Raw genomic sequence first — 56,907 nt, forward strand, 5'->3', positions numbered from 1 at the left:
GTTCGGTGCCCCGTGTGCCGTTCCCCTTCTGCCCGAGCAGGGTTAGCCCCCAGACTTGTGGGCCGCTGCAATTCAATCACCGTTCTCAATGCCGCACGGGGTCTCAGCGCCGCGTTTCAGCTTTTGCCCCAGGCAAGCCTTCCCCCTGGGGGGAAGGTGGCTGGCCGAAGGCCAGACGGATGAGGGGGAAGCCAAAGACAGCGCCGCCCCTAAGACTCCCCCAGGGGGGAGCAAAAAAACAGCCCCGGAGGGCGGCACCTGCCGCTCTCCGGGGCTGTCAGATGATCCACATTTGGGGCTGTCTCTGTGGAAGTTCAGCGGCGGTTGGAGCGCTTCCAGATATGCATCTTCTCCGCCGCGGCGATGAGCTCCTCCCGGAAGTCCGGGTGGGCGACGGAGATGATCCCCTCTGCCCGCTGCCAGGCCGACAGGCCCTTCAGATTCACCATGCCGTACTCGGTGACCAGGTAGTGGATATTGGTGCGGGTGGAGGTGATGATGCTGCCCGGGGTGATGGTGGGCACCAGGCGGCTGTGGGCCCTCCCCTGCTTATCCAGGTAGACGGAGGAGCAGCAGATGAAGCTCTTGCCCCCCTTGGACCGGTAGGCCCCCAGGACAAAGTCCTGCTGCCCCCCGGCGCCGCTGATGTGCCGGGTGCCCATGGTCTCGGCGGACACCTGGCCGAACAGGTCCACCTCCATGGTGTTGTTGATGGAGATCACGTTGTCGTGGGTGGAGATGACGTCGATATCGTTGACGTAGTCCACCGGCGCCACCAGCACGGTGGGATTGCGGTGGATGAAGTCGTACAGCCGCCGGGTGCCCGCGGCAAAGGTGAACACGGCGCTGCCCCGGTCCAGGTTCTTGTTCCGTCCGGTGAGCTTGCCCGCCTCGTCCAGGTCCACCACGCAGTCGGTGAGCATCTCGGTGTGGATGCCCAGGTCCTTCAGGTCGGAGTGGGCCAGCAGGCCCCCCACCGCGTTGGGCATGCCGCCGATGCCCAACTGGAGGCAGGCCCCGTCGGGGATGAGGGGCACGATCTGTCTGGCCACCGCCACGTCCACCTCGGTGGGCACCAAGCCGGGGAGCTGGTCGATCTCATGGCCCTCCCCCTCCACCACCATGTCCACCCGGGAGATGTGGATGGCGGTGCCCAGGCCGCCAAAGGCCACCGGCATCCTGGGGTTGACCTCCACGATGATGACCTTGGCCCGCTCCAGCATGGCGGCCAGGTAGGTGGTGTTCAGGCTGAAGCTGAAGAACCCGTGGTTGTCCATGGGGGAGACCTGGATCATGGCCACGTCCACCCGCTGGATGTTCTCCCGGTAGTACCGGGGCATCTCGGAGAACCGGATGGGGGCGTAGTAGGCCACGCCCTGCTCCATGAGCCGCCGCTCAATGGCCGAGCAGTGCCAGGAGTTCCAGGTGATGCGCTCCGCCGCGTCGGGCAGGGCGGTCACCGCCGGCTGCCGCAGGGCTACCGCACCCCGGAAATTCAGGTCGGTCAGCTCCGGCTCCTCTCTCATCCGCTCCGCCAGGGCCAGGTCCAGGTCGTAGGGCATCTGGCTGCAAAAGCCGTAGTCGATCCAGTCCCCCGACTTGACGCAGGACACCGCCTCCCGGGCGGTACGCCGCTTTTTTAAATACAGTTCGATATCGTTCATGTAATTTATTCCTTAACGTAATCAGAATTTCCCGGTTCCACCGCCCTCAGGCCCGGAGGAAGCCCTTGCCGAAGATCTCGCTGGAGTTGGACACCAGCAGGAAGGCGGAGGGGTCGTGCTCCTTCAGATACCGGCGGAGCACCACCGCCTGGCCCCGGGACAGCACGGTGAGCACCACGTAGTGGGTCTGGTGGGTGTAGGCCCCCTGGCCCTCCCATATGGTGGCGCCCCGGCCCAGGGTCTTGGTGACGTAGTCGCACACCAGCTGGGGATGGGAGGTGATGATGGTGAAGCTCTTGCGCCGGTTGAGGGACTCGATGACGCTGTCCACCAGCACCGACTTGAGCACCAGGCCCAGCAGGGAGAACAGGCCGGTCTCAATGTCAAAGATGAACAGGGCCGCGCCGGCAATGATGATGTCCGACATGAGCAGGGCCCGGCCCACGTCCATGCCGGTGTACTTCTTCAGGATCATGGCGGCGATGTCCGTGCCGCCGGTGGAGGAGTTCAGGTTGAACAGGATGCCCGAGCCAAGGGCGGGCAGAATGATGGCAAAGAAGGCCTCCAGCATCTTGTTGGTGGTCAGGGTGCCCGACAGGGGCACCACCGCCTCAAAGAGCTGGATGAGCCCGGCGTAGAGCAGAGAGCAGTACACGGTCCGCAGTCCAAAGCCCTTGTTCAGGAAGATGAAGCCCAGCACAAGGAAGAGGGTGTTGATGATGGTGTTGAAGGTAGAGGGGGTGAGCCAGGTGGACTCAAACAGTCCCCCCAGCAGCACCGACAGGCCGGACACGCCGCCCATGGAGAAGTTGTTGGGGAATTTGAAGAAGTAGACGCCGATGGACACCAGCGAGGTGCCCAGGGTCATCATCAGAAATTCCTTGATCGCCTTGGTCGCTTTTCCTTCTTCCCTTGCGGAATTGTGATTCATTTGATTCACTCCTGTTTTCTTCTGGGGCAGCACGTTTCCGGACCTCTTTCCCCAGGCCCGCGAGAGCCGCCATGTATATCATCTTCTTTTATTTCTCTCCGCACCGGGCCAGCTCTATCTCGCTGAGCCGCTCATTGAGCTGTTTCCGGTTGCCGGTCTCCCGGAAGCCGTTCCGGGTGTAAAGGCGGTATGCGCCCTGGTTGGTGTTCAGGATCCACAGGGTGGGCGTGCCCCTGCAGCGGGCCAGGGCGTATTGCAGCAGGGCCGTGCCGTATCCCCTGTTCTGCTCCTTGGGCAGCACATACAGGTTCTCGATCAGGCCGCCCCACACCGACACGATGCCCACCGGATGGGGGTCCCGCAGCATATAGACCCGCTTCCCTGCGGCCATCTCCCGGCGCAGGTACTCCGCCTGGGCCGCCGGGGTGTGCCGCGCCACGAATTCCGCCCCACAGAAGCCCCGGTGGGACTCCTTCCAGCTCTCTGCGTGGACGTACCCCGCCTCTGAGACGTCCGCTTCGCTTACCTCCGCAAAGTCCATGGGGCCCTTACTCCCCCGCCCGGGCGGCCTGGACAGCCCCCCACACGTCGTAGTTCTGGACGTCGGCGTAGTCGGGGATGATGCCCAGCCGCCAGATGGACAGGCCGTCCACGCCGAACATGTGGGCCAGGTTCACCTTGGCCATGATGCTCTGGGCGTCCTCGTACCACACCTTGTAGTGCTCCCCGTCCACCGAGTAGGTCAGATAGGGGGTGGCGGCGGCGGCGTCCCAGGTGCGCACCGCGTCGGCCTGCTTCATGCGGGAAGCCAGGGTGGCGGGCGCCGGGGTGTAGATATCGGTGGAGGCCAGCAGGCCGTTCTCGTCCACCTTCAGCCCCACGCTGGTGATGGACACGGCCAGCACGATCTTATTTTTGTCCGCCACGCCGGTGTCCGGGTCGGTGACGGCCGCCAGGGCCTCATACACCTTGTTCAGGGGCGCGGGGGCGTTGCGGGTCTGGCTGGTGCCCACCCAGCCCTGGGGCAGGTTGGTGTCCTGGTAGTCGTGGGCCATGAGGATCACCTTGTCGCAGGTCTCCCCCAGGGCGTGGTAATCGTACCCGCCGTACCACTCGTCGGGCTGGACGCACACCCACAGGTTCTTGCCCTGGGGCAGCGCCGAACGCAGGGCGGTCATGAACTGGGTGAAGGAGGTGCGCAGGGAGGTGCCCAGGCCCTCAAAGTCGATGGTCAGACCGGCGTAGTCCCCGGCGGCCTTCACCAGCTGCTCCACCGCGGCCTGGCGGTTGGCGGCGCTGAGGATGCCGGTCAGGTCGTCCCCGGCGGCGTACACGTCCAGGTTGTAGGTCACCCCCGCCCCCTTCAGGGCGTCGGTGGCCAGCTCGGAGCCCTGGGGCACCGCCCACTCGTTGCCGCCTGCGCTGGTCTGGTTCAGATAGGGCTTGCCGCTGCCGTCCAGGGTCATGCGGGCCCAGCCCAGGCTGACGCCGTCCATCTTCTCGGCCATGCCGATCTGGCTGTAGGCGCTCATGGCGTAAAAGCCGTGGAGAAAGCCGATGTCCGCGTGGTACTTGTCGTACACCCGCACCAGCATGGCCGCCGCCTCCTGGCGGGTGGAGGAGTGGCCGGGCAGGAAGAGCAGGCTGCCGTCGGCCTGCTTGACGCCGTTGATGATGCCGAACTCATAGGCCAGGGCGATGTACCCCCTGTTCTCCGTCACGTCGGAGAAGGGCAGCTCCGCCGCCGACTGGGTCAGGGCCAGACTCTCGTACCCCAGGGCGCGCACCAGCATGACGGCCATGTCCTGGCGGCTGATGTCGTCGTCCGGCCGGAAGTACAGCCCCGAGTCGATGGCCCCGTTGGCCAGGGCGGTCTCCACGGCGGAGTAGTACCAGGTGCCGGGCACGCAGTCGGAGAAGGAGGGCTTCTCCGGCTCCACCATCTCCCAGCCAAACATGCGGCACAGCACCATCACAAAGGAGGCCCGGTTCATGTACTCGCCGTAGCCGAAGGTGCCGTCCCCCTTGCCCTCAATGAGGCCGTAGTCCGTGGCTTTCTGGATGACCTCCTCGGCCCAGTCCCCCGCGGGCACGTCGGAATAGCGCCCGGCCGCCGCGGCAGGCACGGCCGCCAGAGTCAGCAGCAGACACACCGTCAGAAAGGCGGCTGCAACACGATGCTTCATAGTCGAAATACCTCCGTTTCAGGTGGATTCTCTCCCCGGCCGCCCCAAAACAGGCGGCCCGTACTTGTCTCCATCATAGCATAATCGGGGACGGGAGGAAAGAGCAAATGCCCGGTTCCCCGCCCCCCAGGCTATAAAATGGAAAATATTTCCCGTTCGACGGGCTGCGCCTTGTTTCTCCCCGCGGTGTGGTAAAATATGGATAACAACATGATCCATTCTACAAAGGAGGTCCGCCCATGGCACTGCTGCGCAAAAAGGGACTGTATGAGACCAATCGGGTGTGTTTTCTCCCGGAGAGCCTGATCGTGCCCAATCCGGACCAGCCCAGGAAATACTTCTCCCAGGAGGGCCTGGAGGAGCTGGCCGAGAGCATCCGGGAGCACGGGGTGCTCCAGCCCCTGTCGGTGCGCAAGACCGCCGGGGGCTATGAGCTGGTGTCCGGCGAGCGGCGGCTGCGGGCCTCCCGCATGGCCGGGCTCAAAGAGGTGCCCTGCATCATCCTGCGGGTGGACCAGGAGAACTCCTCCCTGCTGGCCCTGGTGGAGAATCTCCAGCGCCGGGACCTGGACTTTGTGGAGGAGGCCACCGCCCTGTCCCGGCTCATCTGCACCTACAACCTGTCCCAGGAGGAGGCCGCACGGCGGATCGGCAAATCCCAGTCCGCGGTGGCCAACAAGCTGCGGCTGCTGCGGCTGTCCCCTCAGGTGCTCAAGCTGCTGCTGGAGGCCGGGTGTACCGAGCGCCACGCCCGGGCCCTCCTGCGGCTGGAGGACCCGGAGCTCCAGCTGAAGGCCGCCCAGTACATCACCCAGGAGCATCTCACCGTGGCCAAGACCGAGGCCTATGTGGAGTCCCTCCTCTCCCCCGCCCCGGCCAAGCGGCGGAAGCCCACCTATTTAATTAAGGATGTGCGGTTCTTCCTCAACACGGTGACCAAGGGCCTGACCATGATGAAGACCGCCGGGGTGAACGCGGACTGCCAGCGCCAGGAGACCGAGGACTCCATCCTGCTGACCATCCGCATCCCCAAGCGGACCGCCTGAGCCCCTTGGTGTTTCACGTGAAACACGGGGAGTTTTCCACTTGTCCCCACATTCTTCCACCGCCTTCCCCCCTGCGGCCGTCTTATGTCAAACGGCCCCCTTCCCTCCACCTTCCCCCCTTGTCCCGCTGCCCGGAGTGTTTCACGTGAAACACTCCGGGCTTTTTTCTCCCCGCCTGGGCCGCCCTATCCGCATGTTTCACGTGAAACATGGGTAAAATCAGTTGAAATGAACGGGCGCCGATATTATAATAGGACTGCTGAACAAACCGCCCGCCGCCCTTTTTCGGCTCGGAGGGTGCTTTGTCGCCCCACAATCGCTGTAAAAAGGCAGGTGCCCCTATGGCTAAAACCATTGCAATCGTGAATCAGAAGGGCGGCGTGGGCAAGACCACCACGTGCGTCAACCTGGCCGCCGCCCTGAAAGAGGCGGGCGCCCGGGTTCTGGTGTGCGATTTCGACCCCCAGGCCAACGCCACCTCCGGCTTCGGCGTGGACAAGACCACCGCCTCCCCCAACATCTACGACGTGCTCATCAACGGCGCCGACGTGAAGCGGGCTGTGGTGGAGACCCCCTACGGCGACGTGATCCCCGCCAACAAGGCCCTGGCCGGCGCCACCGTGGAGATGATCGCCATCGACAAGCGGGAGTATCTCCTGAAAAACGCCCTGGACCAGCTCGCCGACAAGTACGACTACATCCTCATCGACTGTCCCCCCTCCCTGGAGCTGCTCACCCTGGACTCCCTCTGTGCCGCCGACACGGTCATGGTGCCCGTCCAGTGCGAGTACTACGCCCTGGAGGGCCTCAGCGACCTGCTGTCCACCATCCGCATCGTGAAGCGGTCCCTCAACCCGTCCATCGCCCTGGAGGGCGTGGTGCTCACCATGTACGACGGCCGCACCAACCTGTCCATGCAGGTGGCGGAGGAGGTCAAGCGCCACTTCCCCGGCCAGGTGTACGCCACCGTCATCCCCCGGAACGTGCGGCTGGCCGAGGCCCCCAGCTACGGCAAGCCCGTCACCGCCTACGACAGCCTGTCCCGGGGCGCCGAGGCCTATCAGGAGCTGGCCCGGGAGGTCATGGAGAAGAACAAAGGGTAACATCCGCTGCGCCCTGTAAAGAAAGGAATGATAGATTTGCCAGTGAACAAGGACCGGGGCCTGGGCAAGGGCCTGGGCGCCCTGCTGGGCGACGCCGCCCTGAAGACCCAGGAGGGCGGCTCGGTCATGCTGCCCATCTCCCAGGTTGAACCGGGCATCAAACAGCCCCGGAAGCGGTTTGACGAGGAATCCCTCAGCGACCTGGCCGAGTCCATCCGCACCCACGGGCTCATCCAGCCCCTCACCGTCCGCCGCCTGTCCTCCGGCTACTACCAGATCATCGCCGGAGAGCGCCGCTGGCGGGCCTCCAAACTGGCGGGCCTGACCGAGGTGCCCGCCGTCATCATCGAGGCCGACGACCGGAAGGTCATGGAGCTGGGCCTCATCGAGAACCTCCAGCGGGAGGACCTGAACCCCATTGAAGAGGCGGGGGGCTACAAGGTCCTGGTGGAGGACTACGGCCTCACCCAGGAGGAAGTGGCCCAGCAGGTGGGCAAGTCCCGCTCCGCCGTGGCCAACGCCATGCGGCTGCTCTCCCTGCCCGACGCGGTGCGCATGCTGCTGGAGGAGGGCAAGCTGTCCGCCGGCCACGCCCGGGCCATTCTGTCCGTGCCCGGCGGGGAACTGCAGAAGCGGCTGGCCCAGAAGGTGGTGGAGGACGACCTGTCCGTCCGCCAGACTGAGGCCATGGCCAAGCGCATCAGCCAGGCCGCCGAGGAGGCGGAGGACACACCCCCCGCCCCCGACCCCATGAAGATCTACCGGGACGCCGCCGCCAAGGACCTGTCCGCCAGGCTGGGCCGGAAGGTGTCCATTGTCCAGGGGGCCAAGCGGGGCAAGGTGGAGCTGGAATACTACGGCGACGAGGACCTGACCGCCCTTCTTGAGGCGCTGGAGCAGACCTCCGGCGGGAAGGGAGGCACTTCTCTTTGAATCAGCAGGACCACAACAACGAGGAGCAGGAGGTGCAGCACCTCCAGCACGAGGCGGAGCACGCCAAGCCCCACAAAAAGGTCTCCGTCATGGGGTACCTGACCATCCTCTTTGCCGCCGCCTTCCTGCTGCTGCTCCTGTCCTACTTCATGCAGCAGCGGGCCAACGAGCAGGCCATCTCCGGGCTGCAGGCCACCTCCAGCAACGCCTTTGACTCCATCAACAACCTGATTGCGGAGAAGGACGAGCTGGCCCAGCAGGTGGAGGACCTGGAGGGCCAGGTGGCCGGACTCCAGGAGGAGCTGGACGCCGCCCAGAGCCAGCTCTCCGACGCCCAGGCCGACGCCGAGACCGCCCAGACCGCCCAGGCCGACGCCCAGAAGGCCCTGGAGGCCATGGACTGGTTCTGGCGCATCCAGCGGCAGTTCTCCCGGGGCTACTACACCGACGCGGCCAACATGATGGCCGAGTTTGAGGCCTCCGGGCTGCCCCAGTACCTGCCCCAGGAGGCCCTGACCGGCCGGGAGGGCGACCCCTCCCCCGCTCAGCAGTACCAGGACATCAAGGACGTGCTGGGCTGAGCCCTCCCCTGTTTCACGTGAAACATCCCCGCGGGACAACCCCGCAAACCATAACAATATGATGATGAGGTGTCACATCCATGCTGGACATTCGTTTTATCCGTGAGAATCCGGAAGCTGTAAAAGAGAACATCAAGAAGAAGTTCCAGGACCAGAAGCTGCCCCTGGTGGACCAGGTGCTGGAGCTGGACGCCGCCAACCGGGCGGCCATGACCGAGGCCAATGAGCTGCGGGCCAGCCGCAACAGCCTGTCCAAGCAGATCGGCATGCTGATGGGCCAGGCCAAGAAGGACCCCTCCAAGCTGGCCGAGGCCGAGGCCGTCAAGGCCCAGGTCAAGGCCAACGCCGACCGCCTGGCCGAGCTGGAGGAGCAGGAGACCAAGCTGGCCGAGGAGATCCACCACATCATGCTCCAGATCCCCAACATCATCGACCCCTCCGTGCCCATCGGCCCCGACGACTCCTGCAACGTGGAGGTGGAGCGGTTCGGCGAGCCCGTGGTGCCCGACTTCGAGATCCCCTACCACACCCAGATCATGGAGTCCTTTGACGGCATCGACATGGACTCCGCCGGCCGGGTGTCCGGCAACGGCTTCTACTACCTGCTGGGCGACATCGCCCGGCTCCACGAGGGCGTGCTGGCCTACGCCCGTGACTTTATGATCAACAAGGGCTTCACCTTCTGCATCCCCCCCTTCATGATCCACGGCAACGTGGTGGAGGGCGTCATGAGCCAGACCGACATGGAGGCCATGATGTACAAGATCGAGGGCGAGGATCTGTACCTCATCGGCACCAGCGAGCACTCCATGATCGGCAAGTTCATCGACCAGATCATCCCCGAGGAGTCCCTGCCCCAGACCCTCACCTCCTACTCCCCCTGCTTCCGCAAGGAGAAGGGCGCCCACGGCATTGAGGAGCGGGGCGTGTACCGCATCCACCAGTTCGAGAAGCAGGAGATGATCGTGGTCTGCAAGCCCGAGGACTCCATGAAGTGGTACGACCAGATGTGGAAGTACTCCGTGGAGCTGTTCCGCACCCTGGACATCCCCGTCCGCCAGCTGGAGTGCTGCTCCGGCGACCTGGCCGACCTGAAGGTCAAGTCCTGCGACATCGAGGCCTGGTCCCCCCGCCAGCAGAAGTACTTCGAGGTGTGCTCCTGCTCCAACCTGGGCGACGCCCAGGCCCGCCGCCTGAAGATGCGCGTCAAGGGCGCCGACGGCAAGATGTACCTGCCCCACACCCTCAACAACACCGTCGTGGCGCCGCCCCGTATGCTCATCGCCCTGCTGGAGAACAACCTCCAGGCCGACGGCTCCGTCAAGATCCCCAAGGTCCTCCAGCCCTACATGGGCGGCAAGGAAGTCCTGGTGCCCAAGAAGTAAACAGCCTTCCCCCCAGAGGGAAGGTGCCCCAGTGCGCACACTGGGGCGGATGAGGGGAAATGCAGGTCTTAGCGCAGTAAATGGGGCCCCCGCGGAAGGCGGCACGCCTTTCGTGGGGAGAGGAGCCGCAGCGAAATGAATGAGCTCTCCCGCTCTGCGGGGAAGCGAACGATATGAAGCTTGCGGCGACGACGGCCTCCGGCGGCCTACTTTCCAGCGAGGGAAAGTAGGCAAAGCTCGCCATGGGGCAACAGGCGCGGAGGGCCCTTCCAGGGCCAAACGCCCCCGTTTCCCCCTGGTACCCCCTTTCGGAGTACGTCCGGCGGCGGCAAAATTCAATCACCCGCCGTATTTGAGAGCAGTTACTATGCCGGTTCGGTGCCCTGCGTATCGTTCCTGCGTCGCCCGAGCAGAGTTACCCGCCCAGACTTGTAAACCCCTGCAATTTAATCACCGTTCTCAATGCCGCACGTAGTCTCTGCGCCGTGTTTTAGCCTCCGGTCGAGGCAACCCAAGCCTTCCCCCTGGGGGGAAGGTGGCTGGCCGCAGGCCAGTCGGATGAGGGGAAGGCTGTCGGTCTGCAAACAGCTTACCATGACACACCACACCAACTCTCTGCGGTTTGTCTGCTGCTCTGGTTGAGGCAAGCCTTGTTACAAAAATTACTGAGGTTATACATTTGAAGAACATGAAAGACAACATCAAAGATATCAACAAAAAGTCCCGGGGCTTCCTGGGCGAATTCCGCAAGTTCATCGCCCGGGGCAATGTGATGGACCTGGCTGTGGGCGTCATCATCGGCGGCGCCTTCCAGTCCATCGTCAACTCCCTGGTCAACGACATCATCAACCCCGTCCTGGGTATCTTCACCGGCGACAGCGAGGCCCTGGCCGCATCCCTGGCCATCCAGCTCCCCGGCGGCGGACAGCTCATGCTGGGCAGCTTCATCAACGCGGTCATCAACTTCCTCATCATGGCCTTTGTCATCTTCTGCATCGTGAAGGGGCTCAACTCCTTCCACCGCAAGAAGGAGCAGGCCGCCGACACCGCCCCCGCCAAGCCGGTCCTGTCCACCCAGGAGCAGCTGCTCACCGAGATCCGTGACCTGCTGCGGGAGCAGCAGGCCAACGGCGCCGACAAGTAAGGAGCGCGCTATGTCTGACGATCACAACAAGACGCCCGGCAGCGGCCAGGAGGAACAGCCCCGGGAGACCTACACCCCCGCCTCCCCCCTCAAGCGCATCTGGGCCTGGGTGGGCGTGGTGTACATGGTCATCATCGTGTGCCTCATGACCTACATGTACGGCACGGGCACCTATCTCCACGGCATCGCCTCCCTGATGGTCATCCCCGCCCTGGGGGGCGGTGGGGCGTCGGCGGTCTGCCTGTGGCTCACTTCCCCCCAGGAGGGCCGCACCCCCGCCCGCCGGGCCATGATGATCCTGATCACCGCCCTGTGCCTGGCCCTGGCCATCATCAACCTGATCAACGGAATCCCGGCCCTGCTGGCCAACTTCGGAGGTTAAGCGGATGGAAGAGAGAATTGCCGCCGGGCTCAAGGCCATGGGAGTGCCTCTCCCCTCCCCTGCCGCGCCCGCCATGCTGGCCCGCTACGGCCGGCTGCTGCTGGAGAAAAACCAGGTCATGAACCTGACCGCCATCACCGACCCGGACAAGGTGGCCGACCTCCACTTCCTGGACTCCGCCGCCCTGCTCACCCTGGACGGGGTGGACTTCAAGGGCAAGCGGGTCATCGACGTGGGCACCGGCGCGGGATTCCCCGGCCTGCCTTTGAAGATTCTGGAGCCCGGCCTCTCCCTCACCCTGCTGGACAGCCTGGGCAAGCGGGTCACCTGGCTGGGCGAGGTGTGCGCCGACCTGGGCCTGACCGACGTGAACTGCGTCCACGCCCGGGCCGAGGAACAGGCCCTGGAGCCGGGCTGGCGGGACGGGTTCGACTTTGCCGTGTCCCGGGCCGTGGCCGACCTGCGGGTGCTCACCGAGCTGTGCCTGCCCTACGTGAAACCGGGCGGAGCGTTCCTGGCCATGAAGGCGGTGGACTGCACCGAGGAGCTGTCCGGCGCAGCCAACGCCATCGCCCGTCTGGGCGGCAAGGTGGAGGCCCTGCGGGACTATGAGATCCCCGGCGCTGGGGTCACCCACCGGGTGGTGGTCATCCGCAAAACCGCCCCCACCCCCAAGGGCTACCCCCGCCGCTGGGCCAAGCTCCAGAAAGCCCCCCTTTGAATTGGCACAATTTTTGCTATTGTGTTACATTTGCACAAAAAATATTGGAAAACCCAGCCCGTCATGATATACTAACACCGTATGAACTGGAGGGACGCTATGAGTACCGCCGTTGTGGTCACGTCCGGTAAGGGTGGGACGGGAAAGACCTCCCTGACCGGGGGCGTCTCGTCCTGTCTGGCCGCCCTGGGCCGCCGGGTGCTGTGCATCGACATGGACATCGGCCTGCGCAACCTGGACATCTCCCTGGGCCTTACCGACCGGGCCCTCATGGACTTCACCGATGTGCTGGAGGGCCGCTGCTCCCTGAAGCGGGCAGCAGTCCCCCACCCGGTTATCAAAAATCTCTACCTCCTCACCGCACCCCTCACCCTGCCCCCGGGCATCAGCGAGGAGCGGATGAAGGCCTTCCTCCGCACGGCCCGGCAGCAGTACGACTATATCCTTATGGACTCCCCCGCCGGCATGGGCGAGGGCTTCCGGCTGGCCGTGTGCGGTGCGGACCGGGGCATCGTGGTCTCCACCACCGACGCCTCCGCCCTCCGGGACGCCCAGCGGGTGGTCTCCCTCCTCTCCCGCCAGCTGCCCTCCATCCACCTGGTGGTCAACCGGGTGCAGCCCAAGCTGCTCCGCCGGCTCCACACCACCATCGACGACGCCATGGACGCCGCCGGCCTGCCCCTGCTGGGCGTGGTGCCCGAGGATGAGCAGGTCATGCTCTCCGCCAACCAGGGCAAGCCCATCATCCTGGCCAGCCGGAAGGGCGCCGCTGTGGCCTACCTCAACATCGCCCGCCGCCTGATGGGTGAGCGGGTGCCCCTCATGCACATCCGCTGACCGGCCCCGGCTTTCCCACAGGGCGGGACAGCCGGGTGGAATCTCTCCGGGCCGGGCCCGGAAGCGTGGGCCGGAAGGCCCGGGAGGCGCTATGTACTGTACCAAATGCGGCGCGCCGCTGAAGGATGGGGTGAAGTTTTGCACATCCTGCGGCGCAAAGGTGGAAAATCTGGCGGCACAGCCCCAGACCGCTCCCCCGCCCAGGGCCGGGAAACGGCTCAGGCCCGGGTGGAAGGCGGTCCTGGCCTCAGGGGCCCTGGCTGCGGTCACCCTGGCCGTGGCCCTGGGGGTATTTCTGTGGGCCGCGGCGGCCCGGACCAACACCCCGGAGGGGGCCCTGACCCTGGCGGTGGAGGGCCTGGCGGCGGGCGACGGGCCGCGGGCCGCCCAGGCCATGGAGCTGACCCTGAGCCAGCAGGCCGGCATGAGATCCATGACCGCGGCCCAGGGGCAGTACGCCCTGCTCTCCGCCCTCCGTCTGCCCGAGGATACAGACGCCAGCCAATCCCTCCAGTCCGCCCGGCTGGTCACCGCCATGGTATCCTACACCAACTCCGCGGGCACCGCCTGCCAGGGGTCGGCCCTGGTCCGGCTCACCTGGGCCGACGGAACCCAGACCACCGCCCTGCTCCCGGGAGCAGCCCTGGAATATGACGGCGGAAGCTGGCATATCATATCCGGGCTGGGCCCCATAATCTGAGAAAGGATGAATTCCGATGAACATTGCCCTTATGGCCCACGACCGCAGAAAGGAACTGATGGTCCAATTCTGCATCGCCTACTGCGGCATCCTCTCCAAGCACACCGTCTGCGCCACCAACACCACGGGAAAGCTGGTCGCCGAGGCCACCGGGCTGCCGGTATACCTCTTCCTTTCCTGTCAGCACGGCGGAAGCCAGCAGATCGGCGCCCGCATCGCCTACAACGAGATCGACATGGTCCTCTTCTTCTGCGACCCCCAGTCCAGTGACATGGATGCCGACCTGAGCTACATCACCCGGCTGTGCGACCAGTACAACATCCCCTACGCCACCAACGTGGGCACCGCTGAGATGCTCATCCACGGCCTGGAGCGGGGCGATCTGGACTGGCGCGAGATTATCAATCCCAAGACCAAGCCCTTTACTGTGTAATGCTTCCGCCGCGCCGCCCCGCACCATTGGGCGGCGCGTTTTTTTGCCTTCCCCCCGGGGGGAAGGTGGCATTTGCGGAGCAAATGACGGATGAGGGGTGTGGTCGGGCGCCATGTCAGACCATAGCCTCCCAAATTCCCGCTTTTGGGCCTCAAACGGTTGACAGACCGGGAAATTTGGGATAATATCATACCGTATGCAGTGACAACCACCGCCACGACGGAGCATGAGTACCGGGCACACCGCCGGACAGAGAAGGACGCCCTCGGCTGAAAGCGTCCCACGGACCGGAACCCGGGAAAGACGGCTCTACCAGCGGGGATGGAGACATCCACGGCCCGCTCCCCGTAACAGGAGCACAGAGGGCGGGACGATCAGTCCCGCCGAACATGGGTGGCACCACGGAGGCAGGCGCTTTCGTCCCATTGTCTGGGGACGGAGGCGCTTTTTTGTCTTTAACCGCCATACCCCGTTTTGACTCAAATTGCCGGAGTGAATCCGGTCAATTTCAAGGTCTTGCTGCGCAACCCCTGACGCCCCACCCGAAGCGCCAAGCAGCAGCGGCCTATCCTATACAAAAGGAGTTTTTCAGATGGAACGTATCAAGCCCCGCACCCTGTCCGGCTTCATGGAGCTGCTGCCGGCGGATCAGGTGCTCTTTGACCGCATGGTGGCCATCCTCCGGGAGAGCTACTCCCTCTACGGCTTCACCCCCCTGGACACCCCCGCCATTGAGGCCAGCGAGGTGCTGCTGGCCAAGGGCGGCGGCGAGACCGAGAAGCAGATCTACCGCTTCCAGAAGGGCGACAGCGACCTGTCCCTCCGCTTTGACCTGACCGTGCCCCTGGCCAAATACGTGGCCCTCCACTACAACGAGCTCTCCTTCCCCTTCCGCCGCTTCCAGATCGGCAAGGTCTACCGGGGTGAGCGGGCCCAGCGGGGCCGGTTCCGGGAGTTCTACCAGGCCGACATCGACGTCATCGGCGACGGCAAGCTGGACATCATCAACGAGGCGGAGATCCCCTCCATCATCTACCGCACCTTCACCGCCCTGGGCCTGAACCGGTTCAAGATCCGGGTGAACAACCGGAAGGTACTCAACGGCCTCTTTGCCCTGCTGGGTCTGGAGGCGCAGGCGGGCGACGTGATGCGCACCATTGACAAACTGGAAAAAATTGGCTCCGATAAGGTAAAGGCCATCCTGGTGGACGACTTCGCCGTGCCCGCCGACACCGCCGACACCCTGCTCAGCCTGCTCTCCGCCGCAGACCCCATGGCCGCCCTGGCGCCCTTCAAGGGCAAGAACGAGCTGTTCGACCTGGGCGTGACCGAGCTGGAGACCGTGGTGAAGTACATGGCCGCCTTCGGCGTGCCCGCCGACCACTTCATGGTGGACCTGACCATCGCCCGGGGCCTGGACTACTACACAGGCACCGTCTACGAGACCGTCATGCTGGACCACCCCGAGGTGGGCTCCATCTGCTCCGGCGGCCGGTACGACAGCCTGGCCGAGTACTACACCGACAAGCAGCTGCCCGGCGTGGGCATCTCCATCGGTCTGACCCGGCTGTTCTACGTGCTTCAGGAGCAGAAGATGCTCAACCCCGCCGCCTCCACCGCCCCCGCCGACGTGCTCATCCTGCCCATGACGGAGGATCTGTCCGCCGCCATCTCCTTTGCCACCGCCCTGCGGGCCCAGGGCGTCCGGGCCCAGCTCCACTGCGAGCAGAAGAAGTTCAAGCAAAAGCTCAACTACGCCAACAAGCTCTCCATCCCCTTCGCCGCCTTCCTGGGCGAGGACGAGGTAAAGGCGGGCACGGTCACCGTGAAGAACCTGCTCATGTCCGACGACCTCACCGAGGAGGAGAAGGCCGACATGGAGAGCCAGGGCTTCTACAAGCAGGTCACCCTGCCCGTGCCCGAGGCGGTGTCCTACGTGAAGAACTACCTCAGTGACCCCCGGGAGGACCGACCCATCCTGGACAAGGAGTAAGCCCAGCCCCCAGCCGGGCCCCAAAAAGCCTTTCCCCGGCGGGAAAAACCGGAGAGAATGCCGCCTCAAAGCTTTCCCCCCTGGGGGGAAGGTGGCTGCCTCTCGGGGCCCCCGCACGAGCCCAGCGAAGCGGGTCGTGTGGGGAGAGGACGAGCAGCGGAGTGAACGAGGCCTGCCGCTTGCGGCGGGCTGAGCGATACGCAGCTTGCGAGGACGATGGCCTCCGGCGGCCTACTTTCCAGCGAGGGAAAGTAGGCAAAGCTCGCCATGGGGCAACAGGCGCGGAGAGGCCCTTTCAGGGCCAAACGCGCCCGTTTCCCCCTGGTACCTCCTTTCCCGGGGGCCCCGCCGAAGCCCAGCGAAGTGGGTTCGGTGGGGAGAGGACGAGCAGCGGAGTGAACGAGCCCTGGCATTTATGCCGGGGTGAGCGATACGCAGCTTGCGAGGACGAGGTCCGGCGGCGGCAAAATTCAATGACCCGCCGTATTTGTGAGTAGTTACTATGCCGGTTCGGTGCCCTGCGTGCCGTTCCCCTTCTGCCCGAGCAGGGTTAGCCCCCAGACTTGTAAACCCCTGCAATTCAATGACCGTTCTCAATGCCGCACAAAGTCTCTGCGCCGTGTTTCAGCTTTTGCCCGAGGCAAGCCTTCCCCCTCGGGGGGAAGGTGGATGCTGCTGCTTGGGGCCCCCACATGAGCTCGGCGAGGCAAAAATGGGGCCCCCGCGGAAGGCGGAACGCCTTTCGTGGGGAGAGGAGCCGCAGTAAAATGAGCGAGCTTTCACCTTCAGGCGGAAGCGAGGGATATGGCACTTGCGGCGACGATGTCGGATGAGGGGACGGTCCCCGTCCCATACTCCCATGGGAACTTTCGCCCCCCGGTTTCCGTCTGAAGAGAGCGCGGATTTCCGCGACACTATGACTGTCTGCTGGAGGATTTCAATATGAACCGTAAGCTGATCGCCGTGGGCCTGTCTCTGGCCCTCACCCTCACCGGAGCCCCCGCCCTGGCCGCGTCCGCCGCGGACGGCACCTTCCCCTCCCTCAACACCTACCCCGGCTACGCCGACGTGCCCGCCGGCAGCTGGTTTGAGTCCAGCGCCAAAATCTGCTATGAGACCGGCCTCATCACCGGCTCGGACAGGGGCTTTGAGCCCTACCGCACCATGGCCGTGTCCGAGGCGGCGGCCATTGCCGCCCGCATGGCCGAAATCCTGGACGGCGGCGACGGCCTGTTTGACAACCCCGCCGGTTCCCCCTGGTACACCGGCGCGGTGGACTACCTGAAGGGCCTGGCCAAGGACGACGCGGTGGTGCTCTCCCTGCTGTCCCAGCCCGATAAGACCGTCACCCGGCTGGGCTTCCTCAAGCTGCTGTCCGCCGCCCTGCCGGAGGATCAGCTGCCCGCCGTCAACACCATCACCGCCCTGCCCGACACCGCCGACGCCGACGTGCTCCGCTTCTACAACGCGGGCATCCTCACCGGCGTCAACGACTACGGCATGTTCGCCGGGTCCAACACCCTGACCCGCAGCGAGGCCGCCGCCATGGTGGCCCGTGTGGCCCGGGCCGACCTGCGGGTGTCCTTCACCCCCACCTTTGACGCTGTGGTGTGGGCCTCCCTGGACGTGCCCGACACGGTGTACTTCCAGGGCAATGGCAAGACCGTCACCGCCCAGATGTACCTCACCCACGCCCTGAGCCTGATTTCCGGGCTGGAGGACGCCAGCGCCGAGGGCGGCGTTGCCTTCAACTGGTCCAACACCCTCAGCAGCGGCGAGACCTACAAGGACTACGTGACCAACAGCGCCATGACCTACTTCGGCGTCACCAAGGACATGGCCACCGAGCAGTACAAGGACCTGGACATTCAGGTGTTCTACAGCCGCTATCTGGACCTGGGCGGGACTGCCTCCCAGGCGCAGGCCTACACCCTCTACGTGGGCACCGACGGCTCCTTCACCTCCTACCCCGCCGCCGCCACCGACCTGGACCCGGCCGCGGACAGCGCCGCAGTGGTGAAGCACCTGCTCTCTGAGATGAGCAAGCTCACCGGCTGGAACCTGGACACCGGCGACATCTACGTGGGCAAGGGGGGCGTGACCGTCTCCTGGGCCAGCACCTGCGCCCTGTACACCGGCCCCGCCGAGCCCCAGAAGGACCAGTTCCACATGTACGACGCCAGCCAGCTGGCCTTCACCCTGCTGGACAGCGTCCAGCGCACCATCCAGTGCGCCTTCTCCCCCGCCAGCCCGGACAGCCTGGACGTGTGGTTCTGCGCCGCCGACGGCAGCGCCCTCAAGCTGGACAACCTGGGCGTCACCCTGCCCATCGACCAGCCCTACTCCCACGCACTGCTGGAGCGTCTGATGGGGTAATTCAAATACAAACCGTTATTCTTATGCATTATATTACAATTTGGAGTTGATTTGACATGGCAAATGCCAAAACCTACTACCGCACCCACTCCTGCGGGGAGCTCCGCATGGAGCACGTGGGACAGACCGTCACCCTGGCCGGCTTCCTGGAGAACTTCCGTGAGGTGGGCGCCAACCTGGGCTTCCTGGTGCTGCGGGACTTCTACGGCACCACCCAGGTGGTGGCCGAGACCGAGGAGATGGTCAAGACCATCAAGGCCCTGAACAAGGAGTCCACCATCCAGGTCACCGGTGTGGTGCGGGAGCGGGACAGCAAGAACCCCAAGCTGCCCACCGGCGACATCGAGGTTGTGCCCCAGAAGATCGAGGTGCTGGGCCGCTGCCGCCACAACGAGCTGCCCTTCCCCATCAACCGCAGCCGTGAGGCCGACGAGTCCGCCCGCCTCAAGTACCGCTATCTGGACCTGCGCAACCCGGAGGTGAAGAATAACATCGTCCTCCGCTGCAACGTGGTGTCCGCCCTGCGGCAGGCCATGACCGCCCACGGCTTCATGGAGATCACCACCCCCATCCTGACCGCCTCCTCCCCCGAGGGCGCCCGGGACTATCTGGTGCCCAGCCGCAAGCACCCCGGCAAGTTCTACGCGCTGCCCCAGGCCCCCCAGCAGTTCAAGCAGCTGCTGATGGCCTCCGGCTTCGACAAGTACTTCCAGATCGCCCCCTGCTTCCGGGACGAGGACGCCCGCGGCGACCGCTCCCCCGGCGAGTTCTACCAGCTGGACATGGAGATGGCCTTTGCCGACCAGGAGGACGTGTTCGCCGTGCTGGAGGACGTGCTGCCCCCCATCTTCGCCAAGTACGGCAAGTACGACTCCGCCTCCTCCGCCCCCTTCAAGCGCATCCCCTACCTGGAGGCCATGGAGACCTACGGCTCCGACAAGCCCGACCTGCGCATCGACCTGACCGCCCAGGACGCCACCGAGGCCCTGGGTGCCTGCGGCTTCGGCCCCTTTGAGGGCAACACCGTCAAGGCCGTGAAGGTCACCGGCTTCTCCGCCACCCGCAAGCAGATCGACAAGCTGTGCGCCGACGTGGAGGTCCAGGCCGGCGGCAAGGTCTACTGGTTCCGCTACGACGAGAAAGGCGAGATCGTGGGCGGCATCGCCAAGTTCGTCCAGCCCATCAAGGACGCCGTGGTGGCCGCCCTGGGCCTGGAGAAGGGCACCTTCGTGGGCCTGACCGCCGGCAAGAAGCTCTCGGCGCAGAAGACCGCCGGCGTGCTCATCAAGATGCTGGCCCCCCTGTGCCCCGACCACTTCCACAAGGAGACCTACGAGTTCTGCTGGATCGTGGACTTCCCCATGTACGAGATCGGCGAGGAGAGCGGCGAGCTGGAGTTCTGCCACAACCCCTTCTCCATGCCCAACGGCGGACTGGATATCCTGAAAAAGGCCGCCGCCGGTGAGGTGGACCCCCTGTCCATCACCGCCTTCCAGTACGACCTGGTGTGCAACGGCGTGGAGCTGTCCTCCGGCGCCGTCCGGAACCACGACCCAGAGATCATGATCGAGGCCTTCCAGCTGGTGCGGCTGGGCGAGGACGACGTCAAGGCCAAGTTCCCCGCCATGTACAACGCCTTCACCTACGGAGCCCCCCCGCACGCCGGTATCGCCCCCGGCGTGGACCGGATGGTCATGCTGCTCTCCGGCGAGGACTCCATCCGGGAGGTTATCCCCTTCCCCATGAACAAGAACGCCCAGGACCTGATGATGGGCGCCCCCAGCTTTGTGGACCCCAAGCAGCTGGACGAGCTGAACATCGTCTGCACCAAGAAAGAGGACGAGACTGCCGAATAAGGCCCCATAAGCCTTCCCCCCGGGGGGAAGGTGGCTGCCTCTCGGGGCCCCCGCACGAGCCCAGCGAAGCGGGTCGTGTGGGGAGAGGACGAGCAGCGGAGTGAACGAGGCCTGCCGCTTGCGGCGGGCTGAGCGATACGCAGCTTGCGAGGACGATGGCGGATGAGGGGAGGGCCTTCAAGCTTGCAAAGATGAGAGGAACGGTCTCCGACGGGGTACTTTTCTCCGGCGAAAAGTACCAAAAAGCCGCCATGGGGCAACAGGCGCGGAAGGGCCCTTTCAGGGCCAAACGCGCCCGTTTCCCCCTGGTACCCCCTTCGAGGACGCGTCCGGCGGCGGCAAAATTCAATCACCCGCCGTATTTGTGAGCAGTTACCACGCCGGTTCGGTGCCCCGTGTGCCGTTCCCCTTCTGCCCGAGCAGGGTTAGCCCCCAGACTTGTGGGCCGCTGCAATTCAATGACCTTTCTCAATGCCGCACGCAGTCTCTGCGCCGTGTTTCAGTCTCCGCTGAACGCCGCAATTCCCCTCATCAGTCACGCTTTGGCGTGACAGCTTCCCCCCAGGGGGAAGCCTATGGGATGCGTTCTAAGCCTTCCCCCTGGGGGGAAGGTGCCCCAGTGCGCACACTGGGGCGGATGAGGTGAACCCCTCGTATGCCACAGTTTCCTGCCACAGAAAAAAAGGAGTGACGGTTCATGTCCCAACTGCCCAGATCCATCGGTCTTACCGGAGTGAAAAACGCCCGCGAGTTGGGCGGCATTCCCGCCGCCGGCGGAAAACAGGTGCGGAAGGGGCTGCTGCTGCGCACCGGCGCCCTGTGGGAGGCCACGGAGGAGGACCGCCGCATCCTTGCCCAGGACTACCATCTGGCCTGGGTGGCCGACTTCCGCACCCTCAAGGAGGCCGGCGCACGGCCCGACCCCGCTTTCCGGGGCACCTCCTTCTACCACCTGCTGGTGCTGGACGAGAACGGCGGCGGTATGAGCCAGGCCGCCCGCTCGGTGGCGGAGCACGACCGGAGCGACTTCAACGCCCTGCTGCTGGCCATGGCCAGGTCGGGCACCTTCAGCAACCGGTCCTACTGTGAGATGTTCTTCACCGCCTGGGGGCTGGAGGCCTACCGGGCCTTCCTGGACCTGGCCCTGAAGAACGACGGAGAGCACGCCCTCCTCTTCCACTGCACCGCCGGCAAGGACCGCACCGGCATCGCCGCGGCCCTGCTCCTCTCCGCCCTGGGGGCCGACCGGGAGGCCATCCTGGAGGACTTCCTCCTCACCAACCGGTATCTGGCCCACGAGCTGGCCCAGGCCGAGGCCTATGCCCGGCAGAACTGCCCCGGCGACGCCGAGGCCCTCATGCCCGCCATCCAGGCCACCGCGGGCGTGGACCGGCAGAACCTGGCGCTTCTGCTGGAGGAGATCGACCAGCGGTTCGGCTCCATGGACGCCTTTCTCACCGGCCCCATGGGCCTCAACAACCGGAAGCTGGAGCGCCTGCAGGGCATCTATCTGGAGTAAATTTCGCCATATTGGGCCGCATTTTGGCCTTTTCAGCCGTCCTCCGGCAGGATTTTCCCGCCGGAGGACGGCTTTTCAAAAAATATTCACAAAGTGGCCTTCTCCGTTCATAAAATGTTCCCATTTTTTTCAGACTGGTTTCAGCTTGATTGGGTATCATATGCATGTCAACAGAGATGATACCTCTCTCTTTTGACTCTTCCCAAGCCCGGACGGAGCCTTGAGCAAGTTCCGCCGATCGGGCCGCGTTTCTTCTTTCCTTCTTTCCCGGCAAAAAGCCGGCCTGTCTGACAGGCCGGCTTTTTGCCGTCTATTCTGCGCTTTCGGAGCGAAACCTGACCCTTTCACCATCAAAAGTGTATTGCCTGCCCCATCTTTTGCTTCGCCGGGCTAATGCGGAGGCCCATTTGTGGCACTGTAAGCTGCCGTCCCCCTCATCCGCCCCCTTCGGGGGCACCTTCCCCCCAGGGGGAAGGCTTGCCTGGGGGAAAAGCTGAAACACGGCGCAGAGACTGGGTGCGGCATTGAGAACGGTCATTGAATTGCAGCGGCTTACAAGTCTGGGGGCTAACCCTGCTCGGGCAGAAGGGGAACGGCACGCAGGGCGCCGAACCGGCAAGCAACTACTTTCAAGTTGGGCGGCTTCTTGGACACCACCGCCGCAAGCCGCGTCCCCGAAGGGGGTACCAGGGGGAAACGGGCGCGTTTGGCCCTGAAAGGGCCCTCCGCGCCTGTGCCCCATGGCGGCTTTTGGGTACTTTTCGCCGGAGAAAAGTACCCCGCCGGAGGCTCGTCCTCGCAAGCTTCATATCCCTCGTCCCGCCGCAAGCGGCAGGCCTCGCTCACTCCGCTGCTCGTCCTCTCCCCACGGAAGGCGTTCCGCCTTCCGCGGGGGCCCCATTTACCGCGCTATGACCGGTTCCCCTCATCCGTCATTTGCTCCGCAAATGCCACCTTTCCCCCAGGGGAAAGGCTTGGGGTGCCGCACTATTTTCTCCCCGCGCTGGTACAACGGACTCTTAATAAAGGCCATGGGCACCGCCTTGCGGGCCGGGGCCGGTTCTGGTATACTGGAGAAAACGCTTCCGGGAGATGACGCCATGGGACCCACCCCCCTCTACGATGCCCTTCGGGCCTTTTCCGCCCAAAGCCCCCTGCGGATGCACATGCCCGGCCACAAGGGGGCCGCCATGCCCGCCCCCGCGTTCACCCCCCTGGCGGCCATCGACTTCACCGAGCTGCCCCCCACCGGCGACCTGTTCTCCGGGGACGGGCCCATCAAGGAGGCCGAGGACCTGTGGCGGGACGCCCTCCATATGGGGGAGTGCCTGTTCCTCACCGGCGGCTCCACCCAGGGCATGCTGACCGCCCTCACCCTCACCTGCCGCCCCGGGGACGCCGTGCTGCTGGACCGGGGGTGTCACCGGTCGGTGTACAACGCCCTGGCCCTGCTGGACCTGCACCCCGTGTTTCTCCCCCGTCCCTGGCTGGCGGAGGCCGGCGTCACCGGCCCGGTTTCTCCACAGGACGTGGAAAATCTGTTGAATTCCCACCCGGAAATCAAGACTGTCTGTATTACATCGCCTACATATTACGGTGTGTTGTCGGATTTGCCCGCTCTGGCCAACCTGATTCACCACAGAGGTGGAAAGCTGGTGGTGGACGCGGCCCACGGCGCCCACCTGCCCTTCCTGGGGTACAGGGGCATGGAGGAAGTGGACGTGGCCGTGGTGTCCGCCCACAAGACACTCCCCGCCCTGGGCCAGACCGCCCTGCTGCTGTCGGGAAAAGGCAGCGGCTTTGCCCACGGCGACCTGCGCTCCGCCGCTTCCCTGTACGGCAGCTCCAGCCCCTCCTACGTGCTCATGGCCAGCCTGGACCTGGCCCGGGCCTGGATGGAGGACGAGGGCAAACCGGCCTATGAGGAGACTGCCCGGCTGACGGCAGACCTGCGGCGGCGCTTCCCCGCCCTGACCGAGGACATGGCCCCCCTGGACCCCACCCGGTTCGTGCTGCGCACCGGGGACGGTTTTGCCGTCCAGGAGGCCCTGGAAAAACTGGGGGTGTGGCCCGAGATGGCGGACGCCGGCCATGTGGTGTTCATCCCCACCTGCGCTGACGGCCCGGAGGAGTTCGCCCGGCTCTCCCAGGCCATTTCCCGGGTGAATCCGCCGCCCCCGGAGAACAATCCCTTCCCGCCGCCGCCCCCCCTGCCCCGGCTGGTGTGCTCCCCCAGACAGGCCCGCTTCGCCCCCTGGGAGACCGTGCCCTTTGCCGCCGCCCAGGGCCGGGTGTCCGCCGGGCAGATCGCCCCCTATCCGCCGGGGGTGCCCGTGGTGGCCCCCGGGGAGGAAATCGGGAAAAAACATCTCGCATATTTGTCGCAGATAGGTTATAATATGGGAAAAGAGGGCTGCCGGGTGCTCTGCCTGTAAGTGTGTGGCGGGCAGGCCCGCCCTCTCTCTCATTGTTCCTTTAGGAGGGATTACCATGAAACTGATTCTTGCCATCATCAACCGGGACGACGCCAACGCCGTCACCCAGTCCCTGACCAAAGCAGGCTTCTCCTCCACCAAGCTGTCCACCACCGGCGGCTTCCTCATGGCGGGCAACGTCACCATCCTGGTGGGCGTGGACGAGGAGAAGGTCCAGGCTGTGATCGACATCATCAAGGAGCACTCCCACAGCCGCAAGGAGCTGATCCCCACCACCACCGAGATGAGCTACGGGTATTACCCCTCCATGCCGGTGGAAGTGCTGGTGGGCGGCGCCACCATCTTCGTGGTGGACATCGAGCGGTTCGAGCGCGTCTGATGAACCTGAGCCTGTTGGCGGGCAACGCCGCCCTCAAGGGGCAGCTGGAGGCCCAGACCGCCCGTCGGGGCCTGTCCCATGCGTACATCCTCAGCGGTCCGGCCGGGGTGGGCAAGCGTACGCTCTCCCGGGTCCTGGCCGCTGCCTTTGTATGCAGGGGCGGCGGGGACAAGCCCTGCCTCTCCTGCCCCGACTGCCGCAAGGCCATGGGGGGCATCCACCCGGATATCTCCGTCATCGGGGACGACGGCAAGGACATCAACGTGGCCCAGATCCGCTCCCTCCGGGCCGACGCATACATCCGCCCCAACGAGGCCGGGCGCAAGGTGTACATCCTGGAAAACGCCCAGACCATGAACGCCAGCGCCCAGAACGCCATGCTCAAGCTGCTGGAGGAGGGGCCGCCCTACGCCGCCTTCCTCCTCCTCACCGACAACGCCGCCGCCCTGCTCCAGACCGTCCGGTCCCGGTGCGAGACATTGACGCTCTCCCCGGTGACCGAGGCCGAGGCGGAGGCCTGGCTGATGGGCAAGTATCCGGACAGGCCAAGGGAGGCTCTCTCCCAGGCCGCCCGCCGGTGCGAGGGCCTGCTGGGCCGGGCCGTGGAGGAGCTGGAGGGCGCCGCCGGCGCCGACGATCAGGCCCGCACTGCCGCCCCCCAGCTGATCGCCCGGCTGTCCGCCGGGGACGAGCTGGCCCTGATGGAATTCTGCATCTCCCTGGAGAAGTGGGACCGGGACAGCCTGGCCGCCCTGTTCTCCGAGGGGGTCCTGCTGCTGCGCCACGCCCTGGTGCTCCAGACCGGCGGGGACTGCGGCGAGACCGACCCGGACCGCCGCGCCGCCGCTGCCAACGCCGCCCGCGCCCTGTCCCCCAGGGCCCTGCTCTCCGCCGTGGACGTGCTGGAGAAGCTGCGCGCCTCCTGCGCCTTCAACGTGGGCGCGGGACACCTGGCCGGCTGGCTGTGCGCCGCCCTGGCCCGCTGCCGGGGGTAAGGGCCCATTTCCGCCGCCATCGGGCGGCCCTATTCTGAACGCGCGCCCAGGTGGGCGCTGGAGGTACCTATGACCGAAATCATCAGCGTCCGCTTCAAGAGCGGAGGCAAGGAGTACTACTTCGACCCCAGGGGCACCCAGGTCCGGGCCGGACAGGGCGTCATCATCGAGACCTCCCGGGGCATCGAGTACGGCGAGTGCGCCAAGGGCAACACCATGGTGGAGGACGAGAGCGTGGTGCCCCCCCTCCGCCCCCTGGTGCGCATCGCCACGGAGAAAGACCTGGACATCGTCTCCCGCAACCGGGAGAAGGAGAAAAAGGCCTTCCAGATCTGCCAGGAGAAGATCGCCGCCCACGGGCTGGACATGAAGCTGGTGGAGGTGGAGTACAACTTCGAGGGGAACAAGATCCTCTTCTTCTTCACCAGCGAGGGCCGGGTGGACTTCCGCGCCCTGGTGAAGGACCTGGCCGGCGTGTTCCACACCCGCATCGAGCTGCGGCAGATCGGCGTCCGGGACGAGGCCAAAATGCTGGGCGGCCTGGGCATCTGCGGCCGTCCCTTCTGCTGCGCCTCCTTCCTGGACGACTTCCAGCCCGTGTCCATCAAGATGGCCAAGACCCAGAGCCTGTCCCTCAACCCCACCAAGATCTCGGGCACCTGCGGGCGGCTCATGTGCTGCCTGAAGTACGAGCAGGACGCCTATGAGGACGCGGTGAAGCGGATGCCCAAGAACGAGAGCTTTGTGGAGACCCCCGAGGGCGTGGGCACTGTGTCCCAGGTGAACCTGCTGCGGGAGACGGTGAAGGTGCGGCTGGACGACGCGCCGGAGAACCCCCGCTGCTTCCACAACTGCGAGATCTGCGTGGTGCGCAACGGCAAGGGCAAGCGACCGGAGGGGTATGTGCCCCCGCCGCCGGAGGAGCTGGCCAAGCTGCGCAAGGTGACCCCGCCGCCGGAGGACCCGGAGGAGCGGCTGCGCAGCAGCCTGGGCACCGCCCTCACCGGTCTGGGGCTGACCGCCTCGGTGCGTGCCGAGGGGGAGAAGCAGGCCGAGGGCGCCAAGCCCGGCCGGAGCCGCAGCCGGAACCGGAACCGGGGCGGCGAGGGCAAGGTCGAGCAGCCTGCCCGCCAGGGCCAGGAGGCCCGGCCCCAGAAGAAGCAGGAGAGCAAGCCCCGTCCCGAGCAGAAGAAGGCCGAGCCCAAGGCCCTGCCCGAGGGCAAGCCCAAGCAGGAGAAGCGGCCGGACAAGCCCCAGCAGAGGCCCAGAGGGGACAAGCCCAAGCAGGAGCGGCCTCCTCAGCAGGCCCAGCAGCAGCCCAGGCCCAAGGCTGAGACCAAGCCCGCCGAGACGGTGAACACCGAGGGCGCCGCCGAGGGCGGCGAGAAGAAGTCCACCCGGCACCGCCACCGCCGATACCGTCCCCGCCCCAAGGGGGAGGGCGGCGGCAATCCCCCTGCGCCCCAGGGCTAAAGAAATATACAAACGCGGCGTCTCGTCTTGAGACGCCGCGTTTTTTTGTTTTGCCTTCCCCTGTGTTTGCCTTCCCCTGGGGGAAGGTGGCTGGCCGCAGGCCAGACGGATGAGGGGAAAGGCAGGTCATAGCGCAGTAAATGGGGCCCCCGCGGAAGGTGGAACGCCTTTCGCGGGGAGAGGAGCCGCAGTAAAATGAGCGAGCTTTCGCCTTCAGGCGGAAGCGAGGGATATGGCACTTACGGCGACGACGTCTCCGACGGCCTACTTTCCAGCGAGGGAAAGTAGGCAAAGCTCGCCATGGGGCAACAGGCGCAGAGGGCCCTTCCAGGGCCAAATGCGCCCGTTTCCCCCTGGTACCCCCTTTCCCGGGGGCCCCGCCGAAGCCCAGCGAAGTGGGTTCGGTGGGGAGAGGACGAGCAGCGGAGTGAACGAGCCCTGGCATTTATGCCGGGGTGAGCGATACGCAGCTTGCGAGGACGAGGTCCGGCGGCGGTGTCCAATCACCTGCCGTATTTGAGAGAAGTTACTATGCCGGTTCGGTGCCCAGCGCGCCGTAACTGCATGGCCCGAGCAGAGTTACCCGCCCAGACTTGTGAGCTGCTGCAATTCAATGACCTTTCTCAATGCCGCACAAAGTCTCTGCGCCGTGTTTCAGACACTGCCCGAGGCAGGCCTTCCCCTGGTGGAGGAAGCCTATAGGGTGAGTTTTAAGCCTTCCCCCATGGGGGAAGGTGGCTGGCCGCAGGCCAGACGGATGAGGGGAAAGCCCCTGCTCACCGCCGCAGTCCCCCTCATCAGTCACGCTTTCGCGTGACAGCTTCCCCCAACGGGGGAAGCCTGTGTAGCCCGTCTCAATGCCCCAGTGAGCACACTGGGGCGGATGAGGGGAACCGCGGACATCGTGCAGCCTGCAAGGACAAGGGGCGGAGAGCGGAAAGGCCAAAAGCCGCCCTACACCAGGCCGTACTTCCGGCACACGGCCCGGTATGCCTCCTGGTCCCCGGCGCAGTCGCTCAGCGCCCGCAGCAGCTCCGCCAGGGTATCCAGATCCGCCCCGCTCAGAGGCAGCTCCAGAGGCGTGATCTTCATCTGTTCCTGGGCGTCGGCGGCGGAGTAGGCCCCGGTGTAGGCGTACACCCCGATGCGGTCGGTGAGGGCGTGGAGGTTGCCCGAGTTTGGGTCACGGTCAAAGGTCTGGAGGGACAGAAGAAACTCCGTCTCCCCACGCCGGACGCACACCCACATCCAATCCCGCAGGTCGTAGGGCGGGGCCAGACGGCGGCCCGAGGTGTACCGCCCGATCCCCGATCCGCCGGGGCGGGGACCGGTGTCAAAGTCGGGCAGGGCCTTGAAATAGGCGGCCATCCTGTCCCGCTCCTGCCTCCGGGCCCGGCGGTACTGGTCCCGGAGGGCGGAAAAATCCGCCCCGTGGTCCGTGTCCCTCAAGGTCCTCTCCCCTTTCCAACGCTGTATCAGCCATAGGATACCACGCCCCAGGGCGGCGGAGCAATCCCCCCATGCAAAAAGCGCCGGAGACTGATGTCTCCGGCGCTTTTATCGCGGGTTATGGCGTTTACTGTCCCCGGTGCTCGCCCCGGCTGTAGGCCACCACGGTGCGGCGGTTGGGCTCGGTGCCGGTGGAGTAGGTGGTCACGTCGGGGTAGTCCTGAAGGGCGGTGTGGATCACGTGGCGCTCGTAGGCGTTCATGGGCTCCAGCGTCACGTTCCGGCGGTACTTGACCACCTTGCCCGCCACCTTCTGGGCCAGACGGGCCAGGCTCTCCTCCCGCTTGGCGCGGTAGCCCTCGGCGTCCACGTGGACCCGGACCCGGTGGGACTGGCCGTGGTTGACGGCGTAGTTGGTCAGCTGCTGGATGGCGTCCAGGGTCTCGCCCCGGCGGCCGATCAGACCGCCCAGGTGCTCGCCCAGCAGCTCCACCTCATAGGTGTTCTCCTCACCCAGGGTGACGGAGGGGACCGCGTCTGAACCCATGTGGGCCAGCAGGCCGGTCAGGAAGGTCTGAATCTTCTCTGCGCGCTCGTCGCCGTCCACAGCGGCGGCAGCGGGCTGAGCCTTGGGCTCCTCGGCCACAGGGGCCTTGGGAGCCTCCGGAGCGGCCTTGGGAGCCTCCTCCGCCACAGGGGCGGGGGCCTCGGCGGGCTTCTCCTCGGCCACGGGCTCCTCGTCGGGGGCCTCGTAGGTCACCTTCACCTTGGCCGGGGAGGCGCCGATGCCCAGGAAGCCGGTCTTGGCCCGCTCCAGCACCTCCACGGACACGTCGTCCCGGTCCATACCCAGCTTCTGGAGGGCGGCCTCAATGGCGGCCTCCTCGGTGCGGCCGGTGCTCTCAATATACTTCAGCATGCGCTGTTTTCTCTCCTTTTTGAGGAAAAGTGTCAGGACTGCTTTCCGTCCTCGCCGGAAGCGTCGTAGTTGGGGGCGTCATAGTGGGGGGTCTCAAAGCCGGGGGCCTGGGTGGTGCCGTCCTCCTGGGCAGGGGCCTCAGCGGGCTCCTCTGCGGGGGCCTGGGCGGGCGCGGCGGGGGCCTGCTCCGCCTTCAGTTCGTCCACGATCAGCTGGTCGGCGGCCTGCTCCAGGGCGGCCTCCTCCCGGGCGTCGGACTTGTGCTCCAGCTTCTTGTCCTGGGCGTTCTCCACCACAGTGCCGTTCAGCTCCTGATAGGGCGTGGGGCCGTCGGGGCTGAAGCGGTAGGGGTCGTAGGCCCGGCCCCGGGCATAGGCACGGATGCCCACCCGGCTGGCCTCCCGGACAGCGGCGGGGATCTTGGCCTCATCCGGGTCCTTGGGGGCCTTGGGGGCCTTCTTCTTGCCCTTGTTGTTCTTGGCCTCCTCGATGCGGCGGGCACGCTCGGCCCGCTCCTCCTCCCGGCGGCGCTTCTCCTCTTCCTTCTCCTCGGCCTCACGGCGGGCGGCGGCCTCGGCCGCCTTCTCATAGTCCTTCTTCAGCAGCTTGCCGGCCAGGAACTCCTGGAGCATGGACAGCACGTTCTGGCTGATCCAGTACACGGACAGGCCCGCGGGCATGGCAAAGCCGATCCACAGGGACATGAGGGGGGAGATGATGAGCATGGTGCGGTTGGTGGAGTTGGCGGCGGCGTTGTCGGCCTGCCGGTTGATGGCGTTGGTCTTCATGGTGATGAAGGAGAAGACCAGGCCGGAGGCGGCGGACACGATGGGCATGAAGAACAGGCCGATGTGGGCCCAGTCCACGCTGCTCCAGGTCCAGAACTGCCACTGGGGCATCTGGGCCAGGTTCAGGCCCAGGAAGTTGAAGTTAATGACACGGGTGCCCTCGGCCACGGCCTGGACGGCGCCGATGTTATCGGGGGTAATGAGGGACGCCAGGTAGAGCTGGTTGTACCCGGTGTTGACGAAGTCGGCGGCCTCCTTGATCCAGCCGGCGGACACGGCGGCGTTGTTCCAGTCCACCACCCGGGCCACCTCGGCGATGACATCGGGGGTCAGGTTCATCAGGTAGGTCAGGGGCTGGCGGATGATGGCGTACAGGGGCAGCAGGATCACCAGGGGCAGCAGGCTCCACAGGCAGCCGCCCATGGGGTTGACCTTTTCCTTCTCGTAGAGCTTCTGTACCTCCAGATTGTACTTGTCCCGGTTGTTGCCGTACATTTTCTGGAGTTTCTGCATCTGGCCGTTGAGCATGTTCATCTGGATCATGGACCGCTTGGCCTTGATGGACAGGGGGAAGAGAATGACCTTGACCAGCACGGCGAAGAGGATCAGGGCGATGCCGTAGTTGTCAAAGAGCTCATAGAAGAGCATCAGGACCCATACAAAGGGGGTCAGGAGAAGCTGAATTCCTTGCATTGAATGGCCTCCAAAGTAAAATTTCGGGGCTGAAAAGGGGGATACCTCTCCCGTCAGGGCGCCAAAAGGGCGGCCCGGCTCCGGGGCGGACGCTCCGCCTCAGGGGACCGGGTCGTACTCAATGGACTTCTGCCGGTGAAAGGGCTGGCACCGCAGCAGCCGCCGCAGGGCCAGCAGGCCGCCCTTGAGCGCGCCGTACTTCTCCACCGCCTCCAGAGCGTACTCCGAGCAGGTGGGGATGAAGCGGCAGCAGGGGGGCCGCAGGGGGGAGATGCTGCGCCGGTAGAACCGGATCAGGTGCAGCAGCAGCCCCTTCATGTCCCGCTCCCGCTGAGAAGGCCCAGCTTGTCCGCCGTGCGGAGGAACTGCCGCTGGAGCTCGGCGTACCGGCTGTGGCAGGCCCGGACCCGGGCCACCACCACGATGTCGTACCCCGGGCGGATCTTGTCCTCGTTGGTGCGGTAGATCTCCCGCAGGCGGCGGCGGACCCGGTTGCGCACCACCGCCTTGCCCAGCTTGGTGCCGGTGGTGAAGCCCAGCCGGTTGTAGCCCAGCCGGTTCTTCCGGCAGTACACCGCCATGCAGGGGTTCACGGCGCTCTTTCCCTTGGCGTAGAGCCGCCGGAATTCGTGATTGAGTTTGAGAGAGACCGTGTGATCCATGCTGCGCCTTCCTTTTAGAAACGGGTTTTGGGGAGGGATGCCCCCTCCCCCGCCGGGAAAAGAGGGAAAACAGGGCGAATTTGTCCGCATGCTGCGCAGGGGCGGAAGGATATAGCTCCTCCGCCCCTCAAAAAAGCCCTATTTTCTTTTCCGCTGCCACCTTAGTGGGTGAGGCGGGCGCGGCCCTTCGCACGGCGGCGGGCCAGGACCTTGCGGCCGTTGGCGGTACGCATACGCTTGCGGAATCCGTGCTCCTTGGAACGCTGACGCTTCTTGGGCTGATAGGTACGAACCATCGTGTACACCTCCTGTTCGTTTAAAAAGCGGCCGGAGCCGCCCTCCACAACGGCCGGCAAAAAAAGCCCGGCCGCGGTCGTCAATTGGCATGCCTTTACACCCAAAAACCGGGTATAATAGTGCACTGGCTATTATAACCGAAAACAAAATCCCCTGTCAACTACTATTTTTGGAAGGAAAACAGAAAAAATTTCTCCATCCCACTATATCTTGTGGGTGTATCGAAAAATGCCACAAATCCCCTTAGTTCTTTATAGATGTGTAGGCGCAAAAAACATTGCTAGGGAGGTATTTTTTTGGTATACTCAAAGAGACGCATTTTTTTGCAAAAGGGGGTTTCACCCGTGAATTCACCGGCCGACATATGGGCCAAGGTTCTCTCCCTCATGGAAGCGGACATGACTGCCACAGCCATCAACACCTGGTTTGACGACTGCACCGCCGTGGCCTTGGAGGAGGACCGCTTCGTCATCCACTCGCCCACCAACTTCAAGCGGGACATCATCCGCAAGCGCTATGTCCCCGTCATCCAGAAGGCCCTCCACGAGCTCTTCGCCGCCGACTTCCAGGTGGAGGTCCTGGGCGAAGGGGAGCTGGACCACTTCACCGAGGCCGCCAAACCCGTGGACAGCACCTTCCTGCCCGGCACCGAGGAGTACACCTTTGAGCGGTTCGTGGTGGGCTCATCCAACAAATTCGCCCACGCCGCCGCCCTGTCCGTGGCCGACAAGCCGGGCAAGAGCTACAACCCGCTGTTCATCTACGGCGAGTCCGGCCTGGGCAAGACCCACTTGCTCTACGCCATCGCCCACCGCATCCACGCCACCCACCCCGACTTCCGGGTGGTGTACATCAAGGGCGACGCCTTCACCAATGAGCTGATCCAGGCCATCCGGGAGGGCCGCAACCAGGAGTTCCGGGAGAAATTCCGCTCCGCCGACGTGTTCCTCATGGACGACGTCCAGTTCATCGCCGGCCGGGAGAGCTCCCAGGAGGAGATGTTCCATACCTTCAACAACCTCTACGAGGCCGGCCGGCAGATCGTCTTCACCGCCGACCGCCCCCCCAAGGAGATGCTCCGCCTGGACGACCGGCTGAAGACCCGGTTCGAGTGGGGCCTGCCCGTGGACATCAAGCCCCCCGACTATGAGACCCGTGTGGCCATCATCAAGAACAAGGCCATCCGCCGGGGCATGAACCTGCCCGAGCCCGTGCTCAAGTACATCGCCGAGAACATCACATCCAACGTGCGGCAGATCGAGGGCACCGTCAACAAGATCCTGGCCTTCCAGGAACTGATGGGCGAGAGCGTGGACGTGGACACCGTCACCCGGGCCGTCCGGGACATGTTCAAGGAGAAGGCCGAGTTCCTGCCCTCCGCCGACGTGATCATCGAAGAGGTCTGCAAATTCTACAACATCGACAACGACGCCCTCCGGGGCCAGGGCCGCACCAAGGACACCGCCCTCGCCCGGCAGATGGCCATGTACCTGATCCGGCGCATGACCTCCCTTTCCCTCAAGGAGATCGGCAAGGAGTTCGACGGCCGGGACCACACCACCGTCATGCACTCCATCGAGCGCATCGAGAACCTGATGAAGTCCAACGCCGAGGTGGCCGAGATCATCAAGGACCTGAACACCAACATCAACGCCCGGTACGAATAAGCCCATAGGGCCCTTTTTCCCTGCGGAAAAGGGCCGGCCGCCGAATACCCTCTGATGCAGGATTTCCTGCACCCCGGTGATTACAGAGGGCTATCAAAATTATCAACATTCTGTGGACATGTGGAAAAGGGAAATGTGGATAACTTGCGCCCTTCCCCACGGCTGTGGAAAGCGGTGGATTTTCTCCACATACCCTGTGGACGGCCAAAGCCCTCCCGCTCTAAGGCTGGCGCAGTTTTTCCACATCCACATTCCCTACTACGGTTACTACGAATCTATATAGCCTCTCCTCTCCTGTCCGCCGCGGGAGCGGAGAGACGGAAACGGAGGTCCCATCCCATGAAATTCACCTGTGAGAAGGCCCTGCTCCAGTCCGCCATCTCCACCTCCAGCCGGGCCGTCTCCCCCAAGAGCTCCATCCCCGCTCTGGAGGGCATCCTGCTGGAGGCCGGCAGCGAACTGCGCCTCACCGGCTACAACCTGGAGACCGGCATCCGCACCATTGTCCCCGCCGACATCCAGAGCCAGGGCTCCCTGGTGCTCTCCGCCCGCCTCTTCGGCGAGATCATCCGCAAGCTGCCCGACGACACCGTTATCTTCACCGCCGAGAACTATATGGTCAACATCAAGTGCGGCATGAGCGAGTTCAACATCCTGGGCACCGACCCGGAGGAGTTCCCCGAGCTGCCCACTGTGGAGTATCAGAACTCCTTTGTCATCACCCAGGAGCGGCTCAAGGCCATGATCGGTCAGACCCTCTTCGCCGTCAGCGACAACGAGAGCCGGCCCATCCATACCGGTTCCCTCTTCGAGGTGGACGAAAACGGCCTGACCGTGGTCTCCGTGGACGGCTACCGGCTGGCCCTGCGCCACGAGCCCATCGACAAGAAGGAGGGCGAGAGCTCCTTCTCCTTCGTGGTGCCCGGCGCGGCCCTGAGCGAGGTGGAGAAGATCTGTTCCCAGGTGGACGAGCCCGCCTCGGTGACCCAGGGCGCCCGCCACGTCATGTTCAAGGTGGGGGACACCATGCTGGTGGCCCGGCGGCTGGAGGGCGAGTTCCTGGCCTACCGCCAGGCCGTGCCCCGCAACAACCCCATCCACATCGAGGGGGACACCCGGGCCCTGCTCTCCTCCATCGACCGCGTCTCCCTCATCATCAGCGACAAGCTCAAGAGCCCCCTGCGCTGCGTCTTTGAGGAGAACCTGCTGAAAATCTCCACCAAGACCGCCATCGGCGATGCCCGGGACGAGTGCCCCGTGTCCGGCGACGGCAAGGGCCTGGAGATCGGCTTCAACAACAAGTACCTGATGGACGCCCTCAAGGCCGCCCCCGCCGACCGGGTGCGGCTGGAGCTGTCCACCGGCGTGTCCCCCTGCGTCATCCTGCCCGACGACGGGGGCGACAACTTCCTCTATATGGTGCTGCCTGTGCGGCTGAAGGCAGGCGAATAACCGTGGAGCCCATCAAAATCAAGCCCTATCTGCGAAAGGTCCAGTTCTATGAGACCGACGGCATGGGCATCGTCCACCACGCCAACTACATCTACTGGATGGAGGAGGCCCGCACCGACCTGATGGACCAGCTGGGCTGGGGCTACGACAAGGCGGTGGAGGCGGGCATCGACTTCGCCCTCACCGAGGTGGACTGCCGCTACAAATCCATGACCCCCTACGGGGAGACGGTGGCCATCACCGTCACCGTCACCCGGCTCAGCCCCGCCCGGGTGGACCTGCACTACGACTTTACCAGCACCGCCGACGGCACCCTCAGGGCCGAGGGGGAGACCAGACACTTTTTCTACGACCGGGCCAAGGGCGCCCCGGTGGCCCTGAAAAAGGTCCTGCCTGAGGTGTACGAGCGTCTGGCGGCCATGCTGGGCCATCCGGAAGAGAGGAAACACAATGGAAAAGCATGAAGTGAAGATCACCACCGAGTTCATCAAGCTGGAGGGCCTGCTCAAGTTCTCCGGCGTGGCCGAGACCGGCGGCGAGGCCAAGAACATCATCCAGGCTGGGGATGTGTCCGTCAACGGCGAGGTGTGCACCATGCGGGGCAAGAAAATCCGCCCCGGCGACGTGGTCACCCTGCCCGGCCTGGAGCTGACCGTGGTATGATCGTAAAGTCCATCACCCTGGACTTTTTCCGCAATTACTCCCACCTGGAGACCGCTTTCTCCCCCGATGTGAACGTGATCTGCGGGGAGAACGCCCAGGGCAAGACCAATCTGCTGGAGGCCATCGGCTACCTGTCCACCGCCTCCAGCCGCCGGGCCCGGTACGACCGGGAGCTGATCGCCTTCGGCGCGGACCACGCCTTTGTGAAGGCGGAGGTGTTTTCCCGGGAAAGGGACTTCACCCTGGAGGCCCGGCTGTCAAGAGGCGCCCGGCGGCAGATGCTGTCCAACGGCGTGAAGCTGAAGACCGCCGGGGAGCTGGCTGGGGTGCTCAACACCGTGTTCTTCTGCCCCGAGGATTTGATGCTCATCCGGGAGGGGGCTGCGGAGCGCCGCCGGTTTTTGGACGAGTGCATCTGCCAGCTGCGGCCCCGGTACGCCGCCGCCCTGGCCGAGTACCGCCGCCTCCACGAGCAGAAGACCCGCATCCTCCGGGACTGGGAGGAGAAGCCCTCCCTGCTGGACACCCTGGACGACTTCAACCTGCGCATGGCCCAGACCGGGGCCATCCTCATCCACTACCGGGCCCACTTCGTCCGCCGCCTGCGGGAGACCGCGCCCCCCATCCACCGGGAGTTCTCCGGCGGCCGGGAGGAGCTGGGGCTGAAGTACGAGACGGTGAGCACGGTCGTGGACCCGGAGGGGAGCGTGAAGGACATCCTCTCCGCCCTCATGGCTCACCAGGAGAGCCACCGCCGGGCGGAGCTGGAGTCCCGGCAGTGCCTGTCCGGACCCCACAAGGACGACCTGACCGTGGAGCTGGGGGGCGTGGCCGCACGGCAGTTCGCCTCCCAGGGCCAGACCCGCACCGCGGCGCTGTCCCTCAAGCTGGCCGCCCGGGAGATCTTTTACGGCGACACCGGCGAGTGGCCCGTGCTGCTGCTGGACGACGTGCTCTCCGAGCTGGACCAGCGGCGGCAGAGCTTCGTCCTCAACCGTATCAAGGGCGGACAGGTGTTCATCACCTGCTGTGAGGACGAAAAGCTGGAGCACCTGGAGGGCGGCAAAGTGCTGCGTATCCATAGCGGCGCGCTGGTGTGAGGGTTTCGGACGTTCCCCTCATCCGCCCCAGTGTGCGCACTGGGGCACCTTCCCCCCAGGGGGAAGGCTTGGGTTGCCTCGACCGGAGGCTGAAATACGGCGCAGAGACTGCGTGCGGCATTGAGAACGCCCCTTGAATTGCAGCAGCTCACAAGTCTGGGCGGGTAACTCTGCTCGGGCGATGCAGTTACGATACGAACCAGCCGAACCGGCATAGTAACTGCTCTCAAGTATGGCGGCTTCTTGGACACCACCGCCGCAATCCGCATCTCCGAAAGGGGGTACCAGGGGGAAACGGGCGCGTTTGGCGCTGAAAGGGCCCTTCCGCGCCTGTTGCCCCATGGCGGCTTTTGGGTACTTTTCGCCGGAGAAAAGTACCCCGCCGGAGGCTCGTCCTCGCAAGCTTCATATCCCTCGTCCCGCCGCAAGCGGCAGGCCTCACTCGCTCCACTGCTCCGGCTCTCCCCACGAAAGACATTCCGCCTTCCGTGGGGCCCCCATTTTCGCTGCGCTGGGCTCGTGCGGGGGCCCCGAGAGGCCAGCCACCTTCCCCCCAGGGGGAAGGCTTAATAAGAACGTGCCCCATAGGCTTCCCCCACTGGGGGAAGCTGTCGCGCGAAAGCGTGACTGATGAGGGGCAAGACTTTGAAAACCAAACCAGAGATGTCCCCCAGACCACAAAAAGGAGGGTTCCGGCATGTTCCATCTGCTTCTGGCGGCCCCAGTGCTGGCGGTGTTCGGCGCGGCGGCCATCTTCGTGCTGTCCCTGCCCTTCTGGGTGGGCGGCCTGCTCCAGCTGTTCCTCACCGCGTTCTGCCGAAGAAAACCGGTGTATGCCATCCCGGCGGCGCTGGGCGTGGTGGGCGTCATCGCCTCCGCCGTGAATCTGGTCCCCGCCGTGGGCGTGGGGCCGGTGGCGGTGTACTGGCTGGTGTATTTCGTTGAGCTCCTGCTGATCTTCCTGGTGGTATACAACATCAAACGGGCCGTTCTGAGGCTGATAGACCGGAAAAAAGCCGGTACAACCCCCAAAAACGGCCAATAAGGGAGCATTATGCCCATTTTGATTCTCTTCTGCCTGCTGCCGCTGGCCCTGGCCGCGGCGGCGGAGTACGCGGCGTACCGGTTTGCCCGGCGGAAGCTGTGGCGGTGGGTGCCGCCCCTGGTGTGCCTTGGAGTGACGCTGTCCGTGTTGTTCGCCCGGTTTTTCGGCTGGTCGGACACGGAGGGCGCCCCCGTGGAGACCCTGCTCTTTGTGCCCGGACTGCCGGCGGCGCTGGCGTTTCTGGGACTGTACCTGGGCCGGCGGCTGTACAAGCGGCTGTGGGACCCCAGGGTGATCGACGACGACGGAAAAGGAGGCTGAGCCGTGTATCTGCATTTGGGACAGTCAGTGGTGGTGCCCTACCGGGACGTCATCGGCCTGTTTGACCTGGACAATACCTCCTCCTCCCACCTGACCCGGAAGTTTCTGGAGCGGGCGGAGAAGGAGGGCAAGGTGGTGTCGGTGGGCGAGGACATCCCCAAGTCCTTTGTGGTCTGCGGGGACAGGAAGGGCGGACAGACCGTCTACCTCTCCCAGATGGCCACCGCCACCCTGCTCCGCCGGGCGGAGAACAACAGTTTTGAGTGACCCGGGGCATCCCGGAGCACAAGGAAAGGAGCGCGGACCATGGAAATAGCGCCTATCACCTATCTCTGGAAGGACCGGAAGCGGATTCTGGGCCTGCCCATCACCTTCACCCGGTACCGGCTCAGCGAGGACCGGATCTTTCGGGAGACCGGCCTGCTCAACCTGAAGGAGGAGGAGGTGCTCCTCTACCGGGTGCGGGATCTGGAGCTGAAGCGGTCCCTGTTTCAGCGGATCTTCGGCGTGGGCACGGTGTGCGTCCACTCCTCGGACAAGACCACCCCCCACCTGGACCTGCTGAACATCAAGCACCCCAAGGAGGTCAAAGAGCTGCTCCACCGGCAGGTGGAGGAGATGAAGCTGTCCCGCCGCATGCGCACCACCGAGCTTCTGGGCGGACAGGGCCAGGAGGACGGCGGCCCGGACGACGGCCTGGACGAAGACGACGGCGATTTCCCCGACTGAGCTTCTCCCCTGCTCCGGGGGAGAAAACCCGGGTTTTCATCGGCGAATGGAGGAATCAACCCATGAAACGGCTCTGTTTACCCCTTTTTCTGGCCCTGATCCTGGTGCTGTCGGCCTGCGGCGCGGCGGGTCAGGCCCCGTCCGCCGGCCAGAGCGGACCTGCGCCGTCCCAGGCGGCCCAGTCGCCCACCCCCTCCCCCGACCCGGCCGGGAGCCCGGAGGAAGTCGGGGCGGCCGGATACACCGTGGAGCGGCAGGACCGCTCGGTCCTCAACAGCGACGGCACCACGGCCCTGTCCTGGTACTGCGACCTGGTGCAGCTCACCGGGGACACGGAGGAGGCCCAGGCAGTCAACGACAGCCTGTCCGCCCACTGCGACGAATTTTTCGTCAAGGACGTGGGGGACGTGCCCCTGAACAAGGACCACGCGATGGTGTGGCGCAACACCGCGGAGGCCACCGTCACGGAGAATGAGGGCGGCCTGTTCAGCGTGCGCATGGACACCGACTGGTACATGGGGGGCGTATACAACAGCAACAGCCTGGGCTACACCTACGACCTGGCCACCGGGGAGGAGCTGGGTCTGGCCGACCTGACGGGCCAGGACCCGGACGCCCTGGCCGCCACCCTGCGGGAGCTTGTGAAGGCCTACATGGCCGGCCAGCCGGAGGCGGGCTGGTGGGACGACGCGGCGGACATCGTGGACAGCCGCAGCCTGGAGGACATGATCTTCTGGGTGGACGGCGGGGAGATCGTCCTGTGCTTCCCCACCTATGAGCTGACCATCGGGGCCTATGGCCCCGTCATTATCCCCACCGGGGTCATGGCCGAGCACTGACGGCCGTGTTTTTGCACAGCGGACCGGGCCCTGTGTCCCTTGCAGCAATCGCAGGGCATGGTCCCATATACAAGTCCATATTCAAAACCAACAGCAGCTGCGTGTGGCGCGTGGGAGCGGACAAGGCCCGTTTCCAGGCGCCACACCCAGCGCGTATCCAAGAACAAGCGGAGGTTATTATGTCTGACGAGTTAGAACTGGAACAGAGCGCCACCCAGGTGGACCACGAGTACGGCGGCAGCGAGATCCAAGTGCTGGAGGGCCTGGAGGCCGTCCGCAAGCGGCCCGGCATGTATATCGGCTCCACCTCGTCCTCGGGCCTGCACCACCTGGTGTACGAGATCGTGGACAACTCCATCGACGAGGCCCTGGCCGGGTACTGCGACCGCATCGACGTGGCCATTCTGGAGGGGGACGTGATCTCCGTCACCGACAACGGCCGCGGCATCCCCGTGGACGTCCAGCCCCAGACCGGCCTGCCCGCGCTGGAAGTGGTGTTCACCATCCTCCACGCCGGCGGCAAGTTCGGCGGCGGGGGCTACAAGGTGTCCGGCGGCCTCCACGGCGTGGGTGCCAGCGTGGTCAACGCCCTGAGCGAGTGGCTGGAGGTGCGGGTCCACAAGGACGGCAAGATCTACGAGATGAAGTTCTCCCGGGGCAAGGTGACCCAGAGCATGACCATCGTGGGTGAAACCGACCGCCACGGCACCGAGGTGGTGTTCAAGCCCGACCCGGAGATGTTCGAGGACACGGTGTACGACTACGAGACCCTCCACACCCGCATGCGGGAGGAGGCCTTCCTCAACGCGGGGCTGAAGATCGTCATCCAGGACCGCCGCCCGGGCATGGAGCAGGAGGACACCATGCACTACGAGGGCGGCATCCGGGAGTTCGTCACCTTCATCAACAAGAACAAGACCCCCATCCACGACGGGGTCATCTACATGTCCGGCATGAAGGACGACTCCATGGCCGAGATCGCCATGCAGTACACCGACACCTACAACGAGATCCTGGTGTCCTTTGCCAACAACGTCCACACCCCCGAGGGCGGCATGCACGAGACCGGCTTCAAGCAGGCCCTGACCAACGTGCTCAACGCCTACGGCAAGAAGATGAAGATCCTCAAGGACGAGGACAAGGTGTCGGGCGAGGACTGCCGGGAGGGCCTGACGGCGGTGATCTCGGTGAAGCTGACCGAGGCCCAGTTCGAGGGCCAGACCAAGGCCAAGCTGGGCAACGCCCACATCCGCACCCTGGTCAACAACCTGGTCAGCGAGAAGCTGGAGGAGTTCCTGGAGGAGAACCCGGCGGTGGGCCGGGCCATCCTGGACAAGGCCCTCACCGCCAACCGGGCCCGCGAGGCGGCCCGGAAGGCCAGAGAATCCGTCCGGCGCAAGACCGCCCTGGGCGGCGCCGCCATGCCCGACAAGCTGCGGGACTGCAACGAGGTCAACCCCGAGCTCACCGAGCTGTACATCGTGGAGGGCGACTCCGCAGGCGGCTCGGCCACCCAGGGCCGGGACTCCCGGTTCCAGGCCATCCTCCCCCTGTGGGGCAAGATGCTCAACGTGGAGAAGGCCCGGGCCGATAAGGTCTACGGCAACGACAAGCTCCAGCCCGTCATCACCGCCCTGGGCGCCGGCATCGGCGACGAGTTCGACGTGACCAAGCTGCGCTATCACAAGGTCATCATCATGGCCGATGCCGATGTGGACGGCGCCCACATCCGTACCCTGCTGCTCACCTTCTTCTTCCGCTTCATGCGGCCCCTGATCGAGAACGGCTATGTGTACTCCGCCGTGCCGCCGCTGTACAAGCTGACCCGGGGCAAGACCACCCGGGTGGCCTTCTCCGACGAGGAGCGGGACCGGGTGTCCGCCGAGCTGCGGGGGGACAACCCCAACGCCAAGGTGGACATCAGCCGCTTCAAGGGCCTGGGCGAGATGAACCCCCACGAGCTGTGGGAGACCACCATGGACCCGGAGAAGCGCACCCTGCGCCGCATTGAGCTGGACGACGCCGTGGCCGCAGACGCCACCTTCACCGTCCTCATGGGCGAGAAGGTGGAGCCCCGCAAGGAGTTCATCGAGAAGAACGCCAAGTATGCGGTGAACCTGGACTATTGATTTGGAGGCTGTGTGATGAAGAAATCTGCGCTTTTCGCGGCCCTCGGTCTGGTCCTGGCCCTCACGGCCTGCGCCGGGGAGCCCGGCGGGCCGGGCGCATCCACCCCCGCGCCGGAGTCCGCCCCGGCCGTCTCTCCCACCCCTGCGCCGGAATCCGCCTCCCCCTCCCCCGCGGCGGAGGCGGGGGGCCTCATGCGGGTGAACGGGGGTTCCAGGGAGGCCTTTGCCGCCGTCTTGGATCGGATGCTTCAGGAGCATATTCTGCCCGACGGAACGCCCATGGGCTTGCCCGGCGAGTACGACATGGCGGACAACCGGTTCGCCGTCTGCGATGTGGACGGGGACGGGGAGCGGGAGCTGATCCTGATCTATGAGAGCACCATGGTTGCCGGGAGGCGTGGTTATGTATTCTCCTGGAATGGGGAGACCGGGGAACTGGGTGTCCAGCTGGAGACCTCTCCCGAGCTGACCTTTTATGAGAGTGGAGCGGTCCAGTCGGATTCCCAGCACAACCAGCAGCTGATCAGCAGGGATTTCTGGCCCTATGCCCTCTACCGCTATGACAAGTATCTGGACGTCTATGTGGAGGTTGGTTCGGTGCACGCCTGGGGCCGGGAGGCGCTGGAGAACGGCTACCCGGAGGAGGCCGACAAGAGCGGCACCGGCTTTGTGTACTATATCGCGGCCAACGGAGGGGACAGCGACGAGCCCCTGGACGCCTCCGTCTACCAGGCGTGGCGCTACGTCTATGTGCGGGACAGCCAGGAGATTCAGCCGGAGTACCTGGCCCTGACCGAGGAGAACATCCAGAGTATTCTGGAGGGGTGAGCGCCCCCGCTCCAGACCCTTTGACAAAATATCGTGGGACATCCGTCCCACTACAACCTCTATGAGGAGGAAATCAATTCATGAGCAAGAAGCCCCAATACGACCCGGAGGAGATTCGCTACCCCAATCAGCACATTGAGGTGTCTCCCCTGGTGCCGGAGATGGAAAAATCCTATATTGAGTATGCCATGAGCGTCATTGTGGGCCGGGCCCTGCCCGACGTGCGGGACGGCCTGAAGCCGGTGCACCGCCGCATCCTGTACGCCATGTACGAGGACAACCTGACGGCGGACAAGCCCTTCAAGAAGTCGGCCACCTGCGTGGGCGACGTGCTGGGCCGGTACCACCCCCACGGCGACGCCAGCGTCTACGACGCCCTGGTGCGCCTGGCCCAGGACTTCTCCATGCGCTACATGCTGGTGGACGGCCACGGCAACTTCGGCTCCATCGACGGCGACCCCCCGGCCGCCTACCGTTACACCGAGGCCCGGCTGAGCAAAATCTCCGACGAGATGCTCCGGGACATCGAGAAGGACACGGTGGACTGGGACCCCAACTTTGACGAGACCCGGAAGGAGCCCAAGGTGCTCCCCTCCCGGTTCCCCAACCTGCTGGTCAACGGCTCCAGCGGCATCGCCGTGGGCATGGCCACCAACATCCCGCCCCACAACCTGACCGAGGTCATCAACGCCACCATCTGCGTGCTGGACAACCCGGAGGCCGAGCTGTCCGACCTGATGGAGCACATCAAGGGCCCCGACTTCCCCACCAGGGGCATCATCATGGGCCGGTCGGGCATCCGGGCGGCCTACGCCACCGGCCGGGGCCGGCTGTGCGTCCGGGCCCGCACCGAGTTTGAGGAGTTCGGCAAGGACCGCACCCGCATCATCGTCACCGAGATCCCCTACCAGGTCAACAAGCGCATGCTCATCAAGAACATGGCCGACCAGGTGGAGGACAAGCGGCTGGACGGCATCAGCGACATCCGGGACGAGTCCGACCGCAACGGCATGCGGGTGGTCATCGAGCTCAAGCGGGACGCCAACCCCCAGGTGGTGCTCAACCGGCTCTTCGCCCAGACCCAGCTCCAGACCACCTTTGCCATCAATATGCTGGCTCTGGTGGAGACGGGCGGCAAGCTCCAGCCCCGCATCCTGTCCCTGCGCCACATCCTGGACGAGTACATCGCCTACCAGGAGCAGGTCATCATCCGGCGCACCCGGTTCGACCTGAAGAAGGCCCAGGAGCGGGCCCACCTGCTGGAGGGCCTGCTCATCGCCCAGGACAACATCGACGAGGTCATCCACATCATCCGCACCAGCTACGACGACGCCAAGGACCGCCTCATGGAGCGCTTCGGCCTGGACGACGTGCAGGCCCAGGCCATCCTGGACATGCGCCTCAAGGCCCTGCAGGGACTGGACCGGGAGAAGCTGGAGAACGAGTACAAGGAGCTGGAGGCCCGCATCGCCTACTTCCAGCAGCTGCTGGGCTCTGAGGAGATGCTCCGGGGCGTGCTGAAGGACGAGCTCATCGCCATCCGGGACAAGTACGGCGACGAGCGGGTCACCGAGATCCAGGACGTGGAGGACGAGATCGACATCGAGGACCTGATTGAGGAGGAGGAGTGCGTCTTCACCCTCACCGCCGGCGGCTATATCAAGCGCCTGCCCGCCTCCACCTACAAGACCCAGCGCCGGGGCGGCAAGGGCATCACCGCCATGGCCACCAAGGAGGAGGACTATGTGGACACGGTCTTTACCGCCTCCACCCACGACTTCATCCTCTTCTTCACCAACAAGGGCCGGGTCCACCGGAAGAAGGGCTACCAGATCCCCGAGGCGGGCCGCATGGCCAAGGGCACCAATCTGGTGAACATCCTGCCCGTGGAGAGCGGCGAGAAGGTGACCGCCATGATCCACCTGCGGGAGTTCCCCGAGGACCGGTACCTCACCATGGTCACCCGGAACGGCACGGTCAAGCGCATCCAGCTCTCCGCCATCAACACCGCCCGCAAGGCGGGCATCCGCTGCATCACCCTGGACGAGGGGGACGAGCTCATCGCCGTCCGGGAGACCGACGGCGACCAGGCCATCCTCATCGCCACCCACGACGGCATGGCCATCTGCTTCAAGGAGACCGACGTGCGCTGCATGGGCCGGGACGCCTGCGGCGTCCGGGGCATCAAGCTCCGTGAGGGGGACTATGTCATCGGCGCGGCCCGGGCCAAGCGGGATCACCAGGTCCTCATGGTCACCGAGAACGGCTACGGCAAGCGGACCGACATGGACGAGTATATCCGCGCCGACGGCCCCCAGAATCGCGGCGGCTACGGCCTGAAGGGCTACAATGTCACCGAGAAGACCGGCCCCGTGGTGGGGGTCAAGGTGGTCAGCGACGCCGACGACATTCTGGTCATCAACGACGCGGGCGTCATCATCCGCATGGCGGTGTCCGGCATCTCCACCTACGGCCGCGCCGCCCAGGGCGTGAAGCTGATGAACCTGGATGAAGGTGTAAAGGTAATTTCCTTTGCACGCACCGACCACGAGGACGAGGAATCCATCCAGGAGGAAGAAATTTCCGGCGGCGACGCCCCTGTTTCCACGTCTTCCGACGAGACTGTGGAATAAAATCAGAGAGCAAAGCCTTCCCGATAGCGGGGAGAGGACGGAAAAGGAAAAGTCAGAGCACAAAAGCCTTCCCCCTGCGGGGGCACCTTCCCCCGCAGGGGGCGGATGAGGGGGAACGCCGCCATGCGTACCGGAGAAACCATGCGGCTCCGGGCCCAGGAGCTGAGAAAAAACGCGACCAAAGAGGAGCGGCACCTGTGGTATGACTTTTTAAAGACGTTTCCCATGCAATTCCGTCGACAGGTGGTGTTTGGCCCCTATATTGTGGATTTTTACTGTGCTGCAGCCAGACTGGCCGTGGAGCTGGACGGCTCCCAGCATTATCAGGGCAGCGGCCCGGACAGCGACCGGTCCAGGACGGAGTATCTGCTCCGTGAGCACGGAATATCGGTGCTGAGGTTCAGCAATCTGGATATCCAGAGAAATTTTGAAGGGGTTTGTACCGCGATTATTCAGGCTTTGAAGGAGCGGGACCCCTCATCAGCCGCGCTTCGCGCGCCAGCTTCCCCCCAGGGGGAAGCCAAGGAAAAGCCTTCCCCCCTGAGGGGGGAAGGTGCCCCCGGAGGGGGCGGATGAGGGGAAGTATCCCCAAAACCCGGCCCTGATGTGGAGAAAATCCGCCGATCATCATTGACCTATTCGTCCATGGAGAAAAGGAGGCCGCGTATGAACCACCGCAGACGCAGACGCATGACCATCCGCCCCAGCAAGAGTATGATCACCTTCAGCCGGGTGTTTGGCGGGATTTTCGCCGCCGTGGCCCTGGGATTCCTGTATATCGGCGTCACCGAGCTGCTGCCCAACACCGGCCCCTTCGGCCTGATATGGACAGTGATGTCCCTGGGCTTTGTGGGTATCGGTGTCTACGGCGCCTGCAACAAGAAGGGTATGTACTTCTCCTACGAGTGGAACATTGACGAGGAGAGCGAGGGGGACGCCTCCGCCCCGTCCGCTGAGGGCCCCGCCGCCCACAGCGCCGAGGCCCGGCTGGCCGAGCTCCAGCGGCTCTACGACCAGCACCTCATCACCGCCCGGGAGTTTGAGGAGAAGCGGCAGGAGATCCTCCGGGACCTTTAAGCGCCTTCCCCTGGGGGAAGGTGGCATTTGCGGAGCAAATGACGGATGAGGGGAAGGGTGTGGGGACATGGAGAAAGAGACTTCCTTACGTACCCGTGCCCGTCAGCTGCGAAAAAACGCCACAAAGGAAGAAAAGCATTTGTGGTATGATTTTTTGCGTACTTACCCGGTCCAGTTTTTGCGCCAAAAGCCGTTTGGACCTTATATTGTGGATTTCTATTGCCATCAGGCCAGATTGGCTGTTGAATTGGATGGGTCCCAACATTATTTGGAGCCTGGATTGAAGGCAGACCAAAAACGGGCGGAGTATCTGGAGAACGTGAGACATATACGCATTCTCCGCTTTTCCAATCTGGATATCAAAGAAAACTTTGAAGGCGTTTGCATTGCAATTAAGCTGGCGGTGGAGGAGGGGGTCCCCTCATCCGCCGCGGCTCTGCCGCGCCACCTTCCCCCAGGGGGAGGCAAAGATAGGAGCACTATGAAGACAGTCACAATCTACACCGACGGCGCCTGTTCAGGCAACCCGGGCCCGGGGGGCTGGGGGGCCATTCTGATGTACGGCACGTTCAAGAAGGAGCTCTCCGGCGGCGAGGGCCACACCACCAACAACCGCATGGAGCTGACCGGGGTCATCACGGCCCTGGAGGCCCTGAAGGAGCCCTGCGTGGTGGAGCTGTACTCCGACTCCAAGTACGTCATCGACGCCCTCCAGAAGGGCTGGGCCAAGAGCTGGAAGGCTAAGGGCTGGGTGAAGGCGGACAAGAAGCCCGCGTTGAACCCGGATCTGTGGGAGCGGCTGCTGGCGCTGTGCGAGCGCCACACCGTCAACCTCCACTGGGTCAAGGGTCATGCCAGTAACCCGTACAACAACCGCTGCGACGAGCTGGCGGTGGCGGAGAGCAAAAAGTACAAGGCCTGAGGCCCTTGCCCCATATCGGGGCCCCGGGGAAGGGGGAACGCCTTTTGCGACGACGCGGGGCATGCGTCCAACCCATACAACAACCGCTGTGACGAGCTGCCGGTGGCGGAGAGCAGGAAGTATCAATAACAAAACAGCGTGGATCAAGGGATTCCCTCGATCCACGCTGTTTTTATCATTTATCGGCAGAAAACGGCCCTACTCCTTGATGACGATGCCGAACCGTCTGGCCAGCTGGGCGGCCTGGAACAGGTCCACCACCGCCCCCTTCAGCTCGGCGGCGGAGGCGGAGAATACCGGCTCGATGAGGGTGCAGGAGGTCAGGTCCACCCCGGCCAGGGGGGTCTGGAAGAAGTTGACCCGGGTAAGGGCGCACCGGTCCAGGGTCAGGCCCCTGACCCGGCAGCCAGACAGGGCGGCGTCCTCCATGGAGCAGTCCCGGAACGCCACGTCCCGCAGGGCGGCGGCGTTGCAGTTGGCCAGGTCCAGGCGGCAGTTGGAGAAGGACACGTCCCGGAGGGACGCGCCGGAGAGATCGGCCCCCAGGGCCTTGCAGCCGTCAAAGGTGCACCGGGTCAGGCTGGCCTTTGTAAAGCGGCACTGGGACAGGTCGCAGTCCTGGAACAGCACGTCCCGGAGGGAGGCGGCGGCAAAGGAGCACCCTGTCAGCCTGCACCGCACCAGCCGGCAGCCGGACAGCTCCAGCTCGGCCAGGTCCTCCCCCAGGGCGGTCTGGCCGGAGAAGTCCAGCCCCTCCAGCCGCTCCCCCTCCTCCGCGGCCTCCAGGGCCAGGGGGAGAAGTTCCCCCGGCTCCCCTGCCGGAGGCAGAACCGGCTCTTTCGGCATTGTGTACCCCTCCCCTCTCGTGTACCAACAGGGTACCATGCCCGGCGGGAGAATACAAGGCCCCAACGCAAAGGCCCCCGGAGCAGCCAAGAGCGGCTGTTCCGGGGGCTTTAAATCCACTGTCCATAGCCGGGCGGCCCGATGTGGAAAACATCAGCCCAGGCTGTCGGGGGGATAGTCCTCTCTCTTCAGTTTCTGGAGGTAGCGGACCTTTTTCCGCCGGTACCACACGCAGTTGAACACATTGCCCAGGATCAGGATGTTGCCGCACAGGTAGAGCCACAGCAGCAGGATGACCACCGAGGTGAGGGACCCGTACACCAGGGAGTACCGGGAGGACAGGCCGATGAACCAGGAGAACAGGATGGAGGCGGCCACCAGGGCCACGGAGGCCAGGATGCCGCCGGTGAGGATAGGGGGCCTGGGCTTGCCTCTGGGGGCGGATATGCGGTACACCAGCAGCACGAACAGCAGCACCAGGCAGAACAGGATGGGGAACCGGATCCACTGCCAGTCCCAGGGCAGGTCGCCGGGGTTGAGGTGGAAGAAGTCCTCCACCAGGGTGAAGAGCCAGCCGCCGGTGAGCACCACCACCAGGGACAGGTAGATGGTGACCAGGAACAGGAGGGAAAAGAGCACGCTGGCGATGATCTGGAAGATGCCGGTGTAGGTCTTGCGCTCGTAGATGTCGCTCATGATGTTCATCAGTGCCCGGAAGGCGGCGGAGGCGGAGAACAGCGTGGCGGACAGGCCGGCCACCAGCATGGCGGTGGACTGGTTGGTGCTGATATAGCCCACGTACTCGGCCACCACGTCCAGGGTGCCCCTGGGGAGGAACTCCTCGATGCCGCTGAGCAGGGTCACCGGGTCCAGCTTCAGCAGGCCCACGAAGCCGTTGACGCAGATGAGCACCGGGAAAAAGGTGAGGATCAGGAAGTAGGCCAGCTCAGCGGCGGACCGGGACACATTTTTGCTGAAATACAGGTCCACCATCTCCCGGATGAACCGCACCGGGCTGGAGTTCCACACCGTGCCCACAAAGACCGCCTCCTCTCGGGCCGGCCCGCGGCCGGCATGCTGCGCTGAAGATTTACGCAGTATTATAGCATGTTCCCTTTTGCAAGGCAAATCACGCCCCAAAACCGGGAAAATAAAGACAAAAAACCGCCTGCTTTAACAGCAGGCGGCTCTTCATTCCGCTCTCTCTAGCGCGATCAGGCCAGCTTGTTGAGCTTGATGGTCATGCTGCTCTTCTTGCGCGCGGCGTTGTTGCGGTGCAGCAGACCGTGGCCCACAGCCTGGTCCACAGCCTTGACAGCCACCTTGTAAGCGCCCTCGGCCTCGCTGCGGTTGCCCTCGGCCACTGCGGCCTCAAACTTCTTCAGATCAGTCTTGATGGCAGACTTGGCGGCCTTGTTCTGCGCGGCCTTGGCCTGGCTGACCAGCACACGCTTCTTGGCAGACTTAATATTCGGCAAACCAAACACCTCCTCCGATGACGATTAACGTATCTGCAATACGCATATACGCATAGTTTGCCTGTAGCAGATTTATATTGTACCAGCACAAGAGGAAAAATGCAAGAATAAATTGAAAAAATTTGTCCACTTTTTGAATAGACAGGGCCGAGACGCTAAAAATAGTGCTTACATACTGGAAAAGTACCATATGTAGAGGGCCGCCGGCCCCATGATTTTGGAGGAAAGGGTGAAAAGGGGATGCTTGGACGGAGGACGGACCTGGCCGTGGAGGCCAAGAGCATCTGGGAGGAGGGCGCCCGGGGGGGCGCGCTGGAGGGCGTGGAGACCAGGGAGACGGAGCGGGAGGGCTTTCCCGTCACCCGGGTGGACATCCTGGACCGGCAGGGGGCGCAGGCCCTGGGCAAGCCGGAGGGGTCCTACGTGACGGTGGAGCTCTCCGGCCTGGAGCGCCGGGAGGCGGACGCCTTCGGCCGGGCGGCCCGGGCGGTGGGGGCGGAGCTCTCCGCCCTGCTGAAGCTCAGGCCCGGGGAGAGCGTGCTGGTGGTGGGCCTGGGCAACCGCGCCATCACCCCCGACGCGGTGGGCCCCCTGGCGGTGGAGCACACCATGGTCACCCGCCACCTGGTGCAGCGGGTGCCGGAGCACTTCGGGTCCTTCCGGCCGGTGTCCGCCCTGGCGGCAGGGGTGCTGGGCACCACCGGCGTGGAGAGCGGCGAGCTGGCGGCGGCCATGGCGGGGGCGGTGCGGCCTGCCCGGGTGGTGGCGGTGGACGCCCTGGCCTCCCGCAGCCTGTCCCGGCTGTGCCGCACCATCCAGATCGCGGACACGGGCATCGTCCCCGGCTCCGGGGTGGGCAACGCCCGGGCGGCCCTCAATGAGGAGACCCTGGGGGTGCCCGTCATCGCGGTGGGGGTGCCCACGGTGGTGGACGCGGCCACCCTCTGCGCCGACGTGCTCTCCGAGGCGGGCCGCCCCGGCCTGGACCCGGGCGCGCTGGGAGACGGGGGCAAAGGCGTTATAGTCACCCCCCGGGAGATCGACCGCCAGGTGGCCGACATGGCCAAGGTCATCGGCTACGGCATCAACCTGGCCCTCCAGGAGGGGCTGACCGTGGCCGACGTGGACATGTTCCTCAGCTAGGGGGCACTTCCATTTCCCGGGGATATTTGGTATAATAGCCGCAAAGCGGCTATTATACTTTGCTTTCAGCGGTTTTTCTCGCCCCTTGCGGGGCAACCGAAAAACCCGGCTGATGATGCCATGCATGGTATCACCACACAGCCGCAATCAGCCGCCCGGCCCCTCCGGGCGGAAAACTGGAGGGATTCCACCAGTGAGACGGATCAAGTGCGACAACTGCGGCAAGGTCTACGACGGCGACGCCCGGGACTTCTGCCCCTCCTGCGGCCGCCGCACCCCCCGGGGGGACGCCGGGGGCAATACGGGACATTTTCAGTTCTCCGCGCCCCCTCCGGAGCCGGAGGAGCCGGTGACGGAGCCGGTCATGGCGCCCCCTGTCCGGCGGGGCGGCGGGGTTTTGCTGCTCCGGGTGCTCATCGGCATCGGCCTGGCGGTGTGCGCCGCTCTCATCGCCTGGGGCGTGGTGCGCTACCAGACCCAGGACAGCGGCCCCATCCCCTCTGTGGCCGAGGACAGGGACACCTTTGCGGTGGGGGGCCTGACGGTGGCGGTGAACGGCCTGTCCTGGGTGGACCTGGACCAGAGCTCCCGGCTGTGGTGGGCGGATTTCGACCTGCTGGCCGTGGACGTGACGGTTACCGGCGGCGACAGCCTGGACTGGGACTACCCCACCGGTGAGATCTATCTGGCCCTGGACGGGGGGCACTACATCCCCCCGCTGGAGGACAGCACTGACCTGGACATGCTGGCCGAGCTGGGGGTGAAGGGGATCACCACCTACGACCTGCTGTGGCAGGACCCGCTGGAGGGGAACCTGCTGTTCTACGTGCCCAAGGGCTTTGACAGCGTCGTGCTGTGCCTGGAGGAGCGGACGGGCAAGGACGAGACGGAGCGGGTGGCGGCCATCCATACATATGCCGTTACTCTGCCCCCGCGGGAGGAGGTAGCGCCGTGAAGAAGCACTGTGCCCAATGCGGGAAGAGCTGGCATGGCCGGCGGGACACCTGTCCCCGCTGCGGCTCCGCCCAGATCTATGAGGCCGGCGGCGGCTGGGAGAAGCCGGTGCTCATCGGCGTGGCGGTGGCCATCGTGGTAATCGCCGTGGCCCTCTTCGCCACCCGCACCACCGGCTACTGGTACGACACCAACCTGTCCGCCCGCATGACCTCCGCCGTGCGGCAGGGGCCGTCGGAGGAGTACCAGGGGGAGAGCATCTGGCGGGTGACGGTGGAGGTGTCCAACCAGGGCAACTTTGACGCCTGGATCAGCGTGGACTACTTCAGTTTTTACGACGATGAGGACTGGTGGCTGGACTGCCAGGCCGACTATCCGGTCTACCTGGCCGACGAGGACCGGCAGAACTGGCACGAGGTGTGGCTGCCCGCCTGGCAGACCACGGAGCTGGAGTGTCTGCTGTCGGTGCCCGACAGCGCCAGGAGCCTGACCATGGAGTATTCCACCCACAGTTACAGCAGCGGCCGGGAGGAGACCACCTTCTCCCTGCCCGAATAAAAAGGAGCGACGCAAGTGGACAATATCATTCTCATTGGCATGCCCGGCTCAGGCAAGAGCACCGTGGGCGTGCTTCTGGCCAAGACCCTGGGCTACGGCTTTATCGACACCGACCTGACCATCCAGCAGCGGGAGGGGGCCCTGCTCCAGGAGATCCTGGACAAGCGGGGGCTGGAGGCCTTCCTGGACGCGGAGGAGGCGGCCATCTGCTCGGTGACGTGTACCGGGACGGTCATCGCCCCCGGGGGCAGCGCGGTATGCCGGGAGGGGGCCATTGGCCACCTGAAGCAGCTGGGCACCGTGGTGTACCTGCGGGTGTCCCTGGAGGAGCTGAAGGGGCGGCTGAACAACATGAGCACCCGGGGTATCGCCCTCTCTCCCGGCCAGACCCTGGCCGACCTGTACAACTACCGGGCGCCGCTCTATGACAAGTACGCCGACATCACCGTGGACGCCGACGGCCAGACCCTGGAGGAGACGGTGGCCGCCGTGCTCCGGGCCCTTATCGCCCGAGGGGACGGGCAGTAACCAACGCCTTCCCCCCGGGGCAGAAGCCAGAGAGGCTGCTGCTCCCAAGCCTTCCCCCTGGGGGGAAGGTGGCATTTGCGCAGCAAATGACGGATGAGGGGAACGCCCTTCGGGGAGGTACTTTTCACCGGCGAAAAGTACCCAAAAGCCGCTGGGAAAAAGGGGCCCCGCGGAAGACGGCACGTCTTTTGTGGGGAGAGGAGCCGCAGCGGAATGAATGAGCTTTGCCATTTATGGCAAAGCGAACGATATGTAGCTTGCGGCGACGACGCGCGGAGGGGCCCTTCCAGGGCCAAACGCGCCCGTTTCCCCCTGGTACCCCCTTCGGAGACGCGGCTTGCGGCGGTAGTGTCCAATTACCCGCCGAACCTGAAAGTAGTTACTATGCCGGTTCGGTGCCCTGCGTATCGTTATTGCATGGCCCGAGCAGCGTTACCCGCCCAGACTTGTGAGCCCCTGCAATTCAATGACCTTTCTCAATGCCGCACGCAGTCTCTGCGCCGTGTTTCAATCTCTGCCCGAGGCAAGCCCTTCCCTTTCCCCACTGGTAATATCCCGGGATATGTGTTATACTAAGTAAAGATACGGGGCGGTGCGGAGCCGCTCCGGCCGGTACGCCGCAATACGGGAACCGTCAGACACCCCCGCCGGGAGGCCCTTTTTCCGGGGGGTGTCTTTTTGACGGCCTGCCGGCGGTGACGGTCCAGGTCCCCGGCTGCGGGCCGGCGGGATGTCCGGGCCGTCCTCCGCAAATTTTTGACAAAGGAATTGTGCATCTATGACCTTTCGTGAACTTGGCCTGATCAAACCCATCCTGGAGGCCCTGGCCGGCCTGGGCTATGAGAAGCCCTCCCCCATCCAGGAGAAGGCCATCCCCCCCGCCCTGGCCGGGCGGGACGTGCTGGGCTGCGCCCAGACCGGCACGGGCAAGACCTGCGCCTTTGCCGCCCCCATCCTCCAGCGCCTCAACGGGGAGATCCCCGCCGGGCGGCCCATCCGCTCCCTCATCCTCACCCCCACCCGTGAGCTGGCCCTCCAGATCCAGGAGAGCTTCGAGGCCTACGGCAAGCGCCTGCCCCTCCGCTCCGCCGTAATCTTCGGCGGCGTGGGCCAGCAGCCCCAGGTGGACAAGCTGAGGAAGGGCGTGGACATCCTGGTGGCCACCCCCGGCCGCCTGCTGGACCTCCAGGGCCAGGGCTATGTGGACCTGTCCAGGCTGGAGATCTTCGTCCTGGACGAGGCCGACCGGATGCTGGACATGGGCTTCATCCACGACGTGCGCCGGGTGCTCAAGCTGCTGCCCGCCGTGAAGCAGACCCTCTTCTTCTCCGCCACCATGCCCCCCGAGGTCATGGACCTGGTCAACGGCCTGCTGAAGAACCCGGTGAAGGTGGCGGTGGACCCGGTGTCCTCCCCGGTGGAGATCATCGACCAGAGCGTCTACCTGGTGGACAAGGGCAACAAGACCAAGCTGCTGGCCTGGCTGGTGGAGGGCCTGGAGGTGAAGAACGCCATTGTGTTCACCCGCACCAAGCACGGGGCCAACAAGGTGGCCGGCGACCTGGTGAAGGCGGGCATCTCCGCCGCGGCCATCCACGGCAACAAGAGCCAGACCGCCCGGCAGCAGGCCCTGGCCGATTTCAAGGCGGGCAAGGTGCGCTGCCTGGTGGCCACCGACATCGCCGCCCGTGGCCTGGACATTGAAGAGCTGTCCCACGTGTTCAACTACAACCTGCCCGAGGTACCCGAGACCTACGTCCACCGCATCGGCCGCACCGGCCGGGCGGGCCGTGGGGGCACCGCCGTGTCCTTCTGCGACTTCGGCGAGCAGCAGTACCTGAAGGATATCGAGAAGCTCATCGGCCGCAAGGTGCCGGTGGCCCAGAACAACCCCTGGCCCATGGAGGTCTTCGAGGCCCCCAAGGACGCCAAGGGCCGCCCGGTGAACGCCGACGACGCGGAGGCCCGCGCCGCCGCCAAGGAGCGCCGCCGGGCCCGTGACGCGGCCAACAAGGCCGCCGCCGAGGCCCGCAAGGCCAGGCAGGCCGCCCCCGTTCCGGCGGAGGAGCCCGTCCCCGCCGCTGTCCCGGCGGAGACCCCGGCCAAGAAGCGCCGCCGCCGCCGGAAAAAGTCCGGCCAGAGCGAGGCGGCGGAGCAGGCGGCCGCCGTCCAGGTCCAGGCCCCCGTGGAGGAGGCCCCCGAGGCGCCCAAGAAGAAGAGCCGCCGGGGGGTCCGCCGCCAGCACCTGGAGGACACCATCCCCGCCGCGCCCAGCCAGCCCCAGACCGACTTCTACAAGCCCAATCCTCTGGACGGGGACGTGATCCTGGACGCCACCGCCCGTCTGCTGGCGCCCAAGCCCCTGACCCTGAGCCGTCCCTCCCGCCGGGAGGAGGAGCGGAAGGCGCCCCGGAAGAAGAAGGGGGCGCCCCAGGCCGAAGAGCAGCCCAAAAAGGAGAAGAAGTCCAGGGAGCAGGCGCCCGCCAAGTCCAAGAAGGAGAAGAAAGCGGAAAAGCCCGCCGCCTCCAAGCAGGAGCAGCCCAAGGCCGACGGCCGCCGGGAGGACAGCAGACGCCGCAGCCGGGGCCGCCGGAACGGTCCCCCGGAGGTCATGTTCCGCCGGGACAACCAGAAGGACTCCACCGAGCAGCCCAGCCTGATGAAGCCCTACTATATGACCCCCGACGACTGAGCCCGACACAGGACAGCACAGAGCGCAAAAGCCCCCGGGCGGATCATCGATCCGCCCGGGGGCTTCCATTTTTCCCAACCCCGTGGAAACGGTTGGGGCCCTTTCCATGCCCGCAAAAAAACATAGGAAACTTCTATAAATTGCACGCAGTATTGAAATTTCCAATAAAAGGATTGAAAAATAGAATTTATCCTAGGGCCATGGTATAATATCCGCGTTTTCAATACAACAGACACGGTTGTCGGAAAGGAGTCCCATATGAAAGTAAATGCCAAGTCCATCAATTTGGAAAAGGTCCAGCAGGAGGCGGAGGAGTCCTACCGCAGAGGCTTTTTCTGCTGTGAAGCGGTGACCGAGATCATCCGCTCCAATTTTGAACTGGATGTGCCCGAAGAGGTCATCCGCATGTCCTCCGGCATGGCCGTCGGCGTGGGCAGGTCGGGGTGTATCTGCGGCGCGCTGAACGGCGGCGTTCTGGCCATCGGCATGTTCTTTGGAAGGACCGAGCACAAGGGGCCCGCCGACCCCAGCGTGGTCAAATGCATGGCCCTGACCAAGGAGCTCCACGACTGGTTCAAGGCCAACAACACCAAGGGCGTGGCATGCTGCCGGGTGCTGACCCGGGAGTTCGACATGTCCCAGGGCGGGCACAAGAGCCAGTGCATCTACTATACCGGCCTGTGCGCCGCCAAGACCGCGGAGATCATCGCCAGAGAGCTGGGCATCCCCACCGAGGGCAAGATCACCGTCCTGACCCACGACGAGTACCTGAAGACCCGTATCACCCCCCTCGAGGCGTAACCATGAGCATTCTGAAACGAGTTCCCATTCCCATCTGCGCCGTGAGCCTGGGCATGTTCGGCCTGGGCAACCTGCTCCAGTCTTACTCCGAAGGGGTGCGGCTGCTGTGCGGGGCCGTGGGCGGCGTGCTCATGGCAGTGTTCCTGCTCAGCATCCTTGTGGACGTGAAAAAGTTCCGGACGGACATGGGCAATCCCATTATGGCCAGCGTGTCCTTCACCTTCCCCATGGCGGTCATGCTGCTGGCCACCTACCTCAACCCCTACATCGGCGGCCCGGCCAAAGTGATTTGGTATGTGGGCGTGGCGCTCCACGTGGTGATGATTATCTGGTTCAGCGTGAAATTCCTGAGGGGCTTTGCCCTGGAGCGGGTATTTGCCAGCTGGTACATCGTCTATGTGGGCATCGCCATGGCCGGCATTACGGCGCCCCCCTTCCAGGCCGCGGCCATCGGCTCGGCCTGCGTCGTGTTCGGCCTTGTCACCCTGGTGGTGCTGCTGGTGCTGGTGACGGTGCGGTACGTCAAGAAGCCGGTCCCCAAGCCCGCCCAGCCCCTCATCTGCATCTACGCCGCCCCCACCAGCCTGTGCATTGCGGGCTACGTCCAATCGGTCACCCCCAA

The 56,907-nt window shown here is 64.8% G+C and carries 55 protein-coding genes and 1 pseudogene (1 of these 56 only partly in view); 43 read left to right on the plus strand and 13 right to left on the minus strand.

The annotated features are described in order from the left end of the window. Positions 1–314: 314 nt before the first annotated feature. The 4 genes from WMO64_RS11735 to WMO64_RS11750 form a co-directional block, all read right to left on the minus strand. Entirely contained in the window at positions 315–1,664 is a 1,350-nt protein-coding gene (locus WMO64_RS11735; protein WP_294521477.1) for a butyryl-CoA:acetate CoA-transferase, read from the minus strand. Between the two features lie 46 nt (positions 1,665–1,710). Further along, positions 1,711–2,595 (minus strand): YitT family protein, encoded by an 885-nt coding sequence (locus WMO64_RS11740; protein ID WP_294521480.1) that lies wholly within the window; start codon positions 2,593–2,595, stop codon positions 1,711–1,713. 88 nt (positions 2,596–2,683) lie between these two features. Continuing rightward, positions 2,684–3,136, minus strand: coding sequence for a GNAT family N-acetyltransferase (locus tag WMO64_RS11745; protein WP_349232111.1), 453 nt, complete (start codon positions 3,134–3,136; stop codon positions 2,684–2,686). Between the two features lie 7 nt (positions 3,137–3,143). Then, positions 3,144–4,781, minus strand: a complete 1,638-nt coding sequence (locus WMO64_RS11750) for an S-layer homology domain-containing protein (protein WP_349232112.1) — start codon at positions 4,779–4,781, stop codon at positions 3,144–3,146. A gap of 239 nt (positions 4,782–5,020) precedes the next feature. On the opposite strand from WMO64_RS11750, the gene WMO64_RS11755 reads away from it, so the two are divergent. The 19 genes from WMO64_RS11755 (at position 5,021) to WMO64_RS11845 (ending at position 27,072) form a co-directional block, all read left to right on the plus strand. Next, a complete protein-coding gene (locus WMO64_RS11755; RefSeq protein WP_349232113.1) occupies positions 5,021–5,827 on the plus strand; it encodes a ParB/RepB/Spo0J family partition protein in 807 nt (268 codons plus the stop codon). A gap of 341 nt (positions 5,828–6,168) precedes the next feature. Next, on the plus strand, positions 6,169–6,930 hold the full coding sequence (locus tag WMO64_RS11760; protein WP_349232114.1) for a ParA family protein: 762 nt from the start codon (positions 6,169–6,171) through the stop codon (positions 6,928–6,930). A gap of 42 nt (positions 6,931–6,972) precedes the next feature. Continuing rightward, complete coding sequence (locus tag WMO64_RS11765) at positions 6,973–7,863, plus strand: ParB/RepB/Spo0J family partition protein (protein WP_294521528.1); 891 nt, start codon at positions 6,973–6,975, stop codon at positions 7,861–7,863. Next, on the plus strand, positions 7,860–8,444 hold the full coding sequence (locus WMO64_RS11770) for a hypothetical protein (protein ID WP_349232115.1): 585 nt from the start codon (positions 7,860–7,862) through the stop codon (positions 8,442–8,444). Before WMO64_RS11765 ends, WMO64_RS11770 begins: the two co-directional genes overlap by 4 nt. Before the next feature lie 80 nt (positions 8,445–8,524). After that, positions 8,525–9,829 (plus strand): serine--tRNA ligase, encoded by a 1,305-nt coding sequence (gene serS, locus WMO64_RS11775; protein WP_349232116.1) that lies wholly within the window; start codon positions 8,525–8,527, stop codon positions 9,827–9,829. 688 nt (positions 9,830–10,517) lie between these two features. Beyond that, positions 10,518–10,973, plus strand: coding sequence for a large conductance mechanosensitive channel protein MscL (gene mscL, locus WMO64_RS11780; RefSeq protein ID WP_349232146.1), 456 nt, complete (start codon positions 10,518–10,520; stop codon positions 10,971–10,973). A gap of 10 nt (positions 10,974–10,983) precedes the next feature. Beyond that, positions 10,984–11,355 carry a hypothetical protein gene (locus WMO64_RS11785; RefSeq protein ID WP_294521503.1) on the plus strand — a complete coding sequence of 124 codons (372 nt, stop codon included), beginning with the start codon at positions 10,984–10,986 and terminating at the stop codon, positions 11,353–11,355. 4 nt (positions 11,356–11,359) lie between these two features. After that, a complete protein-coding gene (gene rsmG, locus WMO64_RS11790) occupies positions 11,360–12,076 on the plus strand; it encodes a 16S rRNA (guanine(527)-N(7))-methyltransferase RsmG (protein WP_349232117.1) in 717 nt (238 codons plus the stop codon). 99 nt (positions 12,077–12,175) lie between these two features. Further along, positions 12,176–12,913, plus strand: coding sequence for a septum site-determining protein MinD (minD, locus tag WMO64_RS11795; protein WP_294521508.1), 738 nt, complete (start codon positions 12,176–12,178; stop codon positions 12,911–12,913). Positions 12,914–13,004: 91 nt separating this feature from the next. Beyond that, entirely contained in the window at positions 13,005–13,613 is a 609-nt protein-coding gene (locus WMO64_RS11800) for a zinc-ribbon domain-containing protein (RefSeq protein ID WP_349232118.1), read from the plus strand. Positions 13,614–13,629: 16 nt separating this feature from the next. After that, a complete protein-coding gene (locus WMO64_RS11805) occupies positions 13,630–14,046 on the plus strand; it encodes a methylglyoxal synthase (RefSeq protein WP_294521514.1) in 417 nt (138 codons plus the stop codon). Positions 14,047–14,638: 592 nt separating this feature from the next. Continuing rightward, positions 14,639–16,039, plus strand: coding sequence for a histidine--tRNA ligase (gene hisS, locus WMO64_RS11810; RefSeq protein WP_349232119.1), 1,401 nt, complete (start codon positions 14,639–14,641; stop codon positions 16,037–16,039). Positions 16,040–16,981: 942 nt separating this feature from the next. Next, complete coding sequence (locus WMO64_RS11815; RefSeq protein ID WP_349232120.1) at positions 16,982–18,415, plus strand: hypothetical protein; 1,434 nt, start codon at positions 16,982–16,984, stop codon at positions 18,413–18,415. Between the two features lie 56 nt (positions 18,416–18,471). Then, positions 18,472–20,271: an aspartate--tRNA ligase gene (aspS, locus tag WMO64_RS11820; RefSeq protein WP_294521522.1), complete on the plus strand. Its 1,800-nt coding sequence runs from the start codon at positions 18,472–18,474 to the stop codon at positions 20,269–20,271. A gap of 697 nt (positions 20,272–20,968) precedes the next feature. Further along, positions 20,969–21,790: a tyrosine-protein phosphatase gene (locus tag WMO64_RS11825; protein ID WP_349232121.1), complete on the plus strand. Its 822-nt coding sequence runs from the start codon at positions 20,969–20,971 to the stop codon at positions 21,788–21,790. A gap of 1,100 nt (positions 21,791–22,890) precedes the next feature. Next, on the plus strand, positions 22,891–24,225 hold the full coding sequence (locus WMO64_RS11830) for an aminotransferase class I/II-fold pyridoxal phosphate-dependent enzyme (RefSeq protein WP_349232122.1): 1,335 nt from the start codon (positions 22,891–22,893) through the stop codon (positions 24,223–24,225). A 55-nt stretch (positions 24,226–24,280) separates the two neighbouring features. Next, positions 24,281–24,604 carry a cyclic-di-AMP receptor gene (locus tag WMO64_RS11835; RefSeq protein WP_349232123.1) on the plus strand — a complete coding sequence of 108 codons (324 nt, stop codon included), beginning with the start codon at positions 24,281–24,283 and terminating at the stop codon, positions 24,602–24,604. Continuing rightward, positions 24,604–25,599, plus strand: a complete 996-nt coding sequence (locus WMO64_RS11840; RefSeq protein WP_349232124.1) for a DNA polymerase III subunit — start codon at positions 24,604–24,606, stop codon at positions 25,597–25,599. Before WMO64_RS11835 ends, WMO64_RS11840 begins: the two co-directional genes overlap by 1 nt. A gap of 69 nt (positions 25,600–25,668) precedes the next feature. Then, positions 25,669–27,072, plus strand: a complete 1,404-nt coding sequence (locus WMO64_RS11845) for a regulatory iron-sulfur-containing complex subunit RicT (protein ID WP_349232125.1) — start codon at positions 25,669–25,671, stop codon at positions 27,070–27,072. 954 nt (positions 27,073–28,026) lie between these two features. On the opposite strand, the gene WMO64_RS11850 is transcribed toward WMO64_RS11845, so the two are convergent. The 6 genes from WMO64_RS11850 to rpmH all read right to left on the minus strand — a co-directional run bounded on the left by WMO64_RS11850 (position 28,027) and on the right by rpmH (position 31,879). Next, the gene (locus WMO64_RS11850) at positions 28,027–28,521 is read right to left on the minus strand and encodes a hypothetical protein (protein WP_349232126.1); all 495 of its coding nucleotides are present in this window, start codon (positions 28,519–28,521) and stop codon (positions 28,027–28,029) included. A 127-nt stretch (positions 28,522–28,648) separates the two neighbouring features. Further along, entirely contained in the window at positions 28,649–29,440 is a 792-nt protein-coding gene (jag, locus tag WMO64_RS11855) for an RNA-binding cell elongation regulator Jag/EloR (protein ID WP_294522768.1), read from the minus strand. A gap of 32 nt (positions 29,441–29,472) precedes the next feature. Next, a complete protein-coding gene (locus WMO64_RS11860) occupies positions 29,473–30,921 on the minus strand; it encodes a YidC/Oxa1 family membrane protein insertase (protein ID WP_349232127.1) in 1,449 nt (482 codons plus the stop codon). A 99-nt stretch (positions 30,922–31,020) separates the two neighbouring features. Further along, entirely contained in the window at positions 31,021–31,239 is a 219-nt protein-coding gene (gene yidD, locus WMO64_RS11865; RefSeq protein ID WP_294522763.1) for a membrane protein insertion efficiency factor YidD, read from the minus strand. Beyond that, positions 31,236–31,583, minus strand: a complete 348-nt coding sequence (gene rnpA / locus WMO64_RS11870) for a ribonuclease P protein component (protein WP_294522760.1) — start codon at positions 31,581–31,583, stop codon at positions 31,236–31,238. The genes yidD and rnpA overlap by 4 nt, the downstream gene beginning before the upstream one ends. 161 nt (positions 31,584–31,744) lie before the next feature. Next, positions 31,745–31,879 carry a 50S ribosomal protein L34 gene (rpmH, locus tag WMO64_RS11875; RefSeq protein WP_006570963.1) on the minus strand — a complete coding sequence of 45 codons (135 nt, stop codon included), beginning with the start codon at positions 31,877–31,879 and terminating at the stop codon, positions 31,745–31,747. 345 nt (positions 31,880–32,224) lie between these two features. Here rpmH and dnaA point away from each other — a divergent pair, with 345 nt between their 5' ends. The 17 genes and pseudogenes from dnaA (at position 32,225) to rnhA (ending at position 47,285) form a co-directional block, all read left to right on the plus strand. After that, complete coding sequence (dnaA, locus tag WMO64_RS11880) at positions 32,225–33,547, plus strand: chromosomal replication initiator protein DnaA (RefSeq protein WP_294522738.1); 1,323 nt, start codon at positions 32,225–32,227, stop codon at positions 33,545–33,547. 339 nt (positions 33,548–33,886) lie between these two features. Continuing rightward, positions 33,887–34,999, plus strand: coding sequence for a DNA polymerase III subunit beta (dnaN, locus tag WMO64_RS11885; protein WP_294522736.1), 1,113 nt, complete (start codon positions 33,887–33,889; stop codon positions 34,997–34,999). Between the two features lie 2 nt (positions 35,000–35,001). Continuing rightward, complete coding sequence (locus tag WMO64_RS11890; protein WP_294522733.1) at positions 35,002–35,463, plus strand: acyl-CoA thioesterase; 462 nt, start codon at positions 35,002–35,004, stop codon at positions 35,461–35,463. Continuing rightward, complete coding sequence (locus WMO64_RS11895) at positions 35,450–35,662, plus strand: RNA-binding S4 domain-containing protein (protein WP_006570970.1); 213 nt, start codon at positions 35,450–35,452, stop codon at positions 35,660–35,662. Before WMO64_RS11890 ends, WMO64_RS11895 begins: the two co-directional genes overlap by 14 nt. After that, positions 35,659–36,762, plus strand: coding sequence for a DNA replication/repair protein RecF (gene recF / locus WMO64_RS11900; RefSeq protein ID WP_349232128.1), 1,104 nt, complete (start codon positions 35,659–35,661; stop codon positions 36,760–36,762). Before WMO64_RS11895 ends, recF begins: the two co-directional genes overlap by 4 nt. Positions 36,763–37,459: 697 nt before the next feature. Continuing rightward, complete coding sequence (locus WMO64_RS11905) at positions 37,460–37,807, plus strand: hypothetical protein (RefSeq protein WP_349232129.1); 348 nt, start codon at positions 37,460–37,462, stop codon at positions 37,805–37,807. 9 nt (positions 37,808–37,816) lie between these two features. Next, on the plus strand, positions 37,817–38,128 hold the full coding sequence (locus tag WMO64_RS11910) for a Tat pathway signal protein (RefSeq protein ID WP_349232130.1): 312 nt from the start codon (positions 37,817–37,819) through the stop codon (positions 38,126–38,128). Between the two features lie 3 nt (positions 38,129–38,131). Next, positions 38,132–38,395, plus strand: a complete 264-nt coding sequence (gene remB / locus WMO64_RS11915; protein ID WP_294521867.1) for an extracellular matrix regulator RemB — start codon at positions 38,132–38,134, stop codon at positions 38,393–38,395. A 39-nt stretch (positions 38,396–38,434) separates the two neighbouring features. Continuing rightward, entirely contained in the window at positions 38,435–38,857 is a 423-nt protein-coding gene (locus tag WMO64_RS11920) for a PH domain-containing protein (RefSeq protein ID WP_294521864.1), read from the plus strand. Positions 38,858–38,919: 62 nt separating this feature from the next. After that, positions 38,920–39,696 (plus strand): RsiV family protein, encoded by a 777-nt coding sequence (locus WMO64_RS11925; RefSeq protein ID WP_349232131.1) that lies wholly within the window; start codon positions 38,920–38,922, stop codon positions 39,694–39,696. A 179-nt stretch (positions 39,697–39,875) separates the two neighbouring features. Beyond that, positions 39,876–41,825, plus strand: a complete 1,950-nt coding sequence (gyrB, locus tag WMO64_RS11930) for a DNA topoisomerase (ATP-hydrolyzing) subunit B (protein WP_349232132.1) — start codon at positions 39,876–39,878, stop codon at positions 41,823–41,825. 15 nt (positions 41,826–41,840) lie between these two features. Then, positions 41,841–42,653, plus strand: coding sequence for a hypothetical protein (locus tag WMO64_RS11935; protein WP_349232133.1), 813 nt, complete (start codon positions 41,841–41,843; stop codon positions 42,651–42,653). Positions 42,654–42,733: 80 nt separating this feature from the next. Then, the gene (gyrA, locus tag WMO64_RS11940; protein ID WP_349232134.1) at positions 42,734–45,286 is read left to right on the plus strand and encodes a DNA gyrase subunit A; all 2,553 of its coding nucleotides are present in this window, start codon (positions 42,734–42,736) and stop codon (positions 45,284–45,286) included. Between the two features lie 123 nt (positions 45,287–45,409). Then, entirely contained in the window at positions 45,410–45,862 is a 453-nt protein-coding gene (locus tag WMO64_RS11945) for an endonuclease domain-containing protein (protein WP_294521851.1), read from the plus strand. Positions 45,863–45,952: 90 nt separating this feature from the next. After that, positions 45,953–46,363, plus strand: a complete 411-nt coding sequence (locus WMO64_RS11950) for an SHOCT domain-containing protein (RefSeq protein WP_294521848.1) — start codon at positions 45,953–45,955, stop codon at positions 46,361–46,363. A gap of 67 nt (positions 46,364–46,430) precedes the next feature. Further along, positions 46,431–46,754: pseudogene (locus WMO64_RS11955) on the plus strand (endonuclease domain-containing protein); the annotation flags it as partial. A 90-nt stretch (positions 46,755–46,844) separates the two neighbouring features. Then, on the plus strand, positions 46,845–47,285 hold the full coding sequence (rnhA, locus tag WMO64_RS11960; RefSeq protein ID WP_349232147.1) for a ribonuclease HI: 441 nt from the start codon (positions 46,845–46,847) through the stop codon (positions 47,283–47,285). 198 nt (positions 47,286–47,483) lie between these two features. Here the strand turns inward: rnhA and WMO64_RS11965 are convergent, their stop codons facing one another. The 3 genes from WMO64_RS11965 to rpsT all read right to left on the minus strand — a co-directional run bounded on the left by WMO64_RS11965 (position 47,484) and on the right by rpsT (position 49,609). After that, on the minus strand, positions 47,484–48,131 hold the full coding sequence (locus WMO64_RS11965) for a pentapeptide repeat-containing protein (RefSeq protein WP_294521845.1): 648 nt from the start codon (positions 48,129–48,131) through the stop codon (positions 47,484–47,486). A 153-nt stretch (positions 48,132–48,284) separates the two neighbouring features. Beyond that, the gene (locus WMO64_RS11970) at positions 48,285–49,169 is read right to left on the minus strand and encodes a YihY/virulence factor BrkB family protein (RefSeq protein WP_294521843.1); all 885 of its coding nucleotides are present in this window, start codon (positions 49,167–49,169) and stop codon (positions 48,285–48,287) included. Between the two features lie 176 nt (positions 49,170–49,345). Further along, a complete protein-coding gene (rpsT, locus tag WMO64_RS11975; protein ID WP_349232135.1) occupies positions 49,346–49,609 on the minus strand; it encodes a 30S ribosomal protein S20 in 264 nt (87 codons plus the stop codon). 240 nt (positions 49,610–49,849) lie between these two features. Between rpsT and gpr the strand changes: the two genes are divergently transcribed. The 7 genes from gpr to WMO64_RS12010 form a co-directional block, all read left to right on the plus strand. Next, on the plus strand, positions 49,850–50,752 hold the full coding sequence (gene gpr / locus WMO64_RS11980) for a GPR endopeptidase (RefSeq protein ID WP_349232136.1): 903 nt from the start codon (positions 49,850–49,852) through the stop codon (positions 50,750–50,752). Between the two features lie 193 nt (positions 50,753–50,945). Continuing rightward, the gene (locus WMO64_RS11985; RefSeq protein ID WP_349232137.1) at positions 50,946–51,707 is read left to right on the plus strand and encodes a TFIIB-type zinc ribbon-containing protein; all 762 of its coding nucleotides are present in this window, start codon (positions 50,946–50,948) and stop codon (positions 51,705–51,707) included. Further along, positions 51,704–52,264, plus strand: a complete 561-nt coding sequence (locus WMO64_RS11990; protein ID WP_349232138.1) for a hypothetical protein — start codon at positions 51,704–51,706, stop codon at positions 52,262–52,264. Before WMO64_RS11985 ends, WMO64_RS11990 begins: the two co-directional genes overlap by 4 nt. Before the next feature lie 15 nt (positions 52,265–52,279). Beyond that, positions 52,280–52,792 (plus strand): shikimate kinase, encoded by a 513-nt coding sequence (locus WMO64_RS11995; RefSeq protein ID WP_294521830.1) that lies wholly within the window; start codon positions 52,280–52,282, stop codon positions 52,790–52,792. Between the two features lie 778 nt (positions 52,793–53,570). Further along, the gene (locus WMO64_RS12000; RefSeq protein WP_349232139.1) at positions 53,571–55,484 is read left to right on the plus strand and encodes a DEAD/DEAH box helicase; all 1,914 of its coding nucleotides are present in this window, start codon (positions 53,571–53,573) and stop codon (positions 55,482–55,484) included. A gap of 258 nt (positions 55,485–55,742) precedes the next feature. Continuing rightward, positions 55,743–56,285, plus strand: a complete 543-nt coding sequence (locus WMO64_RS12005; RefSeq protein ID WP_294521825.1) for a C-GCAxxG-C-C family protein — start codon at positions 55,743–55,745, stop codon at positions 56,283–56,285. Positions 56,286–56,287: 2 nt separating this feature from the next. Beyond that, a protein-coding gene (locus tag WMO64_RS12010) for a TDT family transporter (RefSeq protein WP_349232140.1) crosses the window boundary here: on the plus strand, positions 56,288–56,907 show its 5' portion. It continues 325 nt past the right edge of the window; 620 of the gene's 945 nt are visible here — the first part of the coding sequence; its start codon is at positions 56,288–56,290; its stop codon lies off the right edge, out of view.

Source organism: Pseudoflavonifractor intestinihominis (assembly GCF_040096055.1).
Classification (GTDB): Bacteria; Bacillota; Clostridia; order Oscillospirales; family Oscillospiraceae; genus Pseudoflavonifractor; species Pseudoflavonifractor intestinihominis.

Coding starts and splice junctions, on each gene's coding strand:
- WMO64_RS11735 (WP_294521477.1), bottom strand. CDS start 1,664: ATGAACGATATCGAACTGTATTTAAAAAAGCGGCGTACCGCCCGGGAG.
- WMO64_RS11740 (WP_294521480.1), bottom strand. CDS start 2,595: ATGAATCACAATTCCGCAAGGGAAGAAGGAAAAGCGACCAAGGCGATC.
- WMO64_RS11745 (WP_349232111.1), bottom strand. CDS start 3,136: ATGGACTTTGCGGAGGTAAGCGAAGCGGACGTCTCAGAGGCGGGGTAC.
- WMO64_RS11750 (WP_349232112.1), bottom strand. CDS start 4,781: ATGAAGCATCGTGTTGCAGCCGCCTTTCTGACGGTGTGTCTGCTGCTG.
- WMO64_RS11755 (WP_349232113.1), top strand. CDS start 5,021: ATGGCACTGCTGCGCAAAAAGGGACTGTATGAGACCAATCGGGTGTGT.
- WMO64_RS11760 (WP_349232114.1), top strand. CDS start 6,169: ATGGCTAAAACCATTGCAATCGTGAATCAGAAGGGCGGCGTGGGCAAG.
- serS (WP_349232116.1), top strand. CDS start 8,525: ATGCTGGACATTCGTTTTATCCGTGAGAATCCGGAAGCTGTAAAAGAG.
- mscL (WP_349232146.1), top strand. CDS start 10,518: ATGAAAGACAACATCAAAGATATCAACAAAAAGTCCCGGGGCTTCCTG.
- WMO64_RS11785 (WP_294521503.1), top strand. CDS start 10,984: ATGTCTGACGATCACAACAAGACGCCCGGCAGCGGCCAGGAGGAACAG.
- rsmG (WP_349232117.1), top strand. CDS start 11,360: ATGGAAGAGAGAATTGCCGCCGGGCTCAAGGCCATGGGAGTGCCTCTC.
- minD (WP_294521508.1), top strand. CDS start 12,176: ATGAGTACCGCCGTTGTGGTCACGTCCGGTAAGGGTGGGACGGGAAAG.
- WMO64_RS11800 (WP_349232118.1), top strand. CDS start 13,005: ATGTACTGTACCAAATGCGGCGCGCCGCTGAAGGATGGGGTGAAGTTT.
- WMO64_RS11805 (WP_294521514.1), top strand. CDS start 13,630: ATGAACATTGCCCTTATGGCCCACGACCGCAGAAAGGAACTGATGGTC.
- hisS (WP_349232119.1), top strand. CDS start 14,639: ATGGAACGTATCAAGCCCCGCACCCTGTCCGGCTTCATGGAGCTGCTG.
- WMO64_RS11815 (WP_349232120.1), top strand. CDS start 16,982: ATGAACCGTAAGCTGATCGCCGTGGGCCTGTCTCTGGCCCTCACCCTC.
- aspS (WP_294521522.1), top strand. CDS start 18,472: ATGGCAAATGCCAAAACCTACTACCGCACCCACTCCTGCGGGGAGCTC.
- WMO64_RS11825 (WP_349232121.1), top strand. CDS start 20,969: ATGTCCCAACTGCCCAGATCCATCGGTCTTACCGGAGTGAAAAACGCC.
- WMO64_RS11830 (WP_349232122.1), top strand. CDS start 22,891: ATGGGACCCACCCCCCTCTACGATGCCCTTCGGGCCTTTTCCGCCCAA.
- WMO64_RS11835 (WP_349232123.1), top strand. CDS start 24,281: ATGAAACTGATTCTTGCCATCATCAACCGGGACGACGCCAACGCCGTC.
- WMO64_RS11840 (WP_349232124.1), top strand. CDS start 24,604: ATGAACCTGAGCCTGTTGGCGGGCAACGCCGCCCTCAAGGGGCAGCTG.
- WMO64_RS11845 (WP_349232125.1), top strand. CDS start 25,669: ATGACCGAAATCATCAGCGTCCGCTTCAAGAGCGGAGGCAAGGAGTAC.
- jag (WP_294522768.1), bottom strand. CDS start 29,440: ATGCTGAAGTATATTGAGAGCACCGGCCGCACCGAGGAGGCCGCCATT.
- WMO64_RS11860 (WP_349232127.1), bottom strand. CDS start 30,921: ATGCAAGGAATTCAGCTTCTCCTGACCCCCTTTGTATGGGTCCTGATG.
- yidD (WP_294522763.1), bottom strand. CDS start 31,239: ATGAAGGGGCTGCTGCTGCACCTGATCCGGTTCTACCGGCGCAGCATC.
- rnpA (WP_294522760.1), bottom strand. CDS start 31,583: ATGGATCACACGGTCTCTCTCAAACTCAATCACGAATTCCGGCGGCTC.
- rpmH (WP_006570963.1), bottom strand. CDS start 31,879: ATGGTTCGTACCTATCAGCCCAAGAAGCGTCAGCGTTCCAAGGAGCAC.
- dnaN (WP_294522736.1), top strand. CDS start 33,887: ATGAAATTCACCTGTGAGAAGGCCCTGCTCCAGTCCGCCATCTCCACC.
- WMO64_RS11895 (WP_006570970.1), top strand. CDS start 35,450: ATGGAAAAGCATGAAGTGAAGATCACCACCGAGTTCATCAAGCTGGAG.
- recF (WP_349232128.1), top strand. CDS start 35,659: ATGATCGTAAAGTCCATCACCCTGGACTTTTTCCGCAATTACTCCCAC.
- WMO64_RS11905 (WP_349232129.1), top strand. CDS start 37,460: ATGTTCCATCTGCTTCTGGCGGCCCCAGTGCTGGCGGTGTTCGGCGCG.
- WMO64_RS11910 (WP_349232130.1), top strand. CDS start 37,817: ATGCCCATTTTGATTCTCTTCTGCCTGCTGCCGCTGGCCCTGGCCGCG.
- WMO64_RS11920 (WP_294521864.1), top strand. CDS start 38,435: ATGGAAATAGCGCCTATCACCTATCTCTGGAAGGACCGGAAGCGGATT.
- WMO64_RS11925 (WP_349232131.1), top strand. CDS start 38,920: ATGAAACGGCTCTGTTTACCCCTTTTTCTGGCCCTGATCCTGGTGCTG.
- gyrB (WP_349232132.1), top strand. CDS start 39,876: ATGTCTGACGAGTTAGAACTGGAACAGAGCGCCACCCAGGTGGACCAC.
- WMO64_RS11935 (WP_349232133.1), top strand. CDS start 41,841: ATGAAGAAATCTGCGCTTTTCGCGGCCCTCGGTCTGGTCCTGGCCCTC.
- gyrA (WP_349232134.1), top strand. CDS start 42,734: ATGAGCAAGAAGCCCCAATACGACCCGGAGGAGATTCGCTACCCCAAT.
- WMO64_RS11945 (WP_294521851.1), top strand. CDS start 45,410: ATGCGTACCGGAGAAACCATGCGGCTCCGGGCCCAGGAGCTGAGAAAA.
- WMO64_RS11950 (WP_294521848.1), top strand. CDS start 45,953: ATGAACCACCGCAGACGCAGACGCATGACCATCCGCCCCAGCAAGAGT.
- rnhA (WP_349232147.1), top strand. CDS start 46,845: ATGAAGACAGTCACAATCTACACCGACGGCGCCTGTTCAGGCAACCCG.
- WMO64_RS11965 (WP_294521845.1), bottom strand. CDS start 48,131: ATGCCGAAAGAGCCGGTTCTGCCTCCGGCAGGGGAGCCGGGGGAACTT.
- gpr (WP_349232136.1), top strand. CDS start 49,850: ATGCTTGGACGGAGGACGGACCTGGCCGTGGAGGCCAAGAGCATCTGG.
- WMO64_RS12000 (WP_349232139.1), top strand. CDS start 53,571: ATGACCTTTCGTGAACTTGGCCTGATCAAACCCATCCTGGAGGCCCTG.
- WMO64_RS12005 (WP_294521825.1), top strand. CDS start 55,743: ATGAAAGTAAATGCCAAGTCCATCAATTTGGAAAAGGTCCAGCAGGAG.